The 57,671-nt window shown below is 56.8% G+C and carries 52 protein-coding genes, 1 tRNA gene and 1 pseudogene (2 of these 54 cut by a window edge); 33 read left to right on the top strand and 21 right to left on the bottom strand.

Annotated features, from left to right (window positions below; genetic code table 11):
* Positions 1 to 752, bottom strand: the 5' portion of a protein-coding gene (locus FHT93_RS24285; RefSeq protein WP_162728563.1) for an acylneuraminate cytidylyltransferase family protein. It extends 49 nt beyond the left edge of the window; 752 of the gene's 801 nt are visible here — the first part of the coding sequence; the start codon lies at positions 750 to 752; the stop codon falls past the left edge of the window.
* 2 nt (positions 753 to 754) lie between these two features.
* Here FHT93_RS24285 and FHT93_RS24290 point away from each other — a divergent pair, with 2 nt between their 5' ends.
* The 21 genes from FHT93_RS24290 (at position 755) to FHT93_RS36045 (ending at position 23,335) form a co-directional block, all read left to right on the top strand.
* Positions 755 to 1,798: a Gfo/Idh/MocA family oxidoreductase gene (locus FHT93_RS24290; protein ID WP_113015624.1), complete on the top strand. Its 1,044-nt coding sequence runs from the start codon at positions 755 to 757 to the stop codon at positions 1,796 to 1,798.
* Between the two features lie 17 nt (positions 1,799 to 1,815).
* Positions 1,816 to 2,979: a UDP-N-acetylglucosamine 2-epimerase gene (neuC, locus tag FHT93_RS24295; protein WP_348649806.1), complete on the top strand. Its 1,164-nt coding sequence runs from the start codon at positions 1,816 to 1,818 to the stop codon at positions 2,977 to 2,979.
* Positions 2,980 to 3,011: 32 nt separating this feature from the next.
* Entirely contained in the window at positions 3,012 to 3,686 is a 675-nt protein-coding gene (locus FHT93_RS24300) for a NeuD/PglB/VioB family sugar acetyltransferase (RefSeq protein ID WP_113015622.1), read from the top strand.
* A gap of 5 nt (positions 3,687 to 3,691) precedes the next feature.
* Positions 3,692 to 4,726: an N-acetylneuraminate synthase family protein gene (locus FHT93_RS24305; RefSeq protein WP_113015621.1), complete on the top strand. Its 1,035-nt coding sequence runs from the start codon at positions 3,692 to 3,694 to the stop codon at positions 4,724 to 4,726.
* Positions 4,727 to 4,799: 73 nt separating this feature from the next.
* Positions 4,800 to 6,128: an N-acetyl sugar amidotransferase gene (locus FHT93_RS24310; RefSeq protein ID WP_113015665.1), complete on the top strand. Its 1,329-nt coding sequence runs from the start codon at positions 4,800 to 4,802 to the stop codon at positions 6,126 to 6,128.
* Positions 6,092 to 6,916, top strand: coding sequence for an imidazole glycerol phosphate synthase cyclase subunit (locus FHT93_RS24315; protein ID WP_246781717.1), 825 nt, complete (start codon positions 6,092 to 6,094; stop codon positions 6,914 to 6,916). Before FHT93_RS24310 ends, FHT93_RS24315 begins: the two co-directional genes overlap by 37 nt.
* Complete coding sequence (hisH, locus tag FHT93_RS24320) at positions 6,913 to 7,569, top strand: imidazole glycerol phosphate synthase subunit HisH (protein ID WP_113015619.1); 657 nt, start codon at positions 6,913 to 6,915, stop codon at positions 7,567 to 7,569. Before FHT93_RS24315 ends, hisH (FHT93_RS24320) begins: the two co-directional genes overlap by 4 nt.
* 63 nt (positions 7,570 to 7,632) lie before the next feature.
* On the top strand, positions 7,633 to 8,751 hold the full coding sequence (locus FHT93_RS24325; RefSeq protein WP_348649804.1) for a Gfo/Idh/MocA family oxidoreductase: 1,119 nt from the start codon (positions 7,633 to 7,635) through the stop codon (positions 8,749 to 8,751).
* The gene (locus FHT93_RS24330; RefSeq protein WP_113015617.1) at positions 8,744 to 9,214 is read left to right on the top strand and encodes an acyltransferase; all 471 of its coding nucleotides are present in this window, start codon (positions 8,744 to 8,746) and stop codon (positions 9,212 to 9,214) included. Before FHT93_RS24325 ends, FHT93_RS24330 begins: the two co-directional genes overlap by 8 nt.
* The gene (locus tag FHT93_RS24335) at positions 9,211 to 10,308 is read left to right on the top strand and encodes a DegT/DnrJ/EryC1/StrS family aminotransferase (RefSeq protein WP_113015616.1); all 1,098 of its coding nucleotides are present in this window, start codon (positions 9,211 to 9,213) and stop codon (positions 10,306 to 10,308) included. The genes FHT93_RS24330 and FHT93_RS24335 overlap by 4 nt, the downstream gene beginning before the upstream one ends.
* A gap of 4 nt (positions 10,309 to 10,312) precedes the next feature.
* Complete coding sequence (locus FHT93_RS24340) at positions 10,313 to 11,596, top strand: oligosaccharide flippase family protein (protein WP_113015615.1); 1,284 nt, start codon at positions 10,313 to 10,315, stop codon at positions 11,594 to 11,596.
* Entirely contained in the window at positions 11,593 to 13,029 is a 1,437-nt protein-coding gene (locus FHT93_RS24345; RefSeq protein WP_113015614.1) for a hypothetical protein, read from the top strand. The genes FHT93_RS24340 and FHT93_RS24345 overlap by 4 nt, the downstream gene beginning before the upstream one ends.
* Entirely contained in the window at positions 13,026 to 13,649 is a 624-nt protein-coding gene (gene hisH / locus FHT93_RS24350; protein WP_113015613.1) for an imidazole glycerol phosphate synthase subunit HisH, read from the top strand. Before FHT93_RS24345 ends, hisH (FHT93_RS24350) begins: the two co-directional genes overlap by 4 nt.
* Positions 13,650 to 13,656: 7 nt before the next feature.
* On the top strand, positions 13,657 to 14,418 hold the full coding sequence (locus FHT93_RS24355; RefSeq protein WP_113015612.1) for an AglZ/HisF2 family acetamidino modification protein: 762 nt from the start codon (positions 13,657 to 13,659) through the stop codon (positions 14,416 to 14,418).
* A gap of 22 nt (positions 14,419 to 14,440) precedes the next feature.
* Positions 14,441 to 15,547, top strand: a complete 1,107-nt coding sequence (locus tag FHT93_RS24360; RefSeq protein ID WP_113015611.1) for an N-acetyl sugar amidotransferase — start codon at positions 14,441 to 14,443, stop codon at positions 15,545 to 15,547.
* A 10-nt stretch (positions 15,548 to 15,557) separates the two neighbouring features.
* Positions 15,558 to 17,576 carry an acyltransferase family protein gene (locus FHT93_RS24365; protein WP_183849791.1) on the top strand — a complete coding sequence of 673 codons (2,019 nt, stop codon included), beginning with the start codon at positions 15,558 to 15,560 and terminating at the stop codon, positions 17,574 to 17,576.
* A 10-nt stretch (positions 17,577 to 17,586) separates the two neighbouring features.
* Positions 17,587 to 18,795 (top strand): glycosyltransferase family 4 protein, encoded by a 1,209-nt coding sequence (locus FHT93_RS24370; RefSeq protein ID WP_113015609.1) that lies wholly within the window; start codon positions 17,587 to 17,589, stop codon positions 18,793 to 18,795.
* A gap of 13 nt (positions 18,796 to 18,808) precedes the next feature.
* The gene (locus FHT93_RS24375; protein ID WP_113015608.1) at positions 18,809 to 19,840 is read left to right on the top strand and encodes a polysaccharide biosynthesis protein; all 1,032 of its coding nucleotides are present in this window, start codon (positions 18,809 to 18,811) and stop codon (positions 19,838 to 19,840) included.
* Positions 19,837 to 20,946 carry an NAD-dependent epimerase/dehydratase family protein gene (locus FHT93_RS24380; RefSeq protein ID WP_113015607.1) on the top strand — a complete coding sequence of 370 codons (1,110 nt, stop codon included), beginning with the start codon at positions 19,837 to 19,839 and terminating at the stop codon, positions 20,944 to 20,946. Before FHT93_RS24375 ends, FHT93_RS24380 begins: the two co-directional genes overlap by 4 nt.
* Before the next feature lies 1 nt (position 20,947).
* Positions 20,948 to 22,087, top strand: a complete 1,140-nt coding sequence (gene wecB, locus FHT93_RS24385; RefSeq protein WP_113015606.1) for a UDP-N-acetylglucosamine 2-epimerase (non-hydrolyzing) — start codon at positions 20,948 to 20,950, stop codon at positions 22,085 to 22,087.
* A gap of 12 nt (positions 22,088 to 22,099) precedes the next feature.
* Complete coding sequence (locus tag FHT93_RS36045) at positions 22,100 to 23,335, top strand: glycosyltransferase family 4 protein (RefSeq protein WP_113015605.1); 1,236 nt, start codon at positions 22,100 to 22,102, stop codon at positions 23,333 to 23,335.
* A 529-nt stretch (positions 23,336 to 23,864) separates the two neighbouring features.
* Here FHT93_RS36045 and FHT93_RS24395 read toward each other — a convergent pair.
* Complete coding sequence (locus tag FHT93_RS24395) at positions 23,865 to 25,235, bottom strand: hypothetical protein (protein WP_113015604.1); 1,371 nt, start codon at positions 25,233 to 25,235, stop codon at positions 23,865 to 23,867.
* A 1,016-nt stretch (positions 25,236 to 26,251) separates the two neighbouring features.
* Positions 26,252 to 26,327 (bottom strand) — tRNA-Val (locus FHT93_RS24400).
* Between the two features lie 159 nt (positions 26,328 to 26,486).
* Between FHT93_RS24400 and FHT93_RS24405 the strand changes: the two genes are divergently transcribed.
* Positions 26,487 to 27,101 (top strand): class I SAM-dependent methyltransferase, encoded by a 615-nt coding sequence (locus FHT93_RS24405; protein ID WP_183849793.1) that lies wholly within the window; start codon positions 26,487 to 26,489, stop codon positions 27,099 to 27,101.
* 14 nt (positions 27,102 to 27,115) lie between these two features.
* Here FHT93_RS24405 and FHT93_RS24410 read toward each other — a convergent pair whose 3' ends face one another.
* The 4 genes from FHT93_RS24410 to FHT93_RS24420 form a co-directional block, all read right to left on the bottom strand.
* Positions 27,116 to 28,141 (bottom strand): NAD-dependent epimerase/dehydratase family protein, encoded by a 1,026-nt coding sequence (locus FHT93_RS24410; RefSeq protein WP_183849795.1) that lies wholly within the window; start codon positions 28,139 to 28,141, stop codon positions 27,116 to 27,118.
* A gap of 377 nt (positions 28,142 to 28,518) precedes the next feature.
* Entirely contained in the window at positions 28,519 to 28,890 is a 372-nt protein-coding gene (locus FHT93_RS24415; protein ID WP_183849797.1) for a hypothetical protein, read from the bottom strand.
* A 232-nt stretch (positions 28,891 to 29,122) separates the two neighbouring features.
* Positions 29,123 to 29,245: a hypothetical protein gene (locus FHT93_RS35960; protein ID WP_281413580.1), complete on the bottom strand. Its 123-nt coding sequence runs from the start codon at positions 29,243 to 29,245 to the stop codon at positions 29,123 to 29,125.
* 2 nt (positions 29,246 to 29,247) lie between these two features.
* A complete protein-coding gene (locus FHT93_RS24420; RefSeq protein WP_113212117.1) occupies positions 29,248 to 29,454 on the bottom strand; it encodes a hypothetical protein in 207 nt (68 codons plus the stop codon).
* A gap of 285 nt (positions 29,455 to 29,739) precedes the next feature.
* Here FHT93_RS24420 and FHT93_RS24425 point away from each other — a divergent pair, with 285 nt between their 5' ends.
* Both FHT93_RS24425 and FHT93_RS24430 read left to right on the top strand, forming a co-directional pair.
* Complete coding sequence (locus FHT93_RS24425) at positions 29,740 to 30,633, top strand: DUF3313 domain-containing protein (RefSeq protein ID WP_183849799.1); 894 nt, start codon at positions 29,740 to 29,742, stop codon at positions 30,631 to 30,633.
* Between the two features lie 429 nt (positions 30,634 to 31,062).
* A complete protein-coding gene (locus FHT93_RS24430; protein WP_246781718.1) occupies positions 31,063 to 31,524 on the top strand; it encodes a hypothetical protein in 462 nt (153 codons plus the stop codon).
* An 83-nt stretch (positions 31,525 to 31,607) separates the two neighbouring features.
* Here the strand turns inward: FHT93_RS24430 and FHT93_RS24435 are convergent, their stop codons facing one another.
* From FHT93_RS24435 to FHT93_RS24460, 6 genes and pseudogenes are all read right to left on the bottom strand, one after another.
* Positions 31,608 to 32,369, bottom strand: a complete 762-nt coding sequence (locus tag FHT93_RS24435; RefSeq protein ID WP_183849803.1) for an ABC transporter ATP-binding protein — start codon at positions 32,367 to 32,369, stop codon at positions 31,608 to 31,610.
* A complete protein-coding gene (locus tag FHT93_RS24440) occupies positions 32,366 to 33,406 on the bottom strand; it encodes an iron ABC transporter permease (RefSeq protein WP_183849805.1) in 1,041 nt (346 codons plus the stop codon). Before FHT93_RS24440 ends, FHT93_RS24435 begins: the two co-directional genes overlap by 4 nt.
* The gene (locus FHT93_RS24445; RefSeq protein WP_183849807.1) at positions 33,403 to 34,425 is read right to left on the bottom strand and encodes an ABC transporter substrate-binding protein; all 1,023 of its coding nucleotides are present in this window, start codon (positions 34,423 to 34,425) and stop codon (positions 33,403 to 33,405) included. Before FHT93_RS24445 ends, FHT93_RS24440 begins: the two co-directional genes overlap by 4 nt.
* A 305-nt stretch (positions 34,426 to 34,730) precedes the next feature.
* Positions 34,731 to 34,904, bottom strand: a pseudogene (locus FHT93_RS24450) (alcohol dehydrogenase catalytic domain-containing protein); the annotation flags it as partial.
* Between the two features lie 224 nt (positions 34,905 to 35,128).
* Positions 35,129 to 35,458, bottom strand: a complete 330-nt coding sequence (locus FHT93_RS24455) for a chaperone modulator CbpM (protein ID WP_183849809.1) — start codon at positions 35,456 to 35,458, stop codon at positions 35,129 to 35,131.
* 2 nt (positions 35,459 to 35,460) lie between these two features.
* A complete protein-coding gene (locus FHT93_RS24460; protein WP_183849811.1) occupies positions 35,461 to 36,390 on the bottom strand; it encodes a J domain-containing protein in 930 nt (309 codons plus the stop codon).
* A 205-nt stretch (positions 36,391 to 36,595) separates the two neighbouring features.
* On the opposite strand from FHT93_RS24460, the gene FHT93_RS24465 reads away from it, so the two are divergent.
* Positions 36,596 to 36,979 (top strand): hypothetical protein, encoded by a 384-nt coding sequence (locus FHT93_RS24465; RefSeq protein WP_246781719.1) that lies wholly within the window; start codon positions 36,596 to 36,598, stop codon positions 36,977 to 36,979.
* Positions 36,980 to 37,177: 198 nt separating this feature from the next.
* Here the strand turns inward: FHT93_RS24465 and ugpC are convergent, their stop codons facing one another.
* The 6 genes from ugpC to FHT93_RS24495 all read right to left on the bottom strand — a co-directional run bounded on the left by ugpC (position 37,178) and on the right by FHT93_RS24495 (position 43,561).
* Entirely contained in the window at positions 37,178 to 38,239 is a 1,062-nt protein-coding gene (gene ugpC, locus FHT93_RS24470; protein ID WP_112971511.1) for a sn-glycerol-3-phosphate ABC transporter ATP-binding protein UgpC, read from the bottom strand.
* A 21-nt stretch (positions 38,240 to 38,260) separates the two neighbouring features.
* Entirely contained in the window at positions 38,261 to 39,115 is an 855-nt protein-coding gene (locus FHT93_RS24475; RefSeq protein WP_183849812.1) for a sugar phosphate isomerase/epimerase family protein, read from the bottom strand.
* A 31-nt stretch (positions 39,116 to 39,146) separates the two neighbouring features.
* Complete coding sequence (locus FHT93_RS24480) at positions 39,147 to 40,385, bottom strand: ROK family transcriptional regulator (RefSeq protein ID WP_183849814.1); 1,239 nt, start codon at positions 40,383 to 40,385, stop codon at positions 39,147 to 39,149.
* Between the two features lie 40 nt (positions 40,386 to 40,425).
* Positions 40,426 to 41,268, bottom strand: coding sequence for a carbohydrate ABC transporter permease (locus FHT93_RS24485; protein WP_018115330.1), 843 nt, complete (start codon positions 41,266 to 41,268; stop codon positions 40,426 to 40,428).
* The gene (locus FHT93_RS24490; RefSeq protein ID WP_029616497.1) at positions 41,265 to 42,194 is read right to left on the bottom strand and encodes a sugar ABC transporter permease; all 930 of its coding nucleotides are present in this window, start codon (positions 42,192 to 42,194) and stop codon (positions 41,265 to 41,267) included. The genes FHT93_RS24485 and FHT93_RS24490 overlap by 4 nt, the downstream gene beginning before the upstream one ends.
* Before the next feature lie 68 nt (positions 42,195 to 42,262).
* Positions 42,263 to 43,561, bottom strand: a complete 1,299-nt coding sequence (locus FHT93_RS24495) for an extracellular solute-binding protein (protein WP_018115328.1) — start codon at positions 43,559 to 43,561, stop codon at positions 42,263 to 42,265.
* Positions 43,562 to 43,838: 277 nt separating this feature from the next.
* Here FHT93_RS24495 and FHT93_RS24500 point away from each other — a divergent pair, with 277 nt between their 5' ends.
* Positions 43,839 to 44,885 carry a Gfo/Idh/MocA family oxidoreductase gene (locus FHT93_RS24500; protein WP_183849816.1) on the top strand — a complete coding sequence of 349 codons (1,047 nt, stop codon included), beginning with the start codon at positions 43,839 to 43,841 and terminating at the stop codon, positions 44,883 to 44,885.
* Positions 44,886 to 44,901: 16 nt separating this feature from the next.
* Here the strand turns inward: FHT93_RS24500 and FHT93_RS24505 are convergent, their stop codons facing one another.
* Entirely contained in the window at positions 44,902 to 46,038 is a 1,137-nt protein-coding gene (locus FHT93_RS24505; protein WP_183849818.1) for an ROK family transcriptional regulator, read from the bottom strand.
* A 211-nt stretch (positions 46,039 to 46,249) separates the two neighbouring features.
* On the opposite strand from FHT93_RS24505, the gene FHT93_RS24510 reads away from it, so the two are divergent.
* Entirely contained in the window at positions 46,250 to 49,276 is a 3,027-nt protein-coding gene (locus tag FHT93_RS24510; RefSeq protein WP_183849820.1) for a glycoside hydrolase family 38 C-terminal domain-containing protein, read from the top strand.
* A 166-nt stretch (positions 49,277 to 49,442) separates the two neighbouring features.
* Entirely contained in the window at positions 49,443 to 51,473 is a 2,031-nt protein-coding gene (gene tkt / locus FHT93_RS24515; RefSeq protein ID WP_183849821.1) for a transketolase, read from the top strand.
* 69 nt (positions 51,474 to 51,542) lie between these two features.
* Here tkt and FHT93_RS24520 read toward each other — a convergent pair whose 3' ends face one another.
* Positions 51,543 to 51,926, bottom strand: a complete 384-nt coding sequence (locus FHT93_RS24520; protein WP_183850161.1) for a nuclear transport factor 2 family protein — start codon at positions 51,924 to 51,926, stop codon at positions 51,543 to 51,545.
* A gap of 250 nt (positions 51,927 to 52,176) precedes the next feature.
* Between FHT93_RS24520 and FHT93_RS24525 the strand changes: the two genes are divergently transcribed.
* The 5 genes from FHT93_RS24525 to FHT93_RS24545 form a co-directional block, all read left to right on the top strand.
* Complete coding sequence (locus tag FHT93_RS24525) at positions 52,177 to 53,514, top strand: epoxide hydrolase family protein (RefSeq protein WP_183849823.1); 1,338 nt, start codon at positions 52,177 to 52,179, stop codon at positions 53,512 to 53,514.
* A gap of 234 nt (positions 53,515 to 53,748) precedes the next feature.
* Positions 53,749 to 54,894, top strand: a complete 1,146-nt coding sequence (locus FHT93_RS24530) for an extracellular solute-binding protein (RefSeq protein ID WP_112971503.1) — start codon at positions 53,749 to 53,751, stop codon at positions 54,892 to 54,894.
* A complete protein-coding gene (locus FHT93_RS24535; RefSeq protein WP_018115320.1) occupies positions 54,894 to 55,784 on the top strand; it encodes an ABC transporter permease subunit in 891 nt (296 codons plus the stop codon). The genes FHT93_RS24530 and FHT93_RS24535 overlap by 1 nt, the downstream gene beginning before the upstream one ends.
* Complete coding sequence (locus tag FHT93_RS24540) at positions 55,781 to 56,602, top strand: ABC transporter permease subunit (protein WP_183849825.1); 822 nt, start codon at positions 55,781 to 55,783, stop codon at positions 56,600 to 56,602. Before FHT93_RS24535 ends, FHT93_RS24540 begins: the two co-directional genes overlap by 4 nt.
* Before the next feature lie 23 nt (positions 56,603 to 56,625).
* Positions 56,626 to 57,671: the 5' portion of an ABC transporter ATP-binding protein gene (locus FHT93_RS24545; RefSeq protein WP_183849827.1), read on the top strand. Its footprint extends 34 nt past the window's final position; the window shows 1,046 of its 1,080 coding nt (coding positions 1-1,046); it begins with the start codon at positions 56,626 to 56,628; its stop codon lies off the right edge, out of view.

Raw genomic sequence — 57,671 nt, forward strand, 5'->3', positions numbered from 1 at the left:
ATTGCGAAATCAAGTGGCGTATCGATATCGAAGCTACATTCGTCAGCCATAAGCCAGAACCCCGTCCGTTCAGTGAGAGCGGGTCTTTCGTCGACGATGGGTTGCCGGCGCCAAGCATAGATGGATCCGTTGAGCTCATAGCAATTGGGCAGGTCTTGTCGACGCCCATATTGCATCCCGGGCTTTGACAGCTCGATGCGGCCATCTGCGGTTTCTTCAACAAGCGTGTAATAGGGTGAAGCCTTTGCGCGTGCCACGGACACAACGTTGAGAAGGTCGGCGTTCGCTTCTAGCTTTTGGGCCGCCCCACGAATGTCCGCAGGAGTCCTTAACGGAGAAGTCGGTTGAAGATCGAAGAACATCTCGATCTCCCGCCCGACTTCCATTTCTGCCGTGCGCAGAGCATGACTGAGAACGGCGGGCTTCGCGACAAAGTCGGTGGCAAGCTCGTCCGGCCTCTTGACCAGCAGATTTGCTCCGGCCTCCCGCCCGATATCAAGATAGCGATCACTGTCGCTGGAAATCGAAATAATATCAAAAATTCCCGATTGGACAGCCTGTTCAACTGTGTGCGCAAGAAGCGGCCGGCCAGCAAAAGATTTGATGTTTTTGTGTGGCAGCCCCTTGGATCCTGACCGAGCCGCCACGACACACATTTTCATCTCAATGAACCTCAGGTTGACTTGTGCGGCTCTCATAGCAGAAACGGAATAGCGTTGTCCCGTGTTGATTTGTCTGACGGAAATTGACAAGGATGACGCGTTCCAATCGGGCGAGGCGCCTATTCCAGATCGCCGGGAGAACTCCGGATAATTGCGAAGGTATTCATGTGAACACTAAATTATGCCGTATCGCCCTCGTCGGTGCAGGAAGCATGATCGCCGAGCATGCAAAGGTTTTTGCATCCCTGCCAAATGTCGAGCTCGTCGGTATTGCCAATAGGACAAAAGCCAAGGCTCAGGTGATCGCCAACAATTGGAACATTCCGATTGTGAGTGATGACGTTGATGAAATGCTTGTCAGCATCCGGCCCGATTTGGTGGTGATGGCAGTGTACGAGCCGGCCATTTTTGAAGTTGCAACTCGAATACTGGCGCATCCCGTTGACGTCTTCATGGAGAAGCCTATCGGGTTGAACCTTGAAGAAGCGCGTGCTCTTCACGGGCAGGTAAAATCTTCGGGCCGGCGTGCGTGGGTTGGTCTCAATCGGCGCGCACTTGGTTCCACACTGACCGCGCTCGCAGATCTTTCCGCAAATCCCGGCCCTCGCTTCATCTATGTTCAAGACCAGCAGAGTCTCGAAGCCGCGCGGGCCATCGGTCACAATTTGGCGGTAGTCGACAATTGGATGTATGCCAACTCAATTCATCTCGTTGACTACCTAATGACTTTCGGTCGCGGAGGCGTGACTGACGTAAAGATCTTGCAACCGTGGAAGGCCGGCGAATCCGGGGTTGTGCTTGCGCATATCAGTTTCGCCTCCGGAGATCGCGGTATCTATCAGGCTGTATGGAACGGTCCAGGACCTTGGGCCTGCACGGTTTCCGCGCCGCACAGGCGATGGGAGATGCGGCCTCTGGAAAAGGCGATATTTCAAAATGCAGGCGAGCGTAGCCTGAACGAGGTTCAGGCTACAGAAGCAGATCTGCAATTTAAGCCAGGGTTTCGGGTGCAAGCTGAACAGGTGGTGGGTGCCTGGCGCGGGGAAAATACGGGTGCAGCAACGATCGACGACGCCTTGGCGACGACTGAACTCGTTGCCAAGATCTACGACCTTGGTGACGAGGTGACACGGTGACCAAACCCCGGATATGTGTGACTACCGGTACAAGGGCGGACTACGGTCTCTTGTATTGGCTCATGCGTGATCTGCACGACGATCCGGATTTCGAATTGCAGATTGCGGTGTCCGCCATGCATTTGTCGCCGGCATTCGGAGAGACCGTTCGCTTCATTCGAGCCGATGGTTTCAAGATCGATGCTGAAATACCCTGCCTTGACGATGATGACAGCGACGCCGGCATGGCACGCGCCTTCGGTCGCGCCATCGACGGCTTTCGCGGGGCATTCGAACAGCTCGAACCCGATTTTCTGGTTATATTGGGGGACCGATTTGAAGCGCTTGCGGCTGCGACTGCTGCAACCTTTCTTCATATCCCTATTGGCCATATTCACGGCGGCGAAGTAACGCTAGGTGCCATGGACGATACCTTCCGGCACGCGATTACAAAAATGGCACATGTCCATTTCACGGCAGCCGGACAGTACGCTGATCGAGTGATCCGGATGGGTGAGGCGCCGGAACGAGTATTCAACATCGGCGCGATCGGCCTCGATAATTTCAGGCGGCTTTCCATACCCGATAGATTGGAATTGATGCGAGAACTCGAAATCGAGCCAGAACGCGATTATGTGTTGATGACCTACCATCCGGCGACGATGGATTCGGCCTCGCCTGTTGCCGCCCTCGAGCAGATTCTTGACGCACTGCAGTCTTTTCCGGATCTGGCCGTGATCATTACGAAAGCCAACTCTGATCCAGGTGGCAGGAAAATCAATGCGAGGCTTGAGACATTTCATTCCCAACACCCCGATCGGGTCAGGTTGGTTGCATCTCTAGGCCAGTTACGCTACCTCGCGGCGATGAAACATGCGAGCGTAGTCCTCGGCAATTCGTCAAGTGGCCTCATTGAGGCCCCCGCAGTGGACGTCCCGACGGTCAACGTAGGCCCACGGCAACTGGGCCGGCTGAAAGCGATGTCCGTCATCGACACGGTCGAGGAAACCGGGGCAATCGTAAGGGCTATGACCGAAGCAATGTCGCTTTCTTTTCGCGATGCCATTAAAGACAGCGCCCCCCCTTATGGCAGGCCGGGTGACGCTACCGGTTCAGTGCTGTCAGTTCTTCGCAAGATCGATTTTCCCCGACTGCTACAAAAGCCCTTCTATGATCTCCCCAACCGGGCCGTGAAGGAGTAGTTTTTGATAGTCCACCGGATCCGTCAACGTCTATGAAGCTTCCATTGCCGATGTTTTGGAAGAAGAAAAAGCCTTCGCTGCTCGTTGTCGGGGGAGGCGGACATGGGCGAGTTGTCCTTGAAGCGGCGTTATTGAACGATCATTTTGCTCGCGTGGTGGCCGTCGATCCCGAGGAGTACAAAAGCTGGTCGCTACAGATTGCGCGCTGCGTCGAAGACGAGAAGGAAGTTGTGCGCGACAATGAAACATGGGTATTTGTTCCGGCGGTAGGAAACGCTACCCTGCGCCAGAAATTGTTCAATGCCTATCTTGGAAAGGGATTTGCTCCCGCTTCGGTGATCCATCCGGCCTCCACAATCAGTCCTTCAGCGCGGTTGGGCCGAGGGGTCGTGGTGCTCGCAGGTATTGTCGGTGTTCAGGTAACGATCGGTGATGGCGTCATCGTTAACAACGGAGCAATCGTTGAACATGACTGTGTCGTGGGCGATTTCTCGCATATTGCACCGGGCGCCGTGCTAGCTGGAGGTTCATCCTTGGGCAGCGGTTGCTTTCTTGGAGCAAATAGTTCAGTCCGACATGCGACGGCTATTGTAGGCAATGTAACTGTCGGACACGGAGCGGTGGTTACGCGCGATATTAGTGCTCCGGGTGTTTACGTGGGTAGTCCGGCGAAGCTTATGTTAGATTCGAAAAAAGTCTTGGAGTAAACGCAGTGACGGTGGAGAATCGTTGTTTCATTATTGCTGAGATTGGCGTTAACCATAACGGTAACCTGGATCTCGCTCGCAAACTTATCGATGTGGCGGTGGAGGCGGGCGCAGATGCTGCCAAGATACAAACGTTCAAAGCCGAGGATTTGATTGTCGCAGGTACCAAGACCGTCGAATACCAGCGCCTGAACGGTGCTGAGGATGATCAATTCAGGCTACTTAAATCTCTTGAACTGTCTCACGATCAGCATCGCCAGCTTGTCGAATACTGTGCCCTGAGGGGTGTCGAGTTCATGTCGACCGGCTTCGATATTGCTTCGCTTCAATTCCTCGTCGAGCTAGGAATTAGGCGGATAAAAATTCCATCCGGGGAAATCACCAACACTCCGCTTGTAGAGGTTGCTGCCCGGACTTGCCTTCCGATCATCATATCGACTGGAATGGCAACCCTTGACGAGGTGCGAGATTGCATTCGGGCTGTAAGGGATGTGTGGCAGACGCTTCGGCACGACGGCGACCTGTGCATTCTGCATTGTACAACAGCCTATCCGACCGCGTTGTCGGACGTAAACCTGGCGGCCATGCATACAATGCAGAAGGTGCTCGATGAAAAGGTAGGCTACTCCGATCATACCGCTGGGATTCTTGTGCCGCCTCTTGCAGTGGCGGCAGGTGCGCGTGTCCTTGAGAAGCACATTACACTCGATCGCGAAATGCAAGGCCCCGACCATGCGGCATCGATCGAGCCTGAGGAGCTCAAGCGAATGGTGGCTGAGATCCGTCTGATTGAGACCGTTTTGGGCGATGGCATCAAAGCTCCAAAGCCCGTCGAACTGGCTACCCGCGCGCTCGTGCGCAAGGGGCTGAAATTTGCGGCGAAGTTTCCAAAGGGTCATGTTGTCTCGGCGGTCGATCTTGTCTCGCTTCGCCCCGAAACTGGTTTGCCGCCGGCTCGTTTGAAGTCTCTCGTCGGCAGAACACTCGTCAAGCCGGTCGCCATTCACGATGCTGTGGAAGAAGACCACTTTGAATTTTAACCGAACTTACCTTCTTGCGCGAGCAATTCATAACCGTTAACCAACCGGCAATTCGAAATATAGGATGACGGCAATGCGCTCTATCCACCTAGATCCGCGTAACGACAAGCTGGACCTTTCGGAATACCGATTGGACAAAAGCAGTCCGGACACCCTTTACGGCTTGCCTCAGCATGTCGCGTTCTGCTCTCGATGCGTGATCTCCAATCAGCGTCCTAACTCTACGGTTGAGCATAAGCATACCAGGGACAGCAAGAAACAAACGATCAATTTTGATTCCGAGGGTGTTTGCGACGCATGTCGAGTGGCGGAGCAGAAGGACGGCAATATCGATTGGGAAGCGCGGCGCCGGGAATTGCAGGTACTGTGTGACAAGTACCGCTCGAGGAACGGCCACTATGACTGCCTGGTGCCCGGTTCGGGCGGCAAGGACAGCTTCTACCAATCGTGGATCCTGAAATACGAATTCGGCATGAACCCACTTACGGTAACATGGGCGCCTCACGTCTATACCGAATGGGGCTGGCGCAATTTTCAGCGCTGGATCCACTCGGGTTTTGACAACTACCTTCTGACGCCCAACGGCCGGGTAAAGCGCTTGATCACACGCCTTGCGGTGGAGAACCTGTTCCATCCATTCCAGCCGTTTATCTTCGGCCAGAAGTCATACGCGCCGAAAATGGCGGCGCGTATGAACATACCTCTGATCTTTTATGGTGAGAATGAAGCGGAGTACGGGAATCCGATCGCAGATATGACATCTGCAAAACGCGACTATTCCTATTTTTCGACTGCGGATGACAGTGAGATCTTTCTCGGCGGCACGTCCATTCAGTCGCTGATCAACGATTATGGTGTTCGTGCGCCGGATCTCGATGTCTACCGTCCTTCCAATCCGGACGAACTGAGGGAGAAGGGCATCGAGGTCCATTATCTCGGATACTATCTGAGGTGGCATCCGCAGTCGGCTTACTATTTCGCTGTCGAGCACGGCGGTTTTGAAGCGTCGCCCGAGCGGACGCCCGGCACTTACTCGAAATACAACTCGATCGACGACCGTATCGATGATCTTCATTATTATACGACGTTCATCAAGTTCGGTATTGGCCGCACAACCTACGACGCCGCGCAGGAAGTTCGATCCGGTGACCTGGAACGCGAAGAGGGCGTGGCTCTCGTCCGGCGCTATGACGGCGAGTTCCCCGAGCGTTTTGCCGATGAACTGATGGAATACCTCAGCTTGCCGGAGAAAGAATTCCCCGATGCCTCAAAGCAGTTTGAAGCGCCGATCATGGATCGCGCCTATTTTCATGCGCTATCAAACCGCTTCCGGTCCCCTCATCTTTGGGCCTATGACAATGGGGAATGGAAGCTGCGCCGCAGCGTCTTTACCCAGAACTGAGTGCCAGGAATATGAACATTCGCCTTATCGCACGTCTTGATGTCAAGCTGAAGCACCTGATTAAGGGTGTGCAAATGGAAGGCTGGCGCAAGATGGGCAACCCTGGTGAACGAGCGAAGCTCTATTACCATCAGGGTGCGGACGAACTCTTGTACATGGATGTCGTTGCAAGCCTTTATGAGCGTAACAATCTGACGGACATCGTTCGTGAGGTCGCACAGGAGGCGTTTGTGCCGATCACCGTCGGGGGCGGAATAGGCGATCTCAGGTCGGCCAAGCAATTGCTCGATGTCGGTGCCGACAAGGTGGCGGTAAATACAGCTGCGACCAAGCGGCCCGCAATATTGCAGGAAATTTCCGATACCTATGGCTCTCAGGCGATGGTTCTTTCCATCGAAGCAAAGCGCCTACCGCAAGGTGGCTGGGAAGCTATGACGGATAATGGGCGTAATCATACCGGGTTGGACGTCGTCAGATGGGCTGTGAAGGGTGCGGAGCTTGGCGCAGGCGAGATCCTCATCACGTCGATTGATCGCGACGGTACAATGAAGGGTATGGATACCGAACTTATCGAAGCCGTCACGCGAGAGGTCGATATTCCCGTAATTGCTTCCGGGGGAGCAGCAGGCGGCACCCATGCAACCGAAGCTGTCCGGTCGGGCGCGACGGCTGTTGCCTTCGCGAAGGCCCTCCATTCCGACTCAACCGATTTTGGGCAATTACGGCAAGAGCTAAAGCAGGTTGGAATACCGGTCAGAACACCAAAGAAAGTAGTGGTCGGAGTATGAACCAATCAGTTGTTGTTGTTGATTATGGCATCGGTAATGTTTTCTCCGTCTGCAACGCTCTCAAGCAGATTGGCGCTGAGCCGCAGTTGACGCGCGACATCCCTAGAATTCTGCGGGCTGAAAGAGTAATCTTGCCTGGCGTGGGTGCCTTCGGCCGTGCCATGGATGCATTGCGGGGCTTTGGTCTCGACGAGGCCCTTGGCAGTTACGTCGCGACAGGCCGTCCTTTTCTTGGGATCTGCATCGGCATGCAAGTCCTGATGGATTCATCGCTGGAGTTCGGAGCCCATGCTGGTCTGGGGTTTATTCCGGGCACGGTAGAACGCATTCCGTCGGTGGATAAGGCTGGCAACCCTTTGCGTGTGCCGCATATTAGCTGGAGCAAGGTGAAGCCGGCGGCGGGCGTTCTTCTCCCGGAACAATGGCAATCTACGCCGCTCTCTGGCGATGAGGATCACCAGGAGTTCTATTTCGTTCATTCTTATCATTCAAAGCCGAACGATGCTTCGAATCTTCTCGCCGTCGTCGATCACGGGGGCAACGACGTGACCGCGGCCATTACGAAGGACAATATAGTCGGCGTGCAATTTCATCCTGAGCGCAGTGGCTTGGCGGGCCTGAATCTGCTCGGAAAGTTTATGGGCGGTCCTTAACCACAACAACTCTACGAAAGATCGTGCCTGTCATGCTCTATCAGGTTGCGAAACGCTCGGACGGTGGCTAAGGCGGTAACCCTCAAGAGGAAATCTCTAGAATTGGATAGGCGCATGCTCAATTTCGCTCTCGTCGGATGTGGTCGGATTGCTGTTCGCCATTCCGAACTCCTGGGCCTCAACCAGATTGATGGCGCACGTCTCGCGGCAGTCTGTGACATCGTTCCGGAAAAGGCCCGTGCGATTGGAGAGCGGTTCAACGTCCCCTATTTCACTAATATGCATGAAATGATGCGTGAGATTGACGTCGATGCAGTTTCAGTCTTGACTGAAAGCGGCAATCACGCGACGGACGTCATTGCACTTGCAAAATACGGCAAGCCTATCATTGTCGAAAAGCCGATGGCCTTAACTCTTGAGGACGCCGATGCGATGATTGATGCCTGTGATGCGTCTGGGTCGCGATTGTTTGTCGTAAAGCAGAACCGCTTTAACGTCCCTGTGGTCAAGCTTCGCGACGCGCTTGAAGCCGGTCGTTTCGGCAAGATGGTCATGGGCACGATCCGGGTCAGGTGGTGTCGCGATCAGAGCTACTATGATCAGGATCCGTGGAGAGGTACCTGGGCTATGGACGGTGGTGTCCTGACCAATCAGGCCAGCCACCATATTGATCTGCTCGAATGGATGATGGGCGATGTCGATAGCGTTTTTGCGAAAAGCACGACAGCGCTTGTCGATATAGAGACGGAAGATACGGCTGTTGTGCTTCTGAAGTTCAAGAACGGAGCACTGGGCCTCATTGAAGCAACCACCGCAACCCGACCCAAGGATCTTGAAGGCTCGATTTCAGTTCTGGGCGCGACGGGAACCGTCGAGATCGGTGGCTTTGCCGTCAACAAGATGAAGGTCTGGAGTTTCACGGATGGTCGAGACAATGTCGATGAAGTCATGGACAAATACTCGGTCAACCCGCCGAACGTCTACGGCTTCGGCCATCAGATGTATTACGAGCATGTTGTTGATTGTCTGGTGAGCGGTCGGCAGCAGGATGTGGATGGGCGCATCGGTCGCAAGAGCATTCAACTGATCCACGCGATCTACGAATCCATCGAGACCGGCAAGGAGGTCTTCCTCCCGGTGGTGCCGCGTCATTCCAAACTCGGGCGCGGCAAGAATGGCTGAACTGACACGCAGAACGGTTGGTATTGCTTCTGACGTCCAGTTCGGTGGCAATGTCACCGTAGTCGAACCCGTCAATTTGTACGGATGCGAAATCGGCAGCGACGTTTTCATCGGCCCTTTCGTCGAAATTCAGAAAAGCGTCTCCGTCGGCTCTGGAACACGCATTCAATCACACAGTTTTATCTGCGAGTTCGTCGATATCGGCAACGATTGTTTCATCGGTCACGGTGTGATGTTCATCAACGATCTTTTTGCTACCGGCGGACCGGCCCGAGGTGACAAATCGAAGTGGAAAAGCACCCGGATCGGTAATCGGGTGTCGATCGGAAGCAACGCCACAATTTTGCCAGTAGCCATATGTGATGACGTCGTCATCGGCGCGGGAAGCGTCGTAACACGCGATATCTCTCAGCCGGGAATCTACGCTGGAAACCCATGTCGTAAACTGCGGAATCTGCCATGATAAAATTCCTCGACCTGCACGCACAATATCTTTCGATCAAGTCGGATATCGATAATGCAATCGCCAAGGTTCTGGCGAGCAGCGCCTTCATCGGCGGTCCGAATGTCAAGGAATTCGAGCAGGCCTTTGCCGATTATCTCGGGGCTGAATTCTGCATCGGCGTGGCAAATGGGACCGATGCGATCGAGATCGCGCTCGAAGCTCTGGCACTCCCTGGTGGTTCGGAGGTCATCATTCCCGGTAATACCTTTATCGCCAGTTCGGAAGCTGTCACGCGAAGCGGTTTGAAAGTGGTTTTTGCCGATGTCGATCCCGGCAACTATACGCTGACCGCAGAGACGGTGCGGGCAAAGCTCACTCCTCGTACCAGCGCCATCATGGCCGTCCACCTCTATGGTCACCCATGCGATATGGTTGCCCTCAAGGAGGTTGCGGGTGAGCATGGTCTGAAAATTCTTGAGGATTGTGCGCAGGCGCACGGCGCGACGTGCCACGGCAAGACCGTTGGCACGATCGGCGATATCGCCACGTTCAGCTTTTATCCCGGTAAGAATTTGGGCGCCTATGGCGACGCCGGCGCAATCGTGACAGGGGATGCTGATCTCGCAAAGCGTGCCCGCATGATTGCCAATCACGGGCGCGTTGCGAAATATGACCACGACTTCGAAGGGAGAAATTCCCGCCTCGACGGTCTCCAGGCGGCAATTTTGTGTGTAAAGCTGGCGAACCTGCCAGCGTGGACGGAACGGCGTATTGCAATTGCCGATCGCTATATCGCTGAGCTTTCCGACGTACGTGAGATAGTCTTGCCGCGTCGCGCAAACTGGGCCACGCAAGTCTACCATCTTTTCGTTATCCGAACCGATAGACGAGACGAGTTGAGCGTGTGGCTGTCCGAAAAGGGCATTGAAACAGGCGTCCACTATCCGGTCGCCTTGCCGAAATTGAAAGCCTACGATTATCTCGGCCAAGGCCAGGAAGACCTTTTCGTCAATCGGGCTGACAAGACACTCCTCAGCTTGCCGATTGGTGAACACATGTCCGACGCCGACGTTGTGACTGTATCGACCGCGATCAAATCCTTCTTCGGTTGATTAGATGTTCAACCTGCAGGTCATTCGTTCGGTATTCGTATTCACTGCCACGAATGCATTGGCCTCGGGACTTCCACTGCTTCTTTTGCCGATCCTGACGCGAGTGCTTTCGCCAGAGGACTACGGTCTCGTCGCTATGTATTCCGTGTTCTTAACGGCACTTGGAGCACTGACCGGACTGAGCGTTCACGGCGCTGTCGGGATGCGTTACTTTGATCGTGCCGAGATTGATTTTCCCAAATATGTGGGTTCGTGCCTGGCAATATTGGTTGTGACGACGAGTGTCGTTTTCGTTTCAGTCACTCTTCTCCAGGTTCCCTTAATCGCTTTGACCAATCTGCCGGGAAAATGGCTGCTGATCGCGGTGATAACCTCTGGGATGCAGTTCCTCCTGCTGACAATGCTTTCGATCTTCCAGTCTGCAAAGCAAGCCGGCATGTTCAGCCTGCTTCGAATTGGTCAGGCTGTAATTGATGCCCTGCTATCTCTGGTGCTTGTCGTTTCTTTTGGTCTTGCGTGGGAGGGACGGCTAATCGGTATGTCCGTGGCGATCGCCATTCTCGGCACAATATCGCTGGGGATACTATTTTACGGTCGCTGGATCGATCTCAATATTCGAGTCGACTACGTGCGAAACGCCTTGAAGTTCGGTGTTCCCCTCGTTCCCCATGTTGTCGGTGGCATGCTTATCGCCATGGTCGATCGGCTGTTGATCACCAATTTTCTCGATCTCGCGAGCACTGGCATCTATATGGTCGCTATCCAAATCGGATTGGGTGTGAATTTGCTTTCGGACGCTTGCAGCCGTGCGGTGTCACCGTGGCTGATCGAGGCGATTAAGGAGAATAGACATCAGAAGAACGTGCTCATTGCGAAATTCTGTATGATCTATTTTGCTGCTCTTCTCATCTTAGCGATGATGGTGGGGTTTTTTGCCCCTTGGATCCTTCCGTTCCTTGTTGGTCAGGCGTTTACGAACGCGTCTTCTTTCGTGATGCTCATTGCACTGGGTCAGGCTTTTGGAGGTATGTATCTGGTTGTCGCCAATGTGGTCTTCTATCGCGAAAAGACAGCATATCTTGCCGGCATTACGATATCTTGCGGCGTATTGAATCTCGCGCTGGCTTACTTGCTCCTACATGTCGAAGGCCTGCCGGGTGTCGCCCAGGCCTATGCCATTGCGCAGCTCTTGATGTTTTTGTCAGTCTGGATTTTTTCGCAAAAGTTGCATCCACTGCCATGGTTCGAAGCATTGCGGTCTCTGTTTTGGGGAAAGCTGGTCTCATGACACAAGAGACTAATCTCACGGAAGCTGAGGTCAGCGCAATCGTGCGCTCATTTGAGGAGCGATGGGATCTTTTTTCGAAACTTGTTGACGGCGTCTGCTTATGGCAGCTCATCCGCTTTGAAGTGTCGTTGCGGAAACAGCGGGGAGGGCTTGTTCGCGCTTCGTTGTCACGCAAACGACTGATCACTGGCGCACTTATTGGTGTCCTGCAGTATCTTTTGCCGAGCCGACATTACCATTACCTCTGCAAGACCTATGATTCCGCCCATCGCGGCATGCAGGGAGACCAATCGGTCGACATCTACTTTGACGCCTTGTGTGACGAGATCGACGGCGGTGCCAAGATGTCTTCATACGATGCCGCCGGCTTTGAAGATACAATCGCGAGGGCGAAGCGCAGTCCAGTCTTCGACGATACGTCGCTTATCGTTCTTAGTGCAGTTCTCGGTCGCTATTTTCCTTACAAGAAAACAGACCCAGTCTTCGATCTGCTTGCCAAGGCGCTTGCCCTTGAGTTCGGCTACAACGATTACACGGCTGGGCGCTTGGCGAGGCAGTATAATGTGTTTCGTTGGCGGTCTTATCTATACGGGCTGGTTCTCAAAAAATTTATGCCAGTTATAGTTCTGGCGCCTGATAGCGGCCAATTTGCATTGATGGATGCGTGCCGAAACCGAAAAGTGGGATTTGTTGAGCTGCAGCACGGCGTGTTCACCGCAGTCCACCCCAATGTTCTGCCAAAGGAATTGCCGTCGCAGGCGAGTGTCATCAAGCCTTCGATCCTTGCCGCTTATGGAAATTATACCCGCGAGGTACTTCTGGGCACTGCACTGGAAGCAGATGGCCGGATCGAAGCCGTGGGTGCGCCCTTCATAGAGCGCGCGCGGATGCTACGCGATTCGACTTTCCAACCGGCTGAAGAGGTGAAAGTTACGATCACGACCCAGGGTGTCGCTACGGAACAATTATGTCAGTTCGTTACTGTATTCCTGCAGAATGCAAATTTGCCGATGAAGATTTATATAAAGCTCCATCCCGCATACGACGTTGAAGAGGAATTGTATGTTCGCTATCTCGGGTCGGAGCCGCGAGTGGAAATTATCTCGGGAAAATCAGCTCGTTCTACGCATGAATTGATCGCGCTTTCCGATCTGCATTTGAGCATCTCATCAGCTTCGCATTACGATGCGCTTGGAATCGGTACGCCCACTGGGATTATTCCTTTTGAAACTTATCAATCGGTTTCGTCAATATTGCAGCATGAGGGTGCGTTTCTGGTGGACAATCCTGAGAGGTTTGCAGCAATTGTCTCCAGGAGAGGTTGGCCGGCGGTGCCTCTAGAGACTAAGGATCATTTCTTTGCGAGTGGTTTCGTAGGTAATATGAAGCGAGTGCTGCAACAACGAGCAGAAGGTAACGAAGCGGCGAAATGACCGAAATCACCATCATCGACTATGGCACCAGTAATCTTGGTTCGATGCAGAACATGCTCAAGAAGCTGGGTGTCGGTTCACGCTTCGCAACTACGCCGGAAGATGTACTTTCTTCGGAGAAGATTATCTTGCCAGGGGTCGGCTCCTTCGATGCGGGCATGCGGACGCTGAAGGCTACCGGAATGATCGAGAGTTTAAATCATGTGGTTCTCGAGAAACAGGTTCCTATTCTCGGAGTTTGTCTCGGTATGCAGATGTTGGGTGCCGGGAGTGAAGAGGGCGTGGAGACGGGCCTGTGCTGGATCGATTCTCGTGCAATTCGGTTTGACAATGCAAGCAACCCCCAGATGCGCGTACCGCATATGGGCTGGAATGAGGTCGATGTGAGAAAACTCTCGCCACTGACGGAGGCAGCTCCCGGGCGGCCGCGGTTCTATTTTGCCAACTCCTATCACGTCGTTTGCAATGACCCTGCAGACGCCCTGTTGGAAACCGAATACGCTGGCCTGCGCTTCACATCGGGCATCGAGAGAGGCCACATTCGTGGCGCCCAGTTCCATCCTGAAAAGAGCCATCGCTACGGAATGTGGTTGCTCAAGAATTTTGCAGAAAATTGCTGAGGTTGAGATGCTCGCGACAAGAGTAATTCCCAGCCTGCTCCTAAAAGGTTCCGGGCTCGTCAAGACGACAAAATTCAAGAACCCTGTTTACATCGGCGATCCCATAAACGCGATCAAGATCTTCAACACCAAGGAAGTTGATGAGTTGGTGCTTCTGGATATCACCGCATCGAAGGATGGGCGGGGCCCTGCGTTTGAAACGATCAGAAACATTACAAATGAGTGTTTCATGCCGCTCTCCTACGGCGGCGGCATTCGATCTATCGATGATATTCGCGCGATCCTGAAGGCAGGTATCGAGAAGATTGTCGTCAATCATGCAGCGATCGCTGATCCGGAACTCATCAAGAAGGCCGCCTCGGAGTTTGGAAGCCAAGCCGTCATTGTCTCAATCGACGTGAAGAAGTCACTGTGGGGAGGTTACCAAGTCTATTCCTCAAGCGGCGCAAAGGTCTTGGAAAAAGATCCGGTCCGATGGGCCAGAACGGTTGAAGGACTGGGAGCCGGCGAGATTTACCTCACGGCTGTCGACCACGAAGGCACCATGAAAGGTTATGATCTGGAACTCATCCAGTCTATTTCCACTGTCGTCGGAATTCCGGTTATTGCGTCGGGAGGCGCCGCTACGATAGAAGACTTTCGAAAGGCAAAATCCCACGGTGGCGCGTCGGCTGTGGCTGCTGGTGCGATGTTCGTCTTTCAGGGGCCGCACAGAGCGGTTCTCATCACATATCCGCCTCGCGATGCGCTCGAACGCGCGCTCGGCTAAGCTTTCAGGAGATCCCGTGCCGATGATCGTTTGCACGCGTTGCATCATGGATACGACTGACCCGGATATCAAATTTGATACTGCCGGGGTCTGCAACCATTGCTATCGATATGACACGGTTTCGAAGACGCGCCTTGTCGCAGTGGAGGAACGCGAAAGCCGGTTGAATGCGCTGGTAACGGAGATCCAGCAGGCCGGCGCCGGCAGGGACTACGATTGCGTTATCGGTGTAAGTGGCGGCGTTGACAGCACCTATGTCGCCTGGCTCGTGAAAGACCTTGGATTGCGTCCCCTGGCCGTTCATCTCGACAACGGTTGGAATTCCGAACTCGCTGTCGCCAATATCGAAAAAACACTGAAAACCCTGAATATCGATCTGCACACACACGTTCTCAACTGGGACGATTTTAAGGATCTGCAGCTGTCCTTTCTCAAGGCCTCAACGCCTGACGGAGAGGTACCGACCGACCACGCGATATTTGCGCTCCTTTACAAATTTGCCGCGAAATATGGGCTACGCCACGTCATCACCGGCACGAATGTAATCTCTGAGGCGATCCTTCCCGAGAAATGGGGCTACGGTTACTTTGATTGGCGCTATGTTAAGAGCGTCCATCGCAAGTTTGGTCGTGCGAAACTCAGCAACTACCCTCACTTCTCGCTTTTGGATTTATTTTACTACGTCTTCCTAAGAAAAATACGGATGGTTTCCGTCTTGAATTTCGTCGAATACGACAAGAAGAAGGCGATGAGAGTTTTGGAGGATGATCTTGGCTGGGTGTATTATGGCGGGAAGCACTATGAATCCATATATACACGTTTCTACCAAGCGTATATTCTTCCGCAGAAATTCGATATTGATAAAAGGAAGGCTCATTACTCGAATTTGATACTGTCCGGGCAAATGACTCGGGATGAAGCCATCGAGGCGATGCTGCAGCCTGCCTACCCGGAACACATGCTGGAGGAAGATAGGGAGTACACGATCAAGAAGCTCGGCATGTCGGAGGAAAGCTTCGAGGCGATGATGCAGGCTCCCCGCAAGACGTTTGAAGATTATCCAAACAGTCACGGCTTCTTCGAGTTTGCCAAGAAGGTGGTGAACGCGACGCGTCAATATATCGGCTGATCCGTTTCCGATGCGCTATAGGCCCGAAATCGACGGTCTGCGGGCAATATCCGTTGTCGCAGTCGTTATTTTCCATGCAGAGTTCTTCTGGCGGGGCAAGCAAATCCTGCCGGGAGGATATCTTGGGGTCGACGTATTTTTTGTCATCTCCGGCTACCTGATTACCAGCATTCTTCTCGATGAGTTGGCTGGCGGTCGGGTGGATTTCTGGCGTTTCTATATGCGCCGCATTCGACGTATATTACCCGCCCTAAACGTCGTTATCGGCATTTCGACGCTGGCGGCTATTTGGCTTCTTCCACCGGATTCGCTGAAGGAGTTTTCGAGAAATGGCTTGGCCGCCCTGTCTTTTGTCGCAAATATATATCTATGGCTGACGCAGGATTATTTCTCTGAGGCGGCGGGCCTTTCAAGCCTCCTCCATCTCTGGTCGCTTTCGGTAGAGGAACAGTTCTATGTTGCTTATCCGCTGCTGCTTGGTCTCATTTATGGATTTAGTCTCGGGAAGCCCGCGAAATATCTGATCGGCCTCAGCACATTTTCGCTTATTCTTGCTCTTGGATTTCAACGTTCACAACCGGAGGGTGTATTTTATCTTGTTCAATTTCGCGCGTGGGAGCTGTTGGCCGGCTCCATAGTCGCTGCTGTTCTTAGGTATCGATCGCCGCTCGTCCTGACCGGGTTGTTCGGGAGCCGACTTTTTCCGTTGTTTGGAGGCATGGCGCTCCTGGTGGCTTTCGTTCTTGGTCAACCATTGGGCCTTGCAGGTTACGCCTTCACCGTTCTCTCAATTGTCGGCGCCTGCAGTATCATAGCTTTCTCGGGGAACGGCGATTGGATGAGCCGCCTGCTCTCCTCCCGTCCTTTCGTTGGTATAGGGCTCGTTTCCTATTCCCTCTACCTTTGGCACCAGCCGATATTCGCTTTTGCTCGTCACTATGCCATCGGCGAGCTTTCGAATTTGCAACGAGCTCTGCTGATCGCAACCGCAGTGACGATGGCGGTCTTGACTTGGTTGCTTGTTGAAAAGCCCTTCAGAAAATCGGTTGCGTTCAGCAATATGACGGTATTGGTGACATGTACCTCGACCACGGTGGTTCTTGCGATCATCTTGTCGGTAAATCTGGTCACCGAAGGGTTGCCACAACGCTATACACCAGACCAGCAAGCAATTATGTCAGTGTCAGCTGAACGCGGGACATTGAGCCTCAAGGGGCAAGACTGCAAATCGGCATCGATTGAAAAGGCTTGCATGATTGGCTTGCGGAGCATTCCTCCCACGTGGGCGGTGCTCGGTGACAGTCATGCCGAGACCCTTTCGGACGCGTTGTCGGGGCTTTTTGAAAAGCTTGGCGTGTCCGCCGAAATCCTCACCTATCCTGGCTGCCCGTATGTTTTGGGCGTCGATCCTGTCTATACAACGGAGCATTGTGCGAATTTTGCAAGCGCCGTTTTGGAAAAGCTAAAGAACGACCGCATTACCACTGTCGTGATAAACGATCGGGTCAATGCCTATATGGAGGGGACGCGATTTGACAACCATGAGGGTGGTGTAGAACCGGGTCAGCCGATTCCCGTGGAGGTGAGGGGGGTAACGCCAGCAAACGAGCTCGACCGGATCTCGGGAGTTCAAGGCGCGCTATCGAGCACGATACAAACATTGCTCGATAGCGGACTGACCGTGATCTACATCGCGCCGGTACCGGAGGTCGGCTGGAACGTGCCCCATACAGTGCTCAAACTGACTGCGACAGGAGCAATGCCGCTTACGACGGCGCGGCAGGCCTATCTTGATCGCAATCGAAGAGTATACGACGTCCTGCAGATGTTTGACGGCCGGTCGAATTTTCTCGCAGTCTATCCGGACGACGTTTTCTGCAACAAGGAAAGCGGGCGCTGCATCACTCACACCGCCAACCGATTGCTGTACACGGACACCGACCATCTTAGCCGGGAGGGCGCTACCATGCTCGTTGATTATATGACAGAGCAGCTACGGAAGTCTCGCATGATTCCAACGGAGCGATAGGACGGCAGACGTGAAAGTCCTCTTCATACATATGATCGGTACCTTCGGTGGTGCCTCACGCAGCCTCACGGAAGCTGTTCGGGCATTTCCGTCGTCTGTCGAGCCGCACTTCGTCACGCCCCGTGGCACCGTCATGCCGTTTTTCAGCAAGCTGGGGAAGGTTATCGCGGTCCGTGGTTTGAGCCAGTTCGATAATACCCAATATGGCTATTATCGGGGCGCGCGATGGATTGTCCTCTTGAGAGAAGTTCTCAACATTCCCGCAACCATCGCGGCCATCGGGCGCGCTCGTCGCCAATGGCCCGACATCGATCTGATCCACATCAACGAGTTCACCGGCATTTTCCCGATGTGGATTGCAAAACGAATGTATCAGGTACCGGTCGTGGTCCACGTCCGTTCTGTGGCGCGCAACGATGATCGTTCCTGGCGCACCACGTGGGTGAATTCGTTCTTGCGGCGAAATGCCAGTGCTATCATTGCAATTGACGAAACGGTTCGTCAAAGCCTGCCCGCAGATTTGGACGTGGAGGTTATTCATAACGCCTTCACGCCGAAGCCAATTGCTGATCCCGATCCCGCTTTTCGAACGGCTATGGCCAGAACGCGCCCCGGCTCGCTGAAAGTTGGCTTTGTTGGCAACCTTTTGAAGGTGAAGGGTATCCTCGACTTGGTCGAGGCGGCGCGAATTCTAAAAGACGGCGGCGTCGACGTCGAATACGTCATTATCGGTGACGACGCCCGCTCCTCAAAAACAATGCTTGCACGTATTCTCAGCCTTATCGGAATTAACCAGAATATCCGGGCAGAGGTGGAGGAGCGACTGCAAAGCTACGATTTGGCCAAGGATTTTCACCTGGTCGGTTTCATGTCGGATATCGCTCAAGCTTATCGTTCCATGGATGTGTTGTGTTTTCCATCGCACTATAACGCGCCAGGCCGCCCCGTATTCGAAGCCGCATTTTCCGCTATTCCCAGCATTGTTGCAGTGACAAATCCAACCAAAGATACTCTCATCGATGGCGAAACCGCATTGGCTGTTCCGCCACATGATCCCAAGAGGCTTGCGGCTGCGATTTCCACTCTCGCGAATGATCGTGATAGATCGAGAAAAATGGGTTTGGCGGCCTTTGAACTCGCGAAAATCAATTTCAGCGTGGATCAAAACGCTTTGAAGCTATATGCGGTATTCCGTCGATGCCTAGGATTGTCTGAATAGAGAAGTGGAAGAGATGTTTACAGACGCTTGTCTCCTGATCACCGGTGGCACTGGTTCATTCGGTCATGCAGTGATGCGCCGTTTCCTGGACAGCGAGATACGTGAGATTCGCATATTCAGCCGTGATGAGAAAAAGCAGGATGACGTTCGCAAGGCGTTCAACAACGACAAGCTTAAGTTCTACATCGGCGATGTGCGGGATTATTCAAGCGTTCTGAACGCCACGCGCGGCGTCGACTACATCTTTCACGCAGCAGCGCTGAAGCAGGTCCCGTCATGTGAGTTTCATCCGCTTGAAGCGGTCAAAACGAATGTGCTCGGCACCGAAAATGTGCTTGAGGCCGCAATCATCAACGGCGTCAAGCGTGTCGTCTGCCTGAGCACAGACAAGGCGGTCTATCCGATCAACGCCATGGGAATTTCCAAGGCGTTGATGGAAAAGGTCATGGTTGCCAAGTCGAGGAATCTCAACAATGGTACCGTGATCTGCGGTACGCGTTATGGCAATGTTATGGCTTCGCGCGGATCGGTTATTCCGCTTTTTGTCGAGCAGATTCTGGCGGGCAGTCCGCTGACGATCACGAACCCCGCAATGACCCGGTTCATGATGACGCTCGATGACGCCATCGATCTTGTCCTCTATGCTTTCGAGCGTGGCAACAACGGCGATATTTTCGTCCAGAAAGCACCGGCAGCGACAATTGAAGTACTCGCTGAAGCTATCCGGACTGTCACGAATAACCAGTCTCATCCCGTACAGGTCATGGGAACACGCCACGGTGAGAAGCTCTATGAAACGCTTCTTAGCGCCGAGGAGATGGCCTCGGCTGAGGATCTTGGCGATTATTTTCGCGTTGTGCCCGACCTTCGCGATCTGAATTACGCGAAATATGTCGAAGAGGGCGAAGCGAAGATTTCCGAAAGCCAAGATTATAATTCGCACACGACGACCCGGCTGGATGTCGATGCCATGATCAAGCTGTTGCATAAGCTCAGTTTCGTCGAGCAACTGCGGGCAGGCAAACCGATAAGGTTCGATGTATGAGCAGGACGGTTGTCATCACCGGTGCAAACGGTTTTATCGGCACAAATCTGGCTGTTCGGCTTCGAGAACGGGGCATCGACGTTCGAGAGGTTGCCCGGGATCTCGATGTTGCAAAAATGGCAAGTGTGCTCGAGGGGGCGTCTATGGTCTTCCATTGCGCAGGCGTCAACCGACCACTGGATGATACCGAATTTGCGATTGGCAATGTGGGGATCACCGAGCGTCTCTGCCAAGCGCTGGAGAACCTCAAGGCCGAAATTCCGGTCATATACACTTCATCGATCCAGGCCCTCAGTGACAATCCTTATGGGCGCAGCAAGCAACAGGCAGAAAAGGTCATTCGCGCATATGCCTCTAGAGCCGGGGTGGGATGCGCCATCTATCGTCTGCCGAACGTCTTCGGAAAGTGGAGCCGACCGGCCTATAATTCTGTGGTGGCGACGTTCTGCCATAACATTTTGAATGGCCTGCCTATCACGATCCACGATCCTGCATCAGCGATGCAACTCGTCTACATCGATGATCTGGTCGCAGAGTTCATCGATCGCCTTGAGAACGGCCTGCCCGAGAACGAATATCCGTCTGTTAAGCCGGTCTATTCAACAACCGTTGGTGAACTGGCAGAGACGCTCCGGTCCTTTCACGTTAGTCGAGAGACGCTGAACCCCGGCGGGGTCGGCGACGGGCTGCGGCGAGGTCTTTACGCAACGTTTCTTTCATTCATGAAGCCGGAGCATTTCGCGTATGATCTCGTCACTCACCGCGATCCGCGGGGCGAGTTTGCCGAAATGCTCCGAACTGAAAATGCCGGCCAGTTTTCGTTCTTTACAGCCCATCCTGGTGTGACGCGCGGCGGACACTACCATCATACAAAGAACGAGAAATTTCTCGTGGTCCAAGGTAAGGCGCAGTTCAGGTTCCGTCATGTCTTGAGCAACGAGACGGCGCAGCTTTTCACCGAGGGGAGCACGCCTCGCATTGTTGAGACTGTCCCAGGCTGGGCACATGACATTACTAATGTCGGTAAGGACACGATGATCGTCCTATTATGGGCGAATGAAAACTTCGATCCGGAAAAGCCAGATACAATCGTCAAGCAGGTCTGAAATGCCCGAGAAAAAATTGAGAGTTGTGACGGTTGTTGGCACGCGACCCGAAATCATTCGGTTGTCGCGCGTCATCGCAAAATTGGACGAACATTGTGATCACGTGCTCGTCCATACCGGACAGAACTATGATTACGAACTGAATGAAATTTTCTTCAACGATCTTGGCGTTCGCAAGCCGGACCATTTCCTGAACGCTGCAGGAAAGAATGCGGCCGAGACCATCGGAAAGATCATTGCTGCATGCGATGACGTCTTAGATATTGTCCAACCCGAGGCCTTGCTGGTTTTAGGGGATACCAACAGTTGTCTGTCTGTGATCGCCGCAAAGAGGCGCAAGATCCCGATATTCCACATGGAGGCCGGGAATCGATGCTTCGATCAGCGCGTACCCGAGGAGATCAATCGCAAGATTGTTGATCATACAGCCGATATCAATCTGACCTATTCGACCATCGCGCGTGAATATTTGCTGCGCGAGGGCTTGCCACCCGACCGTGTGATAAAGACAGGCAGCCCGATGTTTGAAGTTCTCAATCACTACATGCCTTCAATTGAGAAATCCGATGTCTTGAGCCGGTTTGGCTTGGAGCCACGGCGATATTTTGTGGTGAGCTCTCATAGAGAGGAAAATATCGAGCCCGACGTTAGCTTTAAAAAGCTGGTTGAGACCTTGAATGCAATTGCAGAGCGCTACGCCATACCGTTGATCGTCTCCGCCCATCCACGGACGCGAAAGCGAATTGACGCGGCCGGACTACCGTTTCATCCTTTGATCAACATATCAAAGCCACTTGGCTTTTTTGATTATGTCAACCTTCAGCAGAATGCACGCGTCGTGTTGTCTGATAGCGGTACAATCAGTGAAGAAGCATCAATACTCAATTTTCCCGCGTTGAATATTCGTGAGGCCCATGAGCGGCCCGAGAGTATGGAAGAGGCCGCCGTTGTTATGACAGGGCTGTCGCAAACTCGCATTCTGCAGGCGCTTGATGTGGTTGAAGCACAGCATTCGTCCACAGGCCGCGCATTCAGGCTGGTGTCTGACTACAGCATGCCAAACGTTTCCGACAAGGTCGTTAGGGTCATCTATAGCTACACGGATTACGTGAACCGTCTCGTCTGGCGTACGACTGAATAGGCCGGGACCGTTGTGAAGATCCTCGTCGTTACACAATATTTTTGGCCGGAAGGGTTCAGAATCAACGATCTTGTGACTGGTCTCGTTGATCGCGGGCATGAGGTCACCGTGCTGACTGGAAAACCCAACTATCCCTCCGGCAAAATCTTTCCGGAATATTTGCAGGATCCATCCGCGTTCGCCAGCTATAACGGGATTCCGGTTGTCAGGATACCGATGTTGGCAAGGGGAGCGCGGGCGATCACTTTGCTATTCAATTATACAAGCTTTGCTCTTTGCGCCTCGCTCATTGGCGCATTCAAGCTGCGGGGCAGAAAGTTCGACGCAATATTCGTATACGAACCGTCGCCTATTTCTGTCGGCTTTCCCGCCATCGCCCTGCGCTGGTTAAAAAAAGCACCGGTTGCCTTCTGGGTATTGGATCTATGGCCTGAGAGCCTAGAGGCCACTGGCGCGGTCCGCTCAAAGTTTGTACTGAGGCAGGTCGGGAAGGTTGTCAAATTTATCTACGACCGTTGCGATTTGATACTTGCACAATCACGCAGCTTCGTCCCCGAAATTGCGCGCTTCGATCAACTGCCAGACAAGATAGCTTATTTTCCAAGCTGGGCCGATAAGGTCGACTGCAATGTTGAGGAGGAGCCAGCTTCCGAAATTCCTGCAGATAGAGAAAAATTCTCCATTGTCTTCACAGGGAACATCGGGGAAGCTCAAGATTTCGGCGCTGTTCTGGATGCTGCGGAATGGTTGAAACACAACAAGGCGGTTCGCTGGATCATTGTCGGTGACGGAAGGATGGCTTCTTGGGTCCGCAAGGAGGTAGAGCGCCGCCAGCTACAAGATTGCGTTCTGCTTCCGGGTCGCTTTCCGCTTGAGCGTATGCGATCCTTTTACATGCACGCCGATGCATTGCTCGTTTCATTGAAAGCAGAGCCGATTTTCTCGATGACTATTCCCGGAAAATTGCAATCATACCTCGCCGAAGGGCTACCCATCCTCGCCATGCTAAATGGTGAGGGCGCAAATGTCCTAACCCGCGCCCGCGCTGGCTTTGCTTCTCCCGCGGGCAACGGGGCAGCGTTAGCTAAGTCTGTACTTAAGATGATGAGTATGAGTAAGCACGATCGGTCTCAGATGGGGCGTAATGGACTTATGCTCAGCGAAAAGGATTTCAACCGAGATAGTCGTATCGACGAGTTGAGCAGGCTCTTGGAAGGTCTGCGCTTTGCTCAACACAACAGGCAATAAAAAGCTCGTCGCCTTCGAGTCACGTCAGCGTTGCGCGCGAGCGCGCCTCGATAGGGGAAAAGGAGTTTTCAACGGTGAGGTTGACCTTGCCTCCCCTGAAATTGGTAATCCGATTTAGGATGAGCCGGCGGTGACTGGCCAAGGCCCGGTTCGACGGACAGAGCTACTTCCGGCCACCTGCGTCGGCAGAAAAAGCCCGCCGAATCGGGCTAGTTTCGGGGGAACTAACAGGGCGGGCAGTGTACGAAATACGTTGCCACACGATCCTTGCACTCAACTTTGAGACGCGCGCAAAGTTCCGAGGAGCTCAATGATGTCTCCGTTTAGGGCGATTCAGAAGATATATGGAGGGCAGGCACCACGTTCACGAGCCGGCCTGTTTTTGGGGCGTGAATTTCGGGCCACTGAATTGGTTCGCGCATGTCGGCGGTAAATGCTAACACGAGGCCGAAAATGCATACACCTGCGATAACGATAGCAGAGATGCGAACCATAATTGTCCTCTGGTTGGGTTTCCGTTTTGTTGGTATTATTCTTCCTCTCCGCATGTTTTGCTGCGTGAGAAGGCTTGAGACCCATTGCCGATGAGTAGGAAACCTAGAGCAAACATCCCGTTGCTGGGATGGAATATGCTTCCCCAACTCATCATCAACCATACCATTACCGACAACACCGCTACCGCCCATACATCGTTATCCTTGACGTGGCGATAGCACCGCTCGATCAAGAAGACGATAATCCCGAAAGCGGGGATGCCGTATGTCGCCACCATGCGGGTGAGGAATGAAACGGAGTCCGATCGCACCTGTCCAGCGTTGATGATGTTTTTCAGCGCACTGGCAGCAAGTTCGCTTCCATACCCCATCAGATAGGGGCTGCTCCAAAATAACTTCATGTGCTCCCCCCAGAGCCAGGGGCGATACATCTGGCGGTAGATGTCAGTAGCCGACATATCGGTCTGCCCGCGTAGGAACATGCGCGACACGATGCTCCAGTCCTGCAGCGAATATAAGAGGATTGGCGATAAGGCGACTAGGATGGTAATTCCAATGGTCATAAAAAGCGCAACAGCAACTCTGAGGCGCGGGCGCTGCGGCAACAGGCTCATTATTGCTATTGTTGCGGAGAATAGTGCCAAACTGACGAAAACAGCTCGAACGAATGACAAGGTCGCGAAGTAGAGTGCGGATGCCGCCGTCGCCATCTCCAACGGGTTTGGACGAAAGCGTCTGACAATCACCAGGAGGATCAGTAGCGAGAATATTCCAGATGTGGCGATGTTTGGAGTTGCCGAGATACGCCATGGCTGGAATGCGACTGCAGTCTGATTCGGCAAGATACCCCAAGCGTTGATGTTCAAACCATCTCGATCTTGTTCGGGCAAAGCAAGTTCGACGCTATTCCCTTTGGCAGCTTCCGGCGGAGCTATATGCTGCATCAGCCACGGTTGTTCCTCATAGGAAGGCTGCATCAAAAAGGAAATGCAGCCGGTGCTGTAGAATATCAAGGTCAGAGCGAAAACCGCTCGGGCGCTGATCCCCACCTCGTCTCGGCACGCCCATCCTGCGACCCACACGATCAGAAAGACAGGTGGGATAGCTCCAAAATCCCGCTGGATGATTAACCAGACGGCGCTGACAATTCCGAAAAAAGCGATTGGCCGCGCCTTCCCGAAAAGAAGGTTCTCGAGTGTCTGCCTGAAGCGAAGCAGCGGCATAAGAAGACTGGGACCAACAAGTAGCCAATAGACAACATCGCCGCGCGAGATGATTTGTTCCTGCCCAATGAAGATAGCCATGGATAGGGAAATCGCGATGAAGACAAGAACGTCTCCGCCTCGCTTGTACCACGTCCAGACGCCGGTCGCTGGACGAGGAAGAAAAATTGCTAGATCTGCCACGATGTCTCCCAAAGGTACGCAACAAGATTGCATTCAGCTGCGCTCGACTCGCGCCACTACACGTTGTTATCGCAAATGCTAACTCTCGCGGCAAGCGTAGATATTAGTTGTCACTTAAGCGAGGCCTTTTGCAGTACTTCGCAGCGATATCTCAACTCGACGGTTGACGGAGAAAGACACAGCGGAGTTGAAAGGCTGACTACGCGGGATGCCGGCCATCCCCCTCGAGGGCCTGTATCGGGACGCACGTCCGCCTCCTACCTCACCACACCAAAGGAAGTGACAATGACCGCAAGCAATTCCGCGGCGTCGAGCATGCCAGGGTGACACTGCAGAGGGATACGTCGAGATGCCTGCTGACACGCCTGTCGCGGCAGTTGCGCCATGTGGGGTGGCCGTCACGCACGATTTATTCGAATTGTGGGATGGATGGCAGTATCCGCTGCACGCTGCCGAACATCAACTTGATTGTCTGCTGAAACGACCCCTGTGATAACTTGTCTTGCACGATTATTCGGACGGCTCGATCCTTGACCGTTTAGCGTGTGCGCGAAGCCGGACCATATCAGTTGCACGATCTCGGATTTGTGCAAACTCAGTTTCTAGCCGTTTATAAATCGGCAAGTACTTGTAACCCTCGTGACCCAACTGCACGATAATTTCCGCAAGACGGTCCAATGCTCGCTTGATCCGCGCAGGGGTGATCGGCCTTGCCTCCTCCGAATACGTTATATTGCCGGCGCATCTACGGCGCCGAATTCGTGTCATACGTCCCCCTCCTGAGCCTCGTTCTCGATCTATCAGAATAAAACGAGAAGAATGAGGCTATGCCGCGAAAAGGCCGGCTCGAGCGTGGATTTCGCTTGTATCGGTAGCTTGAAAGGTGAGGGGAGCGTTTCAGGTTTCCCTTTAGAATCAACGGCCATTTGGGGCTCGCAGGTGAGGGGACTTGCGTCCGTTGACGGAGCTTAACAAGCTGAAATCATTAGGAAAATATAGGATTTTTGAAAAGGAAATGGTGGGCGATGAGAGACTCGAACTCCCGACATCCTCGGTGTAAACGAGGCGCTCTACCAACTGAGCTAATCGCCCTCGATGCTCTGTGTCATCGTTCGGTGAAGCGTCTCTAACGATATTGATAAAGAACCGCAAGCCTCTTTTTGAGTTTCTGCGCAATTTGCTTGTGGGTGTCGCTCTTCCCCACTGTGGGTATTCTCTGTAGAGGTGCGGTTGAAAAAATTCGGAGCGAAAATGACGACGCGAGAGCAGCGAGCGGCCCTTCGGCAAAGCACCCCCCGGACCTTTTTAGAATATGTCCACACGGAGCAGGCGAGATTGCTGCCCGATCGTGCCAAGCTTCTCGACAATCTGCCGAAAGGTGGGGTCGTTGCCGAGTTAGGTGTTGCGGAGGGTGCCTTCAGCGAGGAGATACTGGCACGAAACCAGCCGAGGCAGCTCCACCTCATCGATCCCTGGAACATGGATCGATACTCAGAAGGCCTCGAGATCATCAATGGCAAATTCGGATCGGAAATCACTGAAGGCCGTGTTGTGATTCGACAGGGCACGTCGCTCGACATGTTGTCACAATTCGATGACGAGACCTTCGATTGGGTCTATATCGATACCGATCATTCCTTTGCGCTGACATGGGAGGAGCTTCTGCTCGCAGATCGCAAAGTGAAGCAGGACGGCCGTATTGCCGGGCACGATTTCTGCACGGGGAACACAGTCAAACCGGTGGTCTACGGGGTCGTGGAGGCGGTCAACAAGTTCTGCGTCGAGCGTGGCTGGCGCTTCGAGTTTCTGACGCTCGAGCCTGACGCGCATTTTTCATACTGCCTCAAGCGCATCGGGGCACCGTGATGGCCGTCAGAAGCTTAGGTGTCGATCGTGCCGAGTTCCCGCCTGGCTTCCAGATACCACTCGACGAAAGCCTTGGTGCCCGTTTCTAAAGAGGTTTCCGGTCGATAGCCCGTCAGGGCGTGGAGAAGATCCGGGCTTGCAAAGGTGCGCGGCACGTCGCCCTTCTGCATGGGAAGCATGATACGTTTTGCTCCATGCCCCATCGCGTTTTCCACGTTTTCGACGAAGTCCATGAGGCTGACCGGCTGGCCGCCGCCAATATTGACGATGCGGAAGGGGGCCTGATGCGAAAGGGTTTCAATTCCCGCATCGGCGACGCGGTTGGTTTCCGAGGGAATGATACCGGACAACCTGACCACGGCCTCAACCAGATCGTCGATATAGGTGAAATCACGGCTCATATTGCCGTTGCCGTATATCTCGATCGGCTTGTTCTCGATCATGTTCTTAACGAACTTGAAGAGCGCCATATCGGGCCGGCCCCAGGGGCCATAGACGGTAAAGAAACGGAAGGCCGTGGTGGGAATCTTGTGGAGATGCGAATAGCTGTGCGCCATCACCTCCATCGATTTCTTGCTGGCGGCATAGAAGCTCAGAGGCTCGTCGGCGCGGTCGGTTTCGCGGAATGGGACAGTCGTATTGGCGCCGTAGATCGATGAGGTCGAAGCAAGCATGAGATGGCGCAGCTCGATGCGACTGGCGAGCTCCAGAATGTTCCAGGAGCCCTCGATATTCGAACGCAGATAGGCGTGCGGATTTTCGTTGCTGTAACGCACGCCGGCCTGTGCGGCGAGGTGAATGAGAACATCCGGCTTTGCAGCCGAAATGGCGGCTTCCAGCGCTGCCTTGTCTTCGAGCATGGCGATGACGGGGCGGAAGGCAGGATACTGCGCCAGCGCGGCATGACGCATCTCCTTCAGCCTGACATTATAATAGCGTGTCAGGCCGTCGAAGCCGGTTACCTCATGTCCATCCTGCAACAGCCGGCGTGCCAGATGGAAGCCGATGAAGCCTGCCGTTCCCGTAATGAAGTAGCGCATTTCTACCTTTTTCTCGGGCGCCTGCCGATGGCAAAGTAACCGAATCCGTATTTGACCGCCTCACTTATCGGATAGACGCTCCCGAGATCAACAATCATCTGGATCTTCGGGACTTTTAAGCGGTTCAAGACGAGCGCAATCGCATGTCATGAGCCAGCCAACGGTGCGAAAGCCTTCCTAGGATGCCGCTCATAAACAACAGCCGGCTGAATTCCGTTGTTCATCGTCGATCGGCCGGAGATCCGGTAGAGCAGATCGCCGGGGCTAGGTCAGAGCGGCATTGCCCATAGCTGCATAGGTTCAGGCTCGGGGACGGAGCGTCGGTGGCGTATGGGGTCTCCCGCCGCCAATGTCGAATCCTGATTGCGTGAATATCTTCATCGCTTGAGCACCCAAACGGTCTTGCCGCTCTGCGATGCTTCGATACCGGCTTTCGTCCGCGTCAATTGAAGGCATTTCTCGGCATCTCCCGGCCGTGGCCTAATGCAAATCCCGCCCGGCGCGGCCCTCCACGTTGGGCTTATACTCACCAGGCTGTCGCTGATGGTCCCGCCGCCATCTGGACGAAACACAAGAATGTTCGAGGCTCTTCGTTTGACGACAACCATTTCCCAGGGCTTGCCGTCGGCGATCACGCTGGAAAGAGGTTCTTCGGCTTGCGCTGGCGCACCGGCGAAAATCGAGAAGGCGATCAATGGTATGAAAAATCGGCAAACAGAGTAGTCGCGCAGCAAGCGAACTATGCGCATTCGGTGTTCCTTTGCGTGAGAATGACCCTCTCAGGCGGGTCGCGATTGAGGAGAAAAGTGAGTGGGGAGAATATGGTGATATCCTGATGCCGCGGGTGATTTGTGGAGATATTCTCCATCGCGGCCGGCATTATCTCTCCGCATAACCGTTACGTGCCGGTTCATGCTGCATGTTTGCGAAAGCAGGAAAGATCGCAATGCATCTGATATCCAATCTATCGTTTGTGCATCCTCACAGTGCAAGCCGCTCCGAAAACAAAATGAGCATCACGATCGGTCCGCCGAGAAGCGCACCGAACAGGATGGTCGCGAATAACAGGTTCGCGAGCAGGTGAAGCATGGTCTTGCGTCTCATGGCTAAACGCCGATCCGTCTTGCGGATTCAAACAATTCGGGTCGCAGGTTCATGCCCGCCATCCGCGCCTTTGCTATGTCTGCACCGACGAGCCTCCCGAAGAGAATGATCAGCCTTCGCACCGTGCCGATGCCGATCACGACGGCATTTTGAATGGATGCGATAACCGCGAATGCCGCGGTTGGTCCTGCCGCTCGTTTTGAGGCCATGCGTTGTTCCTAGTTGAAAGCCGATGAGATCATGCCAGCCATTTTCAGCCAGCATGGCTCTTCATTTGGGCTCCGATAATTGCGGAAGCATGACTGGATTTGTGTTTCCGCTTGTAACGCTTTCGATAGGCGAAAGAGCGGCGGCAACGACGGATGGACGTTGGAGCACTCGCGCGCCGGGTTCATCCACAGCTAAAATATGGTGAGCGGCGGGCAATGTAATTGTGTCGCAATTGTTTGATTCGAGGGTCCGGTCATCGTCATGACCGGAGGCCAACGAGAGACATGCCCAGCAATTCGCATTCACGTCGTCGATTTTTCAGCCAGCCGCTTTTCAACCAGCCGTCCAGAGCGTCGCTCCTGGCATTTATTGCTTTACTGACAACAGCAACCGTTTCCGGATGCGCTGCCGTGCCACTCAAGGAAGCGGGAACGCTCGTCTCCTACAACAATCTCGGTCCATCGAAGGGGACGCTTGCCAAAAAGCGGCTCTATGTCGACGGGCAGCAGCTGGCACGTGTGAAGACCGTCGCCATCGTCCCGACCGTCTTTTCGTTCGGTGCTGCGTCCAAGATCAAGTCCGAAGCCGACCGGTCCCTGGTTTCCAATGCTCTCGACAGGGCGCTTTGCGTGGCGCTGAGTGACAAATACCAGATGGTCCCGGCCGGCCAGCCTGCGGATCTGACCGTTCGCTCGGTCGTCGCCGACATCGTTCCCACCAACAAGGCCGCTGCCGGGGTCGCGACCGTCGTCAGTGTCGGTTCGGGCTTTGCCCTGCCTGTGAGCGTACCGCGCCTCCCCTTCGGTCTCGGCGGCCTGGCGGTCGAAGCCGAAGCTGTCGATGCCACGGGAATGCAGAATGCTGCAATGCTGTGGGCGCGTGGCGCAAACTCCATTCAGGATAATCCTCGCGTTTCCGAGGTTGGGGACGCCTATGGTCTCGCAACAAAATTTGCCGGCGATTTTTCACGGGTACTGATCGCCGGAAAGGAACCGAAGGGACTGAACCTTTCACTTCCGTCGAGGCAACGCGCTCGCTCCTGGCTTGGCGGAAAGCCGAAATATGCCGCCTGCGATGCTTTCGGTCGCGCACCCGGGCTGCTTGGCGCGCTTGCCTCAAAATATGGGGCTCCGCCGCAGTGGACGGAAAAGAGGTCGAAGCCTGCAATGGCACGTTGACGGAAGAGCTAGCCCCGGCGTCGTGTAGTCGCTTCGCGAATGTTTGAAAGGCGCCCGAAATCGGCCGGCCGCTTTGGCCGAGGACGGGCGGAGATAGTGCCGGAACCCCGCGGCATTACTCCGCCCGCCTGTCCTTCGTCTGCGGGAAGCGTCCGATCCTGATGATCTCGCCGAACGGCGACGTGCCTCTGTGAACGGGTGACCGAACCACGGGCAAGGCGCTACAGGGGACGACCTGATGCAACGTTCTTTCCTTTGCGTGGAGACGCTGTATTCTGATGTCGCCAGACACACTTCGACTTGAGGAAGAGTATGCCTGTCGATCATTTTGACATCGGTTCGAAAACCGTATCTTGGCCGGCTGGTTCGCCCGGCAACATGAAGCACCGCGGCAAGGGATACAGGAACGGTTGGAGACATCTGGCGTGCATGGCGCTCGGCATGGCCCTTGTCGCTGCCCCATCTCTGAACTCTCCCGCATCCGCCGCCAATGTCCTCGAGCGAGCGATCGAGGCCGCCCAACCCTGTAAGCCTTTGAAGGTCAGTCAGCCGGTTTTGGGCGTGAAGGTCGAACTGGGTATCGACAAGCTCGACTTCGTTAAGATCGACACGATCGAGATCAGAGTGGCTGGTGATGTGGCCGAGGCAAGCGCACTCGGCACGCTCGCATGCAAGACGTCGGACAGCTCCCCTCTGAAGGGCGGCTTTTCGGCGAAGGCTCGAATTCACCTGCAGGCAAATCTTGCGACCTGTGCGATGAACGCAAGCTCGATCGATATCATCGAGGCAAGGGGAGAGTTCGGCGACGTTGTCACGACGTTCGAACCCGAAATTTCGGCTGCCCTTCGCAAGGGCGTGGAGAAGGCGCTGAAGAAGCTCTGCGCGAGCTGAAATCGGAGCGATAGGTCAAGCAAGGCAACGTGATCGCCCTGCAGGCAGGCCATGCGAAGGTCTGTCTCGGCGACGCCGCGTCGTCAACGGAGATAGTGGATGTGCGGCCGGGCGTGATAGGCTGAGACTTCGACGCGTGCATCCACCGAGAAAACCTCCCTGAGAACCTCTTCGGTCAAGACTTCGGCCGGCGTGCCGGAGGCGACGATCGTCCCCCTCTGCATGACGATCAACTCGTCGCAAAACATGGCCGCATGGTTGAGATCGTGCAGCGCGATGATGCTGGTGACCGGCAGACCGGAGACGAGCCGCATGAGGCTGATCTGGTGCTGGATATCGAGATGATTGGTCGGTTCATCGAGGATCAGTTCTTTCGGCGACTGCGCCAGGGCCCGTGCAATGTGGGTGCGCTGTCTTTCCCCACCGGACAGGCTCTGCCAGCGATCATGACGCTTGTCGGTCATGCCGGCTCGCGTCAAGGCCTCCTCAATGGCGTGATCGTCAGCGAGTGTCCAGCAGGAAAACATCGAGCGATGCGGAAAGCGTCCGAGCTTGACGACATCAATGACCTTCAGATCGGCGTTGGTTGTCGCATTCTGTTCGACGAAGGCGACGCGTTGAGCGATCGTGCGGCGTCCGATGGTCCCTATATCCTGCAGATCGAGTGAGATGCGCCCGGAATTGGGTTGTTTCAGGCCGGCGAGAAGCCGCAGAAGCGAGGTCTTTCCGGAACCGTTCGGACCAAGCAGGCCGAGCATCTTTCCCGATTTCGCTTCGAAGGAGACGCCATCAAGAATGGTCTTCCTGCCAATTTTCCAGACGAGATTTTCGGCTTTGATGCTCATGATGCGCGCTGGAACCGGTAGAGAATCACGGAGAAGAAGGGAACGCCAACCAGCGCGGTGACGACCCCGATCGGAAGGACCTGCTGCGGGATCAGCGCGCGCGAAGCAATGTCGGCAAGGACCATGAAGATTGCGCCGGCAACGGCGCAGGCAGGCAGTAGCCGGATATGGAGCGGCCCGACGACGAAGCGGGCCGCGTGCGGCACGACAAGACCGACGAAGCCGATCGAGCCGACCATGCTGACGATCGTGGCCGTCATCATTGCGGTCAGCGCAAACAGCACGATGCGCGCCCGGCCGACGTTGACACCGAGAGATGCGGCCGCTTCATCACCGAAAGCAAAAGCATCGAGAACCCTGGCATGCATTAGGCAGACAACAAGCCCAAAGCCGACGACAGCAGAAACGAGCATGAATTCCGGCCACCGCACGCCGCCGAAACTGCCGAGCAGCCAGAACATGACATCGCGCGCCTGCTGCGCGTTGCCTGATGTCGTAACCACGTAGGATGTGGCGGCGTTGAAGAGCTGCGAAGCGGCAACGCCGGCAAGAATTGTCCGGTCGGCACCGCCACGCGTGCCGTTGGATAGCAGGGCCACGAAAAAGAAGGCCGCAAATGCGCCGGCAAAAGCTCCGGCCGACAACGAAACGGCACCTGCACCAACGCCGAGGATGACGATGGCAACCGCACCGGTGGACGCACCGGCAGAGATTCCAAGCACATAGGGCTCGGCCAGCGGGTTGCGAAGCAGCGATTGCATGATCGCACCCGACAGCGCCAGTCCCGCGCCGCAGAAAGCCGCCACGAGTGCGCGGCTGAGCCGATAATCCCAGATCACGGTTTCGTGGATGCGGTTGAGTTCGACCGCCGTCCATCCCAGCCTGTTGGTGACGGCGGCAAACGTCGTGGTCAGCGGGATCGGCAGATCGCCGATGCCGACACTGATGCCGATGACCAGGCCGACCGCCGCAAGGGAGGCCAACAGGAGCAGGGCGAAGGGCGTAGCCTGCCGGAGGAGGCGGTTTGCGGCGGTCACTTGGTCAGGCCGAGCGCTTTCAGTTGTTCGGCCACCTGTTCGGCGCCGTAGATCGTGCGGATCGTCGGATTCATCGCCTGGCCATCCATGATGACGATTGCCTTGTTTTTCACTGCGGGCATCTGGCTGACGGCCGGGTCGCTGTTCAGGAACTTGATCTTGGCCTCCGGCTTGTCGAGTTCCCAGCGGTTGCGGTCGAGAGTAGCCACGACGATGACATCGGGGTTGGCTGCGATGATGCTTTCCCAGCCGAGCGTCGGCCATTCGGCATCCGCGCTAATGGCATTCCTCCCGCCGAGAAGATCGGCGATGAAGCCGGAGGCGGCATTCTTGCCGCCGAGATAGGCGTCTGCGGAAGGGGACTGGCTGGAGAACCAGAAGACGTAGGAAAGCTGCTTGCCGTCCCTGGATGCGTTGGCGCGCAATGCCGCTTCACGCTTCTTGAAGTCGGCAATCAGCGCCTGGCCACGATCGGCGACGTCAAATATTTGCGAAAGCTCGTCGATCTCCTGGTAAAGCAGGTCCATGTTCCAGAGCCGGTCGCGGCTGCCATACTGATCCTTGACCTTTTCGGTGCTGAGGCAGGTGCTGGGCGAAATGTAGCTTGGCACACCGACCTTGTCGAAGTCCTCTCGCTTGGCGACCTTGCTCGTCGGTCCGACCAGGCTTGGCAAGGCAGCTGCCACGAAATCCGGGTTTTGCGCCAGAATCGACTCGAAGGTCGGAAACTCGACGGACAGAAGCTTGACCTTCGCATTGGCTTCGGCGAGATCAGGCAGAACTTTGCTTGGCCAGAACGCAGTACCCGCCATTTTGTCTTCCAGACCAAGAAGCAGCATGATTTCCGCGCTGTTCTGGCCAAGTCCGATGGCTCGCACTGGAGCCTTGGTGAGGGTGACCTTCGCGCCGCAATTGTCGAGCGTCAGCGGATACTGGGTCGGTGCGGAGAATGCCGGCGTCGCGATCAGGCCGATCATGGCTGCGAGCCCGGGCACCGTAAGGGACTTGAAAACCTTCATGAAAACTTCCTGTTCTTCGAGAACCCAGCATGAGGATTCTGAGGGTGCCGGCGGTATAACCCGCTTGCCCGAGAAAAAACAAGAGTAACATAGTCATCTTTTGATGCGCAGATGCAGGCTTCCATCTCCTATCGGCTGAGCGGATTGAGAAAACGCGAGTAAGGCCCGTTGGAAGCGGCTCCCAAACGTGCCGCCAGAACTGGGCCGCGTTCGGTCAAGGCGTCAGGACAGCGGCGCCGCTGAGGCGGCGGCACGCAAACCGTCAAGTGCTGCATTCGCATCTTTGAGCTGACAGGTTTTGGTGTGGGAACGAGCGGCAGTTTTGGGTTCGGAAGATCGCCGTCGCAGACATGAAGATCCGTCCTGCACACCGCGCAGGCTTCGACCCTCAGCATCAATTGTCCTCTACTGGGTAAGGGCTCCGGTCGGTCGACCGGGCGCAGAGGCATCCCGATCGCTTCCAGGATCATAGCTTTCATGACCTGTTCCTCATCGTCATGATGCTATGATGCTGAAATCGCGGCAAACCGGCATTGACGTTTGTCAAAGACGGCTCACGCCCGCGCTCCTTTGCTTCTACTTCTATTCAATGAGGGACCTGCCAGGGCAGAGAAGCTCTCCGCCAGAACAGGGAGGCTGGCTTGCCCGCTCAGCCGTCCTTCATGCCGTGCAAAGTCTGATCTTCAGGCCATCGAGGAAGCTATCAGCGGACGCTGTCGTCGAGCTCTTCGAGGGTGTCGAGCAGACGTTGCTGGATTGCGGCCTCCTGCCTGTTGATCGCGAGAACAAGGCTGCGCATCGAGCCGCGCATGCCATGGAGCTGATCGACGAGCTCCATGACCACATCGACGCCGGCCTCGTTGACGCCCATCTGGCGCGTGAGGTCGAGGATCAGGCGGGCGCGGGCAAGATCGGCATCCCGGAACCGACGCCGTCCCTCGGAAATATCGGGGGCGAGCCAACCCTGCTCGACCCATAGATCGAGCTCAGTCACGTCTATTTTCAGGTAGAGACGGAATTCGCGATCGTCCATGGTCAAGCCTCCATGTTCTTTCTCGGATCCTGTGTGTCGGCTGCCGCCCAGTCCTTTGCGAAGGCGGTCAGTTGTTCGTCTGGTTGCTCGGGCAGCATGATCTTCAGCGTAACATAGATGTCACCTGCGTCGCCGCCACGCCTGGCGACACCCTTGCCCTTGAGCCGGAGGACTTTGCCGCTGCTGGAATTGGCCGGCAGGGTCAGGTTGACCGGCCCTGAAGGCGTCGGCACGCGCACCTTTCCACCGAGAACCGCTTCTCTCAACGTGACAGGCAGATCGAGGCGGATGTCGTCGCCGTCGCGGGTAAAGAAACGGTGCGGGCGAACTCGGATATCGATCAGAGCATCGCCGGCAGGCCCACCGCCGAAACCGGGTTCGCCCTTGCCGCGCAGGCGCAGCGTCTGGCCGTCCCGCGTGCCGGGTGGGATCTTGACGTCGAGCGCCGGCCCTTCCGACAACCTCACCTGGCTCTGCGTGCCATTCACCGCATCGAGGAAATCCACCTCCATCGAGAAGCGCCGGTCATGGCCCTGGGAGCGAAACTGGCCGCCGCCGGCGCTGCCGCCGCCAGAGCGGCGGGAGAAGAAGTTTGAGAAGAGATCGTCGGCGTCTCCAAAATCGGCAAAGCCGGCGCCGTTGTGATAGGCGCTGCCGGGGCCGCTTGAGGAGGCATAGTCGCGATAATAGCTACGGGGCGCCTGTTCGGCTCCCGTGATGTCGATCTCGCCACGATCGAAGCGGCCCCGCTTTTCCTCGTCGCTCAGGATTTCATAGGCGGCAGAAATTTCCTTGAACTTCGCCTCGGCCTTCTTGTCGCCCGGGTTCAGATCTGGGTGAAGCTTCTTGGCAAGCTTGCGGAATGCCCCCTGAATTTCCTTCTGGGTGGCCTCCCGTTTCACGCCGAGAAGCTCGTATGGATCTTGGCTCATACATGTCTCCGTGCAAGGGTAGCCAATACTGCGGATCGGAATCCGCCTTGATATAGGTTGCGGCTTGGCTGTCGGGGAGGGGACGCGCGGAGGCTTGAACGGTGCCCCCTTTTATCTGAAGGCCTGTAAAGGGCTCGCCACGCCCTCCGACCGCTTCGAAGTCGAACATTTTCTGACCGCGCTGCGCCGCCAGCCAGGTTGACAAATGCGCCTTTCAATGAGAACAAAAATAGAACAGATGAAAAGGTACGCATTTATGATACGTTTCGCGCCGAAGACACTGCAGGACGCTGCCCCATCGATCAAGATTGCAAAGCCGAACGCCACCCCACGATCCGAGATCGAGCTATCGGACACGTCCAGCGCTACTGCTGAGAAGGAAACCGACGGGATAGAAGCGCAGGCTGCCACCACGATACCGGGACCTGCCAAGCCCGCCGCAAAACTCCTTGAGTTATCAGCGGAGCTCCCTCCGAAGGGCAGAAAGACGGGTACCAGGAAGGGCAAGGAGGCGGCGAGCCCAAAGCAGCGGGAGATTCGTAGCGGTGGCAACGATCACAATGGTGGTGATCTGCTTCTCGATCTCTGACGAGAGCTTTTTAAGCACCGGACACAAGGCTTTTGTGTGCTTGTGATTCTTCCCGGATTCTCGAGGTCATGCCGCTTCCACGGCATAATCTGCATTCAGTTTCATTTTGCCCGTTGGCACAGCTCCGTGAAAGAAGATCAAATTGCTGATTTCGGGGGGCGTCCGCTCGATCACGCCGTCCGCCCCCGTCAAATGCAATCAGTTCAACACCGGTTCGCCAACGGTGATGCGTTGCTCGCCTTCGTCGAACAGATGGACGGCATCGTGGAGCGGGGCGATCCGCAGGATATCGCCGGGGGCTGCTCTGATCCGCTCCCGGAACACACAGCTGATGGTCTGGGTGCCAAGACGGGCAATTACCAATGTTTCGGATCCCGTCGGCTCGACCACGGCAGTCGTCACCTCGATCCCGTTGGGATCGAGCGCGAGGTGCTCGGGGCGAATGCCGTAGGTGACGGCGCCGGAAGGGCGCCGCTCGCTCGGCAGGATAAGCCCGTCTGTCGTCCGGAAACCTTCATTCGTCATGTTCCCCCTGATGAAGTTCATGGCGGGTGAGCCGATGAAACCGGCGACGAAGAGGTTGCTCGGGCGATCGTAGAGTTCGAGCGGCGAGCCGGACTGCTCGATCAGGCCGTCCTTCATCACGACAATCTTGTCCGCCATTGTCATCGCCTCGATCTGATCGTGTGTGACGTAGATGGTTGTTGTCTTCAGCCGCTGATGCAGTTCCTTGATCTCCGTGCGCATCTGGACGCGGAGCTTTGCATCGAGGTTCGACAGCGGCTCGTCGAACAGGAAGACGGCAGGGTCCCGAACGATCGCGCGGCCCATGGCAACACGTTGCCGCTGACCGCCCGACAGTTGCTTCGGATAGCGTTCCAGAAGGGCCTCAAGGCCGAGGATCTTGGCGGCATTGCCGACGCGCTGATCGATCTCCGTCTTCGCCATACGCTTCAGCCGCAGAGAGAAACCCATATTCTTGGCGACCGTCATATGCGGATAGAGGGCATAGTTCTGGAACACCATGGCGATGTCGCGATCCTTCGGCGCCAGCTCGTTGACGATATGCTTGCCGATCTGGATCTGGCCCGAGCTGATGTCTTCCAGACCCGCGATCATCCTGAGAAGGGTGGATTTTCCGCAGCCCGAGGGGCCGACGAGAACGACGAACTCGCCGTCACGGATATCGACCGACACACCTTTGATGGCTTTGAAGGCACCGTAATCCTTGCGCGCATCGTTCACTCTAACATGAGCCATTTTTGTCCTCCCCAGTCGCTCTCAGAGCTTGTCCAACACTTTTCTGAGGTAGGCGAGGCCGAGGCGTTCCCCCTCTTTTCGCGCTTCGAGATCCTTGCCCGGCCATCCGTAGGCGGCGTCCTCATGCTCGATCGAAAGCGTACCGTCGAAGCCGTTGGTCCGCGCCTGGCGCAGGAAGCGCTGCCAGTCGAGAAGGCCCTTGCCCGGCAGCTTGTATTGCCACCAGCCCTTGCCGTGATAGCCGACGGCCTGCTGGGCGGCGGCATCGATTGCGGTATCCTTGGCATGGAGAATGGCAATGCGATCCTTGACCGCGTCCATTGCCGCATAGGGATCGACGCCGATGCGGATGAGGTGCGACGGGTCGAATTCAAGACCGAAGCGGAGGCTTGGTATGCGCTTGAAGAGCTCCTGCCAGCCCTTCGGCGTCGTCCCGACGAAATTATCCTTGGGGCCGGGCCAGTTTTCGATTGCGAAGACGAGACCGCTTGATGTCGTCTTGGCAATCAGCTCGTTGGCAAAGGCGGCAAAATCATCGTAGTTGGCTTCGTCATCGGCACTGTCGTCGCGTCCAGGAAAGATCACGAAGATAGGCACGCCTGCTTCGCCGATCGCCTGGGCAAATTCCTCCGTTCGGACGCGAAGCGCGCTGCGCTTGCCGCTGTCGGCATCGAGCTGGTTGCCGAAATAGGTAATCGAGGAGACGAAGAGGTCGTGGTCTCGGGCAAGTGCGACGGCAGCCTGCACCTTGTCCGGCGTCTTGATATGGCCACCGATATCGATTTCGATCGCGTCGAAACCTGCAGAGGCCGCGAAATGCACCACTTCCTCGAGCGGCCGGTCGTTGAATGTCGACGTATAAAAGCCAATCTTCATCAAAATCCTCCCAGCGGCCCTGCCGGCCGTATTAATTGTTCAAGCGATCCATGAATTTGAGGGGCGATCGGGTGCGTTGCACAGCATCGGCGGATGCCAGCATCAAGGCCGCTGCCATCGGCATTGCCGCCGCACCGAGTGCTGAAGCATCCTCGCCGATCGAGGCACGATGCAGCGTAGGCAGAGTGTTGTCTCCAGCCGTCAGATGTTCGTGAACGTACCGCAGCAACTCGTCGATCATGCGGATCGGCAGCCTGCCGCCAATGATGATGGCGTCGGGATCGACGATCATGCCGATATGCTTGACCGCCACGGCAAGGTGAGCGCTCATTTCCTTCAGCCACTTCGACACCAGAGCCTTGCCGCGCGCATCGAGCGTCAGGAGATCCTGAGGCACGCTTGCACGGACGCCGTGCTCGCCAAGAAACTTGTAGAGAAAAAACATCGTCACCACCTCGCCGAGAAGATCGACCTTCGGTGCGGTCTTGTCCCGGTCGTCGGCAATCGGAAGCCAGCCGATTTCGCCGCTCAGCGCCATGGCGCCGCGATGGCCATTGCCGTCGAGAACGAGCCCTCCGCCGAGGCAGGCATTGATGGCGATATAAAAGAAGCTGCGGCTTTCCGCCCCGAGGCCATAGTCGAGCTCCGCAAGTGCGGCCGCATTGGTCTCATTTTCGATGAAAACCGGATGCTGCGTCAGGTTTTCGAGTGCTGCGCGTACGTCGAATTCCATCCATTCCGAATAGTCTTCGGGCATGCCGAGGAAGGGGATCTCCCCGAGCCAGTCGGGCATGGCGAGCCCGATGCCGGCCAGGTGCGCGTCGTCGATCAGCCGGCTTCGCTGGAAATGCGATATTGCGTCGGCCGTCAGCTGCATGAATTCGGCAGGGCGCACATAGCGCTTTTCATGGTGAACGCGGGCGCGCACGTTGCCGACGGCATCGACGGCGACAATCGTCAGGTGATCGCGATCGATATTGATGCCGATGGCGAAAAACGCATCGGGGTTGATTTCGAGCTCGATTGCCGGCTGGCCTCTCAACCCATGGCGCCGGCGAGCCTCGATGATCAGGCCCTCGTCGAGCAGGCGATCGACGATCCGTGCGATCGCCGGCTTGGTAAACCCGGTCTGCCGCGCAATTTCGGCACGCGAAATCGGTGCCTGCCGATGGACGCAACGCAGCACGACGGCCCTGTTGTGCTCGCCCGCATCCTCAACATTGGCCCCCGTCAGATCGGGGGACAGTCTGGCGCCGGTCATCTGGTTCATGGTCGGGATCCTCTATCAGCCACGGACACGCAAACCGACCTTACCCTTTCACCGCGCCGCTGGTCATGGCGCCGAGGATCAGCCGCTGGAGCGACAGGAACGCCACGATCGCCGGTACGACGGAGATCAGGCAGGCGGCCGCAAGCAGCTGGATGGACGAGTCGGTCTGCATGCCACGGAAGTTAAAGATCCCGACGCCGATCGGCATCAGATTGTTTTGCGTCAGCAGAAGAAAAGGCACGAGGAATTGTGACCAGCCGGCAATGACGGTGATGATGAAGACGGAAGCAATGCCCGGCGCCGAAAGCGGCAGGACGATCCGCCAGAAGACCGAGAACCGATTGCACCCGTCGATCATCGCAGCTTCATCGAGGCTACGCGGAATGCCGTCTATCGTGCTCTTCAGCAGCCACGTTGCGAGCGGCACACCGAGGGCAATATAGACCATCGTCACCGCAAAATGCGTATCGAGCAGGCCGAGACGGTTCATGTAGCGGTACAGCGGCACCATGATCACAAGCGGCGAGATCATCTGGAACAACAATAGCCCCATCATCGACAGGCCCTTGCCGCGGAACTGGAAGCGGGAGAACGCATAGGCCGCGGGCAGGGCGACGACCAGAACGCCGAAACCGCTGAGTGCTGCGAGCTTCAGGCCGTTCCAGAGATAGATCGGGAAGTAGCTGTTGTTGAGGACGGTAACGAAATTATCGATCGTCGGATTGTGCGGTATATAGCGTGCCACGCCGCGATAGATTTCGCGTTTGTCACGCACGGCCATCGACAGGAGATAAGAGAGTGGACCGGCGAAGAAGATGAACATCACCAGCATGAAGAGGTAGCTCAGGAAGTCGCCGAAGCGCGTGCCGGTACGCCTGCTCATTGCTCTTCCTCCTTCGGCAGGAACGATGCGTAAACGACGGCAAGCCCGAGGCTGATGATCAGCATCAGCACGGAAAGCACGCTGCCGCCGGAAAGGTCGTAATTGCGGAAGACGATGTTGAATACGTAAAGCGAGATCACCTCGGTCGCACGTCCCGGTCCGCCGCCCGTCAGCGTGATGATCGCATCGAACGTGTTGAGCGTCATGATCGTGATGAGGATCATGTTGACGAGCATGGCTGCACGCAGCTGGGGGAGGGTGATGAAGAAGAACTGTTGCGGGCCCGTTGCGCCGTCGACGTCAGCCGCCTCATAGAGCGAAGGGTCGATCGATTTGAGGGCGGCGTACATGACGACCATCGAGAAGGCCGTGCCGCGCCAGATGTTCGAGATCAGCGCCGACCATGGCGCGATTGCCGGATCGGAAAGCCATGCGACGGTCGGTAGGTGCATGAGCCGCAATATGCTGTTCAGCGCCCCATACGGAGCTTCCGAAAACAGCATCTGCCAGATGATGCCGCCGGCAATGCCCGGGACCACCCAGGCGACAAGCGCCGTGGTGCGTAGGATCGTCGTGCCGAACAGTCCGCGTTTTTCACCTCTGATGACGACGACGGCAACGGCGAGACCAAAGATCTGCTGTCCAATGACACTGCCGCCAACGAAGATAAGGGTCGCCCACATGATGTCGGGCAATTGCGGTGAGCTCAGCGCATTCGATATCGTGCCGAGCGTATAGACCGGATTGTCGCCGATCAGCGTCGCATTGGTGAAGGACAGACGAAAAACGTCGATCACGGGGTAGAGATAGAAGATGCCGATGACGACAATCACGGGCATGATCCAGGGCAACGGCGCCCCGGCAAAACGGCGCATGAACGATCTGCTGTGAGGCGGGCTGGCAGCCTCGATGGCAATGGGGCTCATTGGGCTTCTCTGTCCGGGTTTGACATTACCGGCGGCGCCCGTCACGGGCGCCGCCATGATCTCAATCGTCAGAGACGCTTGTAAGCCTCCATCGTCGCGTTGAACGCGCCGTCCAGTGCCTCTTCCGGCTTCTTGGTGCCGGAGAGCACGTCGCCCATCATGATCTGGATCTGGTTGGAGATTTCCGGATAGATCGGGGCGCCCGGACGAGCCTGACCATCGACGAGAGCCCCGGCGAAGGTCTTGTTGGCTTCGGTCGCGAAGACATCATATTTGTCGAAGAGCGACTTGCGCGTCGGCAGCTGCTGCTGCAGCGCATTGGCCGGTCCCATATAGACTTCGCGGGCAAGGTTGGCACACATTTCCACCTTGTCCTTGTCCTTGCTGAAGGAGGCGATCGTCCATCCACCGGTACCCGTCGAACGTTGATCTGCGGTCGGGCCGGGGATCGGCGAGAAGGTCCAGTTCTTGAACTCCTCTTCGTCGAGTGTGACCTTCAGCTGGGCATATTGCCAGTTGCCACCGATGAAGAGCGCAGTGGTTCCGGCTGCCGCGGCGGCGTTGAGGTCGTCATAATTGCCGATGGTCGTCACGCGTTTGGGCGCTGCACCGGAATCGACGAGGTCCTTGTAATAGGTCAGGGCCTTGAGGAATTTCTCCTTGTTTTCGCCTTCACCGAAGATTGGCTTGCCGGAATCGTCGACGAGTTTGCCGCCAAGCGCCCAGTAGTTCGCCAGCCAATCAAAGGTGGAACCCTCGTAGCGACCGGCATTGAAGAGGATGCCCTCCATGCCCTGTTCGACAGAGGAAAGCCCGGCCTTCTTCAGGTCGTCCCAGGTTTGCGGCGCATCGGCAACGATGGATTTATTGCGGTAGAGCACGCGAAGATCCGTGTCCCACCACCATGCACGGATCGTCTGGTCCTTGTCGGTAATGCCGTCGCGGATGAAGGGGAACAGGTCGGCGACTTCTTCCTTCGAGAAATAGGGGGTGAAGTCGGCAAGCACATGGTTGACCATGAACTGCGAGAGCACGAAGGAGTCGACTGCGGCGCAATCCGGAGCGTTGCCGGCTTTGGCCTGTTCCAGCATCTTTGCTTGTTCGGTGCCGATATCGGCCGACATGAACTGCATCTGCAGCTTCCAGTCGGGATGCTTCTTTATGAAGTCGACGAAAAGTTTCTGATAGCCTTCGGCGATTGCCGGATCGGCATTGTTGGGACTGTCGTTGGTGAGCCGGACTACAAGGGTTTTTGGTGCGTCGGCAGCGCCGATTCTGTCTTTTGTCGCAAGCTCCTGGGCAAATGCGGCAGGCACTGAAAATAACATTGTGCTCAGCGCTAATGCGCCGATGAACGCTCTCTTCATGATGGGTCTCCTCCCCATTTTAAACGGATACAGCCTGGTGGTCAGTTGACCTCTCCTCAATTCCATGCTGCATTAATTAGATTAAGTTACTTTGATTTGATGTCAAGCCGCAGCTTGGGAGGATTGAGATGCCGGCGACATTCAACACAAGTTAGCGCGCGCCAGCCGCATTTCCCGATCACAGAAAATCGAGCCATTTCGGGCATCCGCGATGGCGTGGTGAGGTTTTTGCCCCGGCTGCGTGAGGTGGCCGAGCCTGACATCTATGGAGGATAAGATGCGCTTACTCATTCTCGGCACTGGCGGGATGGCCAACCAGCATGCTGCAAATTTCAAGGCGATCGACGGCGTCAGCGTAGTGGGCGGCGTCGACGTCGTTCCCGAACGGCTGGCGGCCTTCTGTTCGGAACACGGCATTCCCAACCATTTCAGTTCGCTGGAAGAAGCTCTTGCGTGGGGGGAGTTCGATGCCGTTGCCAACGTCACGCCTGACCGCATTCACCACCCGACGACGCTTCAGGCGATCGCTGCGGGTAAACACGTCTTCTGCGAAAAGCCGCTGGCGACTGACGCCATCAAGGCGATGGAAATGACCGATGCCATCGAAAAGGCCGGCAAGGTCGGCATGGTCAACTTCACCTATCGCAATTCTCCCGCCCTGCAGAAAGGCCGGCAGATGGTCCTTGCCGGCGAGATCGGCGAGGTGCGACATGTCGAGGCATCGCACCTGCAGAGCTGGCTCGTCGGTCGTCATTGGGGCGATTGGAAAACAGAGAGCAAATGGCTGTGGCGGCTCAGCAAGAAGCACGGCTCGAACGGCGCGCTCGGCGATATCGGCATCCATATCGTCGATTTCGCGTCCTACGGGTCGGGATTGGACGTCGCCCATGTCTTTGCGCGGCTCAAGACCTTCAACAAGGCACCGGGCCACAAGATCGGTGAATATGATCTCGATGCGAATGACAGCTTCACGATGAATGTCGACTTCACGACCGGGGCGATTGGCACCATCCAGGCGACGCGAACCGCGGCCGGCCAGATGGATCAGTTGCGTCTCCGTGTCTATGGCGAGACAGGCTCGGTCGAGATTATCTACGATACAGGAAAGTCGACGCTTCGCGCCTGCCTTGGTGAAGACGTTCACACCGCCACATGGCGCGATATTCCCTTCGACCCGGTCGAAACCAATTACCAGCGCTTCGTGCAGGCGGTGAGGGCGGGCAAGACGCAGGAACCGTCGTTCCGCCGCGCAGCGAATATCCAGAAGGTGCTCGACAAGGCGCTTGCCTCGGATGCCAGTCACAGAGACGAGGCGCTTGGCTGAGCCGACTTGGGCCGGTTCAGGCTGATACCGGCGGCAGCAGGGTGTTGAGGAAGGGCAGCAATGCCGCCCCTAGCGCCACGCCGCCGCCACTGAAGCTTGCCGGCTTCATCGGCGAAATCCATGGCGTCAGGAAGGGACGCTTGGATGTGTCGCGCCGTTCGACGGAGAGCTGGTGGATCAGCGCTTCGATGACGCTTCGCGGCAGGTCGCCGCCGATCATGATGACACCTGGCGCGATGAAGCCGGCCATGGCGATGATCGGATCAAGCAGGTGGCTTGCGGCATCGCGGATCCACTGCGTCAATTGAGGTGAAGACGGCTCCTCGCCCGCGACGAGCCGCCCGAACTCGTCCTTGCTGACCAGTGCGCGCAGGGTGCCGAAGCCGACCACGGCGTTCAGCCGGACATTGTCGGGGCCGGTCAGCATTTCGCCGATACTGCCCGCGCGTCCGTGAACGCCGGAATAGGGGATACCGCGAACGAGGAAGCCGGCCTGGACATCTTCATCGATGATGATCATCGCCAGTCCGCCTTCGGGGGCGGGCGCGCCGATGGTGCGCTCGGCAAGCAGGCTTGCGGTGCACTCGTTTTCCACGTGGCTGGCCGGAAGCGTCGATGCTGCGTCGAGTTCATCGCTTTCCGCTGCCGTCCAGTCATTGGACCCGATCCCCAGGCCGATGATCGGCAAGCCGACATGCCGGCCGATCATGTTTTCCGTTACCGAAAGGATTGACGGGACGCGCGTTGCCGGGGTGAGGGGAAAATATTCGCGATCATGGACCTGGCCGCTGAGATCGATCAGGACCGCTTCGCCTCGGTTTTGGCGAACCCTGATACCGATCGAGAAGGCTCCATCCGGCCGCAGGGCAAATTCCGCCGCAGTGGCGCTGTTGCCCGCGCCGTTGCGGCGGTGCGACGTCACCAATCCTCCGTCACTCAGGCGTCGCAGGATATTGGTGATGCCCGGACCGGTAAGCCCGGAATGCTGGCCAAGTTCCGTCCGGGTCAACGGACCATGTCGGCGGATCGCTTCCAGGATGACGCGGATATTTCTGTCGGCGATTTCTCCCGACCGCAGACCGATTGTTTTACCCCGCGTAACGGCCGTTTCCTCTGCCTGACGTCGCCGCGGCCCGGATCGAAGATACCGCATGACCGTCTTCCCTAAGCACCTGAATGCTTGTGTATCACAGGCAAAACTCTAGCAACTTATTTCTTGTGCGCTTGACGTGAAAACAAAGTTACTTAATCTAAGAGCCGCCACGCGTTTCGGTTGGAGGAGACGGGACGCGGCGCCTGCGGCTCATTTGCGCGACCTGATTTTCTCCCCGCCCGTCAGTTGCTTTTTTCCAATAGGACCCGTCATGTCTCTCACTATCGCCCAACGTCTCGATCGTCTGAAAGTCCGTACAGCCGAGCTTGCTCACTGGCGCGACCGGCAAAGCGTTGTGATCGACGGCTGGACCTTCGACGGCGAGCCCATCGCCCATCATCAGGATTGGCCGCACCGCAACGGAACGGTTCATTTCGCGGCATCCGCGACCGCACCGCGCGACTGGCCAATCGAACAGATTCGCCTGCAGCTCGATCTCGGCGGCGAAAGCTTGATTACATTGCACTATTCGGGTGGTGAGGCCGAGACATTCGGGCTCGACCCCTACCATCAGGAATTTCCGATCAAGGGCAGGGAGTTTTCAATTGCGACCGAAAGCGTTGCACGCTTTCCCTTCGGTGAACCGAACCGGGCGCCGAAGCTCAACAGGGCGCGGCTGATCTGGCTGGATGAACCGGTCCATAAACTGCACCTTCTGTTGCGGCAGCTCGGCGAAGCCGCCGATGTGCTGGAAAACCATGAGGTCTTGCCGCACCTCATTGAGGCGGCCGAACAGGTGCTGCGCAGCCTCGACTGGCCCTCGGACACGTCAGCCTATATTTCGCGCACATCCGGTGCGGTCATGCAGCAGAAGATCTGGGAACTGCCGGAACTGCAGGAAAACCCGGCCGGCCTGACGGAAACACAAAGTGCTTCGGCCGCAGCGGCCTATGATCAGCTGGTCGCGCGTCTGAAAGAGCTTCAGAAGCGGTTCCCGCCGAATGGCGAGCTGTTGCTGACTGGCCATGCCCATATCGACCTTGCCTGGCTCTGGCCCTATCGCGAGACCCGCCGGAAGATGCGCCGCACCTTCAATACCGCGCTCTCGCTGATGGAGCGGTCGGACGACTTCCGGTTCAACCAATCGACCGCTCATTATTATGCGCAGATGGAAGAGGACGATCCGGAGCTTCTCGAGCGTATCAAGAAGAAGGTCGCCGAGGGCAAATGGGAAACGGTCGGCGGAATGTGGGTCGAACCCGACACCAACATGCCGACCGGCGAAAGTCTTGCGCGGCAGGTGCTTTACGGGCAGCGCTATTTCGAAAAACATTTCGGCCTGCGCCACACGGTCTGCTGGCTGCCTGACTGTTTCGGCTTTTCGGGCGCCTTGCCGCAGATCCTGAAGCTCGGCGGAATCGACAGCTTCTTCACCATCAAGGTGAACTGGAGCGAGACCAATCATATTCCATCCGATCTTTTCTGGTGGAAGGGCCTCGATGGAAGCAAGGTTCTAACCCACACATTCGATAATCCCATGCATGGCTATAATGGTTTCGTGCAGCCGGATTGCTTCGTGCCGACCTGGAAGAATTTCCGCGGCAAGACGCAGCACGATACGTCGCTCCTGGCAGTCGGCTATGGCGATGGCGGCGGCGGCGTGACACCTGAAATGGTCGAGCGCGAAGTGCAACTGCGCGACTTTCCGGCGATCCCCAGTGCGCGCTGGGGCACGGTGAAGGGCTTTTACGAAAAGGCCCACCGTACTGCGGAGGAAAAAGAGCTTCCGGTATGGGACGGGGAAATCTACCTTGAACTGCACCGTGCGACGCTGACCTCTCAAAGCGGCGTCAAGCGCAAGCACCGGCAGGCCGAGCGGGCGCTCATTACGGCGGAGACGATCGCTTCACTTGCGCATCTGCTGGGTGCCGATAAGCCGGAAAGCCTGGAAGCGGACTGGCGCGTCGTCCTCAAGAACGAGTTTCATGACATCCTGCCGGGCTCGAGCATTCGCGAGGTCTATATCGATGCCGAGCAGGAGCTTGACGGCGTGATCGTCAATGCCGGGGCAGATCAGGCCAAGGCTTTGAAGGCGCTGTCGTCCCAGCTTCCGGCAGGCGGACTGACGGACGCGGTCATTGCCGTTAATCCGTCGCTCGCGCCGCGACCCCTGACCGCCAGGCTTTCGGATGGAACGGTCTTGTCATCATCCGATATTGTCGCTCCGCTTTCCGTCGCAGTCTTCGATCGCAAGGCATTGAAGCCGGCCGGCATGCTGAAAGCCGATGCGCACAGCCTCGAGAACGAACATCTGTCTGTCGTCATCGGCAAGGATGGCGCCGTTTCGAGCCTCGTCCACAAGGCAACGGGCAGGGAGGCGGTCGAAGGCGGCGCCAATCAGCTCTGGGTCTATCCGGCCGATAAGCCACGCAACTGGGATGCCTGGGATGTCGACGCCGACTATGCGGAAAAGGCCGTCCGCCTCGACAAGCCCGAAAGCATCACGCTTGTCGAACAGGGGCCGCATCGCGCCGCGATCCGTGTCGTCCATCGATACCGGAACTCGACGGTCACCCAGCTTTACGTGCTGACGGCGAATGGCCGCAGGCTCGACATCGAAACGACGATCGACTGGCACGACCGGCGCACTCTGCTGAGGACACTGAACCCTGTCGCCGTGCGGTCCCGTACTGCCACTTTCGAATGCGCCTTCGGTATCGTCGAGCGCCAGACGCATACGAACACTTCCTGGGAGCAGGCGATGTTTGAAGCTGCGGCGCACCGTTTCGTCGATCTCAGCGAGCCGGGCTTCGGTGTCGCCCTGCTGAACAATGCCAAATACGGTCATAGCGCACGCGGCAATGTCATCGGCATGAGTCTCGTGCGCTCGCCCATCTATCCCGATCCGCTCGCCGACGAAGGCGAGCAGAGCTTTACCTATGCGCTGATGCCGCATGAGGGCGCCTGGCATGAAGGCGGGGTCCTGCAGGAGGCAATCGATCTCAACCAGCCGCTCGTTACCGGCGAGTCAACCGGGCTCTCGGCAGGCACGTTGTCGCCGCTCGGCGTCGAGGGCATACCGGTCGCCTTTTCGGGACTGAAGTCGGCGGAGGATGGAGAGGGCCTTATCCTGCGGCTTTACGAGCCGGCAGGCCGCCGCGGGCAGCTTTCGCTTGCCCTGCCCTCCGGATGGCAGTCTTCGGGACCTCTGAACATCCTCGAAGAGCCGATCGAACGTGCAGGCCCTGCCGACATCATGCCGTTTGAAATCCGGACCTGGCGGCTGCAACAAAGCTAATCGCGATCGCAGCGGCTGTCCGGAGAGGATGTGACAGGAGGCCACGGCGGCTAGATGACGACCGGACGATGAAGTTCTTGGTCGGATTTCAACATGTCGCAGTGGCCCAGTTCGTATCGGGCACTATCTTCGGGTCTGTCCTTTCACCAGACCCGAGGAAACGATCATGACGGAATCCGTAAAATCCGTACCGGCGCCCCGCGATCAGCACCTTCGCGACATGGCCGATTGCATCCGGTTCCTCTCGATGGATGCCGTCGAGAAGGCCAAGAGCGGGCACCCCGGCATGCCGATGGGCATGGCGGACATTGCCGTCGTACTTTTTTCCGAATTCCTGAAGTTCGATGCCGAGGACCCCTACTGGTTCGATCGGGACCGTTTCCTGATCTCCAATGGGCACGGTTCGATGCTGCTTTACAGCCTGCTCTACCTGACCGGCTATCAGGATATGACGATCGACCAGATCAAGAACTTTCGTCAAATCGACAGCAGGACGGCAGGTCATCCCGAATATCGCCATGCGACGGGCATCGAGACGACCACCGGGCCGCTCGGCCAGGGCATTGCCAATTCGGTCGGTTTTGCGCTTGCCGAGCGCATCATGAACGCCAGGTTTGGCGACAATCTTTCGAGCCACTACACCTATGTGTTCCTGGGTGACGGATGCCTGATGGAAGGCATCAGCCAGGAGGCCATATCGCTTGCCGGCCACTTGAAGCTCGGCAAGCTGATCGCATTCTGGGACAACAATTCGATCTCGATCGACGGGGCGACAAGTCTGGCGGAATCCGACGATCAGCCGGCGCGGTTCCGTGCATCGAACTGGCACGTGCAGGAGATTGACGGACACGATACGGACGCCATCCGCGACGCAATCGTCGAAGCGCAGCGGGTCACCGATCGCCCGTCGTTGATTGCCTGCAAGACCATAATCGGTTTCGGCTTTCCGACGCGCGCCGGTACGCAGAAGGCTCATAGTGACGCGCCAGGCGAAGAGGAGATTGCCGGCGCTCGCAAGATTCTGGGCTGGACCGCGCCTCCCTTCGAGATCCCGTCCGGCCTGCTGGAAGACTGGAGGAAGATCGGCGCCAAGGGACGCAACGCCCGGATGGCCTGGGCGGTCCGGGTCCAGACCGCGAAGGCGGATGTTCGCGCTGACTTTGAGCGCCGCATGAAAGGCGAGCTGCCTTCAGACTGGACCAGCGCAATAGAAGCAGCAAAACAGGAGCTCCTGTCTGCCGACAAGGATCTGGCGACCAGACAGGCGAGCGGGATTGTTCTCAACCACCTTGCCGAAGCCCTGCCGGAGCTTCTCGGCGGATCGGCGGACCTCACACCGTCGAACAATACGAAAGCCAAATCCATGGTCGAAATTGCGCCGGGCCAGTATAATGGATCCTATATCCATTATGGCGTGCGCGAGCATGGAATGGCCGCGGCCATCAACGGAATTGCTCTTCACGGTGGGCTGATCCCTTACGGTGGCACCTTCTTGACCTTTTCCGACTACGCTCGTCCGTCCATCCGGCTGGCGGCAATGATGGCGGTGCGTTCGATCTTCGTGATGACGCATGATTCGATCGGCCTCGGCGAAGATGGACCGACGCATCAGCCCGTCGAACATCTGACGGCGCTGCGCGCCATTCCGGGCCTTGCCGTGTTCCGTCCGGGCGACCCGATCGAGACGGCGGAATGCTGGCAGGCCATTCTTGATGCCCCGCGGCAGGCAGCTCTGATCGCTCTATCCCGCCAGCCTATGCCGCTTCTGAGGACGCAGCCGGGCCTACTCAACCTGTCGGCAAAGGGCGGATATGTTCTGCTCGAGGCTGAAGGTGGGGCCCGCGAGCTGACCATCATGTCGACGGGATCGGAATTGCACCTTGCTGTCGAAGCAAGGGCGAGCCTTCAGGCGGAAGGCGTTCCGACCGCGGTCGTGTCCATGCCGTGCCGGCTGCTGTTTGAGGCGCAGGCACCGGACTACAAGCGTGAGGTTCTCGGAGACGGGGCCGCGCGCGTCGCGGTGGAGGCAGCTGTCCAGGATAGCTGGGACCGATATCTCGGTCTCGATGGCCGGTTCGTCGGCATGCACAGCTTCGGTGCGTCCGGCAAGATCGACGATGTCTACAGGAAATTCGACATCACCACCGACGCAGTTGTGAAAGCCGCGCGGGGAACGCTGGGGCTTCGCCGTCGGTGAGTTGTTGGCGATCGCGGACGATTTGTGATCCCAACTGCTCTCGGCGCTTATGCATTATCAGGGATAAGACTATTTCGTCATCCGCTCTGTAAGATGTACTCGCGACGGCGATGGTTCGAAACCATCTGCGAAATATTGCGTTTCATGGGCCACCAGCCCGTCGCGAAATTCCATGATGCTGACGACGTATGAGGGTACATCGTCATAGGTGAGTGTAAATTCGGTGACCCAAAGATCGCCGTTGCCGACAATTCGTCGGACGGTGAACCGCTTCTTGTTTGGCTGAACGAACCGGCTTTGCTGAATATTGTGCCGGCCGCGAATCCGCTCTCCTGATTGCGGATAATCCAGCAAGGCGTCTTTGTGATAGATCTCGTGTTCGGCATCGAAATCACTCGCGTCCGAAGCCCGCCAATGGCGCTCCAATCTTTCCTGCACCGTTTGATCTTTCAGTGGGATCTCCAACCTTCGTTTGCGGCCCTCATCCTCAGGGCGCCGCAATGGTGAGTTCGATCGCTGCTCGTTCGAAGGATACGCTTGCCGAGCGCTGCCGGCAATTTGCTGATTGTGCGTATCAGCGCGGGGCCGGTACACGCTGATACATTTCAGCCGATTTTCGAAATATCTAGGACACGTGGACCCCTGAAATCACTCTCCGTTAACAGGCGCCGCGAATGTGGCAGCAATTGAAGGAGAGTGTTTCATGACCAAGGCCGACAATGTTTCAATTCGGCGTAGTGTTTCCGATCGAGCGATCGCCATGGCGTTTGGCTCTCTGTTGCTCGTTCCGGTGATCTATGCACTTCCGGTTCATGCCGCCGATCTTGCCTCGAGTGTTGCCACAACAGCGGTGAGCGCGGACGAAAGTGTCCGCCCGTTTCAGGTCCACGTGCCGCAGTCGCAGCTCGACGACCTGCGCAGGCGCATCGCCGACACCCGATGGCCGGACAAGGAGACGGTCGGCGACGACTCCCAGGGTATTCAATTGTCACGCGTTCAGGATCTGGTTCGCTACTGGGGTACAGAATACGACTGGCGCAAGACCGAGGCGCAACTCAATGCATTGCCGGAATTCATCACCACGATCGACGGTGTCGACATCCAGTTCATCCATGTTCGTTCGCGCCATCCCAACGCTCTCCCGATCATTCTGACACATGGCTGGCCGGGGTCGATATTTGAATTCATCAAGACCATCGGCCCTCTCACGGACCCGACCGCATATGGCGGCCGGCCGGAAGATGCTTTCGACGTCGTCATCCCATCGATACCGGGCTACGGATTTTCCGGAAAGCCGACCGATCAGGGCTGGGGCCCGGACCGGGTTGCCCGCGCCTGGGATGTCCTGATGAAACGGCTCGGTTATGACCACTATGTCTCTCAGGGTGGCGATCATGGTTCGGTGATCTCCGACGCGTTGGCGCGTCAGGCGCCGAAGGGTCTGCTGGCAATTCATCTCAATATGCCCGCGACGGTGCCGGGCGACCTCATGAAGGCTATCAACAGCGGGGACCCGGCCCCTGCGAGCCTGTCGTCGCCGGAGCGGGAAGCATATAATTCGCTGAGCACCTTCTTCGGGCGAAACGCTGCCTATGGCGCCATAATGGTGACCCGGCCGCAGACGATCGGCTATTCGCTTTCCGACTCGCCGGCTGGCCTGGCGTCCTGGATCTACGAGAAGTTTGCCCAGTGGAGCGACAGCGGCGGCGTTCCTGAACGCGTATTCTCCAAGGACGAAATGCTTGATGACATCACGCTCTATTGGCTGACGAACTCCGGCGCATCGTCTTCGCGGTTCTACTGGGAAAACAACAACAACAATTTCAGTGCCGAAACGCAGAAGACGAAGGACATCACGGTCCCGGTCGGCATCACGGTCTTCCCGAAGGAGATCTATCAAGCGCCGGAAAGCTGGGCCAAGCAGGCCTATCCCTCGCTGACCTACTATCATCAGGTCGAGAAAGGCGGGCATTTTGCGGCCTGGGAGCAGCCGCAGCTTTTCGCAGAAGAAGTAAGAGCCGCTTTCAAGTCCGTACGCTGACAATGTCGAAAGAGGTGGCTCTCATGCGAGGGCCACCTCAACCGAACAGGTGACCTGGAAATTTCACGCCCTCTTCGCCCAAATGCCACCATCAGTGGCTTTAGCAAAAATCGGGAAGCAGCTTAGCACACGTGTGCATTTTGTTTCCTCCTGTCATTCCGGTGTTACGCGCCGGGGCTAGCAAGTCTCAGAACTCATCAGGGGCGCGGCCTCGACAGTGAAGGGAGACAGGGTATGAATAGACGCGAATTTCTGATCACATCGTCGGCGGCTGCGAGCCTTCTCGCCCTTCCGCGCTTTGCCTCGGCCGCCGCAGGCACGATCGACCTCTACAGCGGGTCGGATTCCAATATCATCGACCTGTGGAACAACATCATCCGTCCGGCTTTCGAAAAGGCGCATCCGGAAGTCGCGCTGAAGGTTACCGATGCCGGCGACAACAACGGCCTTCGCGCCATCGGCGACCGCGCTCTCGCTGCGCTTAAGACCAAGACCGATCCGCAGGCCGACCTCTTCGAATCCTTCGATCCGCGCCTTCCGGCCGGCGGTATCGATGCCGGTCTCTGGGTAAAGTTCTCCGCTGAGAACGTGCCCGGCTTCGACCGCGTCAATCCGCTCGCTATCGACACGCCCTACTCGTTGCCCTATCGCGGTTCGCAGGTTCTGCTCGCCTATGACAAGACCAAGCTCGATCCGAAGGATGCGCCGAAGACCTGGGAACAGCTGACGGCCTGGATCAAGGCCAATCCCGGCCAGTTCATCTACAACCGTCCGGACAAGGGCGGTTCGGGCGGCAATTTCGTTCGCCGCGCCATTCATGAAGCCAACGGCCGCGACCCGAAGAAATTCAAGATCGACAACTTCACTGCCGATTTTGCCGAGCAGTCGCTGACGCCGGCCTGGAAGATCCTCAACGATCTCGCGCCGTCGCTCTATCAGAAGGGCGCCTATACCGCCGGCAACACGCAGTCGATCCAGCTGCTCTCCCAGGGCGTCGTGACCATGGCTCCGGTCTGGTCCGACCAGGTCCTGCAGGCGATTTCTCAGGGCGTTCTGCCCGAGACGACCGGCCTTGTGCAGCTTTCTGACCTCGCGCTTTGCGGCGGTTTTTCGGCTATGACGATCTTCACCAACGGCGCCAACAAGGATGCCGCCCTCAAGCTCGCCGCCTTCATGCTGACGAGCGAGATGCAGGAAGCTATCATTACCGAAATCGGTGGTTTCCCGGGCGTTTCCTGGGATCACATTTCCGAAGATCTGCGCAAGAAATATGCCGACGTCATCCCGGCGACCATCCCGACCTTCCCGGGCGGCGATTGGGAAAAGGCGATCAACGATGGCTGGTACCGTACCGTCGCTCCCGGTATCAGTCGCACCTGATGACGGTCGATACGGCGCAGCCTGCGGTCATAGACCGTGCTCAGCCTCTCAGCAGGGGGAGCCTTTACGGGCTCCTCCTCGTCGGCATGCCGGTCTTTCTGGTCGGCTGGCTGATCATCTTTCCGATCTTTTCGGCGGTTGCCACGACCATTTTCGTGCGTCAACCTGACGGAACGACTGCGTTTTCGCTCGCCTCCTACCATTTCTTCTTCAGCGACGCCTACAGCCTGAACAATCTCTGGCTGACGCTCTGGACGACCTTTGTCTGCGGCCTGCTCCTGCTTGCGATCGGCCTTCCGATTGCGCTTTATCTGCGCTTTTCCGGCAGTCGCCTTGCCGGCTATGTGCAGGGTCTCGCGATCTTTCCGATGTTCGTTCCTTCGATCATTCTCTCCTATGCGCTGATCCGCACGATCGGACCGAACGGCACGGTCGACATCCTGCTCAATGCCGTCGGCTTGCCAAAGCTGCCGAGCCCCTATCTGACGCCCTGGGGGCCGGTCATCGGGCTTGTCTGGGACAATCTGCCTTTGACCGTGCTGATGCTGACGGCCGGGCTCACGTCCGTTTCCAACAGTTCCATCGAGGCGGCTCGCGATGTCGGCGCGACGCCTCCAAGGGTCTTCATCTCGATCATCTTGCCGCGCATGGGCAACTCGCTGCTGGTGACCGCTTCCTTTGCCGTTCTCGGCATATTCTCGGCTTTCACCTTGCCCTACGTGCTCGGCCCCGCCTCGCCGGAGATGATGGGACCCTTCATGCAGCGCACCTTCGCGGATATGAATGACCCGCTGAACGCGCTGACACAGGCGGTCATCAGCTTCGGCTTCTGCCTTCTCTTCGGCATCTTTTATGTCTGGTCGATCGCCCGCAACCGCGAGGGCCGATGATGCCTCAGTCGCCAGCTCTGAAATTCGACTGGACGGGGCTGCTGCTGGCATTGCTGCTGACGCTTTTCATCGCGTTGCCGCTGCTGGTCGTCGCGACCTGGGCTTTCACCGAGATCTGGCGCTACCCTTCCGTCATTCCCCAGCAGTTCGGCCTGCGTTTCTGGTCGCAGACGCTCGCTCGCAAGGATGTCTGGGATGCGCTATTCCTCAGCTTGCGGCTGACGGCGACGGTAACGCTGCTCTCTGCGATCATCTGTCTTCCGGCGGCCTATGCCTTTGCTCGGATGCGCTTTCCCGGCCGCAACATCCTGTTTCTCTCGTTTCTTGCCTCCCATGCCTTTCCGAAATTCGGCCTGCTGGTGGCGATTGCCGGCATCTTCCTGCAACTCGGTCTGATCAGTACCTTCTGGGGTGTGGTGTTGATCCAGCTCGTCGGCACGCTGATGCTGATGATCTGGATCCCGGTCGCGGCTTTCCAGAATGTCGACCGGCGCATGGAGCAGGCCGCGCGCGACGCGGGCGCTACGCCCCTTCGCGTCTTCTGGTCGATCACGCTGCCGCAGGCCGCTCCGACCATATCAGCGGCCCTGCTCCTGACCTTCGTCGGCACCTTTTACGAGACGGAAGGCGCCTGGCTGATCGGTGCGCCGGAGATCCGCACCATGCCGGTGCTGATGATCAGCTTCATCAACAACCAGATCGTCGTGCAATACGGTGCGGTCCTCTCCGTGATGCTTTGGGTGCCGTCCTTTGCGGCATTGATGTTTGCGCGGCGCGTCATCGGGACCGGCGCCTTTGCGCGGGGCTTCGGCGCCTGAGCGCCGGCAGAAAGGATTTAACAATGGCACATCTGGCGATCGAAGGCGTTTCGAAGAGCTTCGGCCATACCTTTGTCGTCAGCGATTTTTCGCTTGAGGTCGGTGATGGCGAGCTCGTCTGCCTGCTCGGCCCGTCAGGTTCCGGCAAATCGACGTTGCTGCGTATGATCGGCGGTTTTGAGCGGCCGACCGGCGGCAGCATCCGCATCGACGCCAGGGATGTGACGACCCTGCCGCCGGAACGGCGCCCAACCGGCATGGTCTTCCAGAGCCATGCGCTCTGGACCCATATGGATGTCTTCAACAACATCGCCTTCGGCCTCAAACTGCGGCACCTGCCAAAGACTGAAATTCGAGAGCGCGTCGAGAATGCCCTCGCTCTCGTCGGTCTCGCAGATTACGGGAAGCGCGCGGTGACGCAGCTTTCCGGCGGCCAGCAGCAGCGTGTCGCACTTGCCCGCTCGCTCGTCCTCGAGCCCAAGATCCTGCTGCTAGACGAACCCTTCGCCAGTCTCGACCAGCATTTGCGCGAGCGGCTGCGGGAGGAAGTGCGCGACATCCAGCAGCGGCTCGGCATCACGACATTGTTCGTCACCCACGGCCAGGATGAAGCCCTGGCGCTTGCCGACCGCATCGTCGTCATGCGCGACGGCCGAACGGAGCAGGTGGCGCCGCCGAGCGTCATCTACCGCGAACCGCAGACGGCTTTCGTCGCCGGCTTTATCGGCTCGATGAATTTCGTCGAGAGCGAGATCCGGGATGGGATCTGCACGCATCCGCTTTTCGGTTTTTCCATTCCGGTCGCAAATGGTCCCGTGATGCTTGCGATGCGCCCGGAAGCCCTGACTGTGCATCCGGCCAGCGGAGCGGCAGGTGCAATCGTCCACCGCGTCACCGACTTCGGTACGCACAAGATCGTCGATATCGATCTCGCCGATGGCGTCAGGCTGAAGGCGATGGTTGCGCCGGGCGATATGATCCGGGCCGGAATGACCGTCGCTCCCAGCTGCTCGGGCTTCTTCGCCTTCCGCGACAATGCGCTGATTCACCAGTCGGCTGGCGCACAGGC

The sequence above is a fragment of the Rhizobium sp. BK379 genome, assembly GCF_014193955.1.
GTDB lineage: Bacteria > Pseudomonadota > Alphaproteobacteria > Rhizobiales > Rhizobiaceae > Rhizobium.

Excerpts from the sequence above, each read along its gene's own strand:
- FHT93_RS24290 (WP_113015624.1), top strand. The coding sequence starts at position 755 with ATGACGCGTTCCAATCGGGCGAGGCGCCTATTCCAGATCGCCGGGAGA.
- FHT93_RS24300 (WP_113015622.1), top strand. The coding sequence starts at position 3,012 with ATGAAGCTTCCATTGCCGATGTTTTGGAAGAAGAAAAAGCCTTCGCTG.
- FHT93_RS24310 (WP_113015665.1), top strand. The coding sequence starts at position 4,800 with ATGCGCTCTATCCACCTAGATCCGCGTAACGACAAGCTGGACCTTTCG.
- FHT93_RS24315 (WP_246781717.1), top strand. The coding sequence starts at position 6,092 with ATGGAAGCTGCGCCGCAGCGTCTTTACCCAGAACTGAGTGCCAGGAAT.
- hisH (WP_113015619.1), top strand. The coding sequence starts at position 6,913 with ATGAACCAATCAGTTGTTGTTGTTGATTATGGCATCGGTAATGTTTTC.
- FHT93_RS24330 (WP_113015617.1), top strand. The coding sequence starts at position 8,744 with ATGGCTGAACTGACACGCAGAACGGTTGGTATTGCTTCTGACGTCCAG.
- FHT93_RS24335 (WP_113015616.1), top strand. The coding sequence starts at position 9,211 with ATGATAAAATTCCTCGACCTGCACGCACAATATCTTTCGATCAAGTCG.
- FHT93_RS24340 (WP_113015615.1), top strand. The coding sequence starts at position 10,313 with ATGTTCAACCTGCAGGTCATTCGTTCGGTATTCGTATTCACTGCCACG.
- FHT93_RS24345 (WP_113015614.1), top strand. The coding sequence starts at position 11,593 with ATGACACAAGAGACTAATCTCACGGAAGCTGAGGTCAGCGCAATCGTG.
- hisH (WP_113015613.1), top strand. The coding sequence starts at position 13,026 with ATGACCGAAATCACCATCATCGACTATGGCACCAGTAATCTTGGTTCG.
- FHT93_RS24355 (WP_113015612.1), top strand. The coding sequence starts at position 13,657 with ATGCTCGCGACAAGAGTAATTCCCAGCCTGCTCCTAAAAGGTTCCGGG.
- FHT93_RS24360 (WP_113015611.1), top strand. The coding sequence starts at position 14,441 with ATGATCGTTTGCACGCGTTGCATCATGGATACGACTGACCCGGATATC.
- FHT93_RS24365 (WP_183849791.1), top strand. The coding sequence starts at position 15,558 with ATGCGCTATAGGCCCGAAATCGACGGTCTGCGGGCAATATCCGTTGTC.
- FHT93_RS24375 (WP_113015608.1), top strand. The coding sequence starts at position 18,809 with ATGTTTACAGACGCTTGTCTCCTGATCACCGGTGGCACTGGTTCATTC.
- FHT93_RS24380 (WP_113015607.1), top strand. The coding sequence starts at position 19,837 with ATGAGCAGGACGGTTGTCATCACCGGTGCAAACGGTTTTATCGGCACA.
- wecB (WP_113015606.1), top strand. The coding sequence starts at position 20,948 with ATGCCCGAGAAAAAATTGAGAGTTGTGACGGTTGTTGGCACGCGACCC.
- FHT93_RS24405 (WP_183849793.1), top strand. The coding sequence starts at position 26,487 with ATGACGACGCGAGAGCAGCGAGCGGCCCTTCGGCAAAGCACCCCCCGG.
- FHT93_RS24410 (WP_183849795.1), bottom strand. The coding sequence starts at position 28,141 with ATGCGCTACTTCATTACGGGAACGGCAGGCTTCATCGGCTTCCATCTG.
- FHT93_RS24415 (WP_183849797.1), bottom strand. The coding sequence starts at position 28,890 with ATGCGCATAGTTCGCTTGCTGCGCGACTACTCTGTTTGCCGATTTTTC.
- FHT93_RS35960 (WP_281413580.1), bottom strand. The coding sequence starts at position 29,245 with ATGAGACGCAAGACCATGCTTCACCTGCTCGCGAACCTGTTATTCGCG.
- FHT93_RS24420 (WP_113212117.1), bottom strand. The coding sequence starts at position 29,454 with ATGGCCTCAAAACGAGCGGCAGGACCAACCGCGGCATTCGCGGTTATC.
- FHT93_RS24425 (WP_183849799.1), top strand. The coding sequence starts at position 29,740 with ATGCCCAGCAATTCGCATTCACGTCGTCGATTTTTCAGCCAGCCGCTT.
- FHT93_RS24430 (WP_246781718.1), top strand. The coding sequence starts at position 31,063 with ATGGCGCTCGGCATGGCCCTTGTCGCTGCCCCATCTCTGAACTCTCCC.
- FHT93_RS24435 (WP_183849803.1), bottom strand. The coding sequence starts at position 32,369 with ATGAGCATCAAAGCCGAAAATCTCGTCTGGAAAATTGGCAGGAAGACC.
- FHT93_RS24445 (WP_183849807.1), bottom strand. The coding sequence starts at position 34,425 with ATGAAGGTTTTCAAGTCCCTTACGGTGCCCGGGCTCGCAGCCATGATC.
- FHT93_RS24455 (WP_183849809.1), bottom strand. The coding sequence starts at position 35,458 with ATGGACGATCGCGAATTCCGTCTCTACCTGAAAATAGACGTGACTGAG.
- FHT93_RS24460 (WP_183849811.1), bottom strand. The coding sequence starts at position 36,390 with ATGAGCCAAGATCCATACGAGCTTCTCGGCGTGAAACGGGAGGCCACC.
- FHT93_RS24465 (WP_246781719.1), top strand. The coding sequence starts at position 36,596 with ATGCGCCTTTCAATGAGAACAAAAATAGAACAGATGAAAAGGTACGCA.
- ugpC (WP_112971511.1), bottom strand. The coding sequence starts at position 38,239 with ATGGCTCATGTTAGAGTGAACGATGCGCGCAAGGATTACGGTGCCTTC.
- FHT93_RS24475 (WP_183849812.1), bottom strand. The coding sequence starts at position 39,115 with ATGAAGATTGGCTTTTATACGTCGACATTCAACGACCGGCCGCTCGAG.
- FHT93_RS24480 (WP_183849814.1), bottom strand. The coding sequence starts at position 40,385 with ATGAACCAGATGACCGGCGCCAGACTGTCCCCCGATCTGACGGGGGCC.
- FHT93_RS24485 (WP_018115330.1), bottom strand. The coding sequence starts at position 41,268 with ATGAGCAGGCGTACCGGCACGCGCTTCGGCGACTTCCTGAGCTACCTC.
- FHT93_RS24490 (WP_029616497.1), bottom strand. The coding sequence starts at position 42,194 with ATGAGCCCCATTGCCATCGAGGCTGCCAGCCCGCCTCACAGCAGATCG.
- FHT93_RS24495 (WP_018115328.1), bottom strand. The coding sequence starts at position 43,561 with ATGAAGAGAGCGTTCATCGGCGCATTAGCGCTGAGCACAATGTTATTT.
- FHT93_RS24500 (WP_183849816.1), top strand. The coding sequence starts at position 43,839 with ATGCGCTTACTCATTCTCGGCACTGGCGGGATGGCCAACCAGCATGCT.
- FHT93_RS24505 (WP_183849818.1), bottom strand. The coding sequence starts at position 46,038 with ATGCGGTATCTTCGATCCGGGCCGCGGCGACGTCAGGCAGAGGAAACG.
- FHT93_RS24510 (WP_183849820.1), top strand. The coding sequence starts at position 46,250 with ATGTCTCTCACTATCGCCCAACGTCTCGATCGTCTGAAAGTCCGTACA.
- tkt (WP_183849821.1), top strand. The coding sequence starts at position 49,443 with ATGACGGAATCCGTAAAATCCGTACCGGCGCCCCGCGATCAGCACCTT.
- FHT93_RS24525 (WP_183849823.1), top strand. The coding sequence starts at position 52,177 with ATGACCAAGGCCGACAATGTTTCAATTCGGCGTAGTGTTTCCGATCGA.
- FHT93_RS24530 (WP_112971503.1), top strand. The coding sequence starts at position 53,749 with ATGAATAGACGCGAATTTCTGATCACATCGTCGGCGGCTGCGAGCCTT.
- FHT93_RS24535 (WP_018115320.1), top strand. The coding sequence starts at position 54,894 with ATGACGGTCGATACGGCGCAGCCTGCGGTCATAGACCGTGCTCAGCCT.
- FHT93_RS24540 (WP_183849825.1), top strand. The coding sequence starts at position 55,781 with ATGATGCCTCAGTCGCCAGCTCTGAAATTCGACTGGACGGGGCTGCTG.